Annotated in this window: 46 protein-coding genes and 1 riboswitch (1 of these 47 running past the window's edge); of the genes, 24 read left to right on the plus strand and 22 right to left on the minus strand. The window is 72.2% G+C overall.

Features of this window, described 5'->3' with window-relative positions:
- The 3 genes from AC061S_RS16210 to AC061S_RS16220 form a co-directional block, all read right to left on the minus strand.
- On the minus strand, positions 1 to 613 hold a 613-nt coding region (locus tag AC061S_RS16210; RefSeq protein ID WP_478686646.1), incomplete at its 3' end, for a beta-ketoacyl synthase N-terminal-like domain-containing protein.
- Positions 614 to 740: 127 nt separating this feature from the next.
- Positions 741 to 2,327, minus strand: coding sequence for a D-alanyl-D-alanine carboxypeptidase/D-alanyl-D-alanine endopeptidase (gene dacB, locus AC061S_RS16215; protein ID WP_478686647.1), 1,587 nt, complete (start codon positions 2,325 to 2,327; stop codon positions 741 to 743).
- Positions 2,328 to 2,564: 237 nt separating this feature from the next.
- A complete protein-coding gene (locus tag AC061S_RS16220) occupies positions 2,565 to 4,250 on the minus strand; it encodes a carbohydrate binding domain-containing protein (protein WP_478686648.1) in 1,686 nt (561 codons plus the stop codon).
- A 291-nt stretch (positions 4,251 to 4,541) separates the two neighbouring features.
- On the opposite strand from AC061S_RS16220, the gene AC061S_RS16225 reads away from it, so the two are divergent.
- The 4 genes from AC061S_RS16225 (at position 4,542) to AC061S_RS16240 (ending at position 12,317) form a co-directional block, all read left to right on the plus strand.
- Positions 4,542 to 5,498, plus strand: coding sequence for a GlxA family transcriptional regulator (locus tag AC061S_RS16225; RefSeq protein ID WP_478686649.1), 957 nt, complete (start codon positions 4,542 to 4,544; stop codon positions 5,496 to 5,498).
- A 166-nt stretch (positions 5,499 to 5,664) separates the two neighbouring features.
- Positions 5,665 to 6,663, plus strand: coding sequence for a type I glyceraldehyde-3-phosphate dehydrogenase (gap, locus tag AC061S_RS16230; RefSeq protein ID WP_478686650.1), 999 nt, complete (start codon positions 5,665 to 5,667; stop codon positions 6,661 to 6,663).
- Positions 6,664 to 6,880: 217 nt separating this feature from the next.
- On the plus strand, positions 6,881 to 10,891 hold the full coding sequence (locus tag AC061S_RS16235; protein WP_478686651.1) for a Pls/PosA family non-ribosomal peptide synthetase: 4,011 nt from the start codon (positions 6,881 to 6,883) through the stop codon (positions 10,889 to 10,891).
- A gap of 88 nt (positions 10,892 to 10,979) precedes the next feature.
- Positions 10,980 to 12,317 carry a M1 family metallopeptidase gene (locus tag AC061S_RS16240; RefSeq protein ID WP_478686652.1) on the plus strand — a complete coding sequence of 446 codons (1,338 nt, stop codon included), beginning with the start codon at positions 10,980 to 10,982 and terminating at the stop codon, positions 12,315 to 12,317.
- Positions 12,318 to 12,325: 8 nt separating this feature from the next.
- On the opposite strand, the gene AC061S_RS16245 is transcribed toward AC061S_RS16240, so the two are convergent.
- From AC061S_RS16245 to AC061S_RS16265, 5 genes are all read right to left on the minus strand, one after another.
- Positions 12,326 to 12,694, minus strand: coding sequence for a hypothetical protein (locus AC061S_RS16245; protein WP_478686653.1), 369 nt, complete (start codon positions 12,692 to 12,694; stop codon positions 12,326 to 12,328).
- A gap of 598 nt (positions 12,695 to 13,292) precedes the next feature.
- Positions 13,293 to 13,796: a hypothetical protein gene (locus AC061S_RS16250; protein ID WP_478686654.1), complete on the minus strand. Its 504-nt coding sequence runs from the start codon at positions 13,794 to 13,796 to the stop codon at positions 13,293 to 13,295.
- Positions 13,787 to 14,218, minus strand: coding sequence for a hypothetical protein (locus tag AC061S_RS16255; protein WP_478686655.1), 432 nt, complete (start codon positions 14,216 to 14,218; stop codon positions 13,787 to 13,789). Before AC061S_RS16255 ends, AC061S_RS16250 begins: the two co-directional genes overlap by 10 nt.
- 48 nt (positions 14,219 to 14,266) lie before the next feature.
- Positions 14,267 to 15,991 (minus strand): SulP family inorganic anion transporter, encoded by a 1,725-nt coding sequence (locus AC061S_RS16260; protein WP_478686656.1) that lies wholly within the window; start codon positions 15,989 to 15,991, stop codon positions 14,267 to 14,269.
- A 148-nt stretch (positions 15,992 to 16,139) separates the two neighbouring features.
- On the minus strand, positions 16,140 to 16,631 hold the full coding sequence (locus AC061S_RS16265; RefSeq protein WP_478686657.1) for a DUF1269 domain-containing protein: 492 nt from the start codon (positions 16,629 to 16,631) through the stop codon (positions 16,140 to 16,142).
- Between the two features lie 227 nt (positions 16,632 to 16,858).
- On the opposite strand from AC061S_RS16265, the gene AC061S_RS16270 reads away from it, so the two are divergent.
- The 3 genes from AC061S_RS16270 (at position 16,859) to AC061S_RS16280 (ending at position 19,428) form a co-directional block, all read left to right on the plus strand.
- Positions 16,859 to 17,326 (plus strand): DUF7144 family membrane protein, encoded by a 468-nt coding sequence (locus AC061S_RS16270; RefSeq protein ID WP_478686658.1) that lies wholly within the window; start codon positions 16,859 to 16,861, stop codon positions 17,324 to 17,326.
- 26 nt (positions 17,327 to 17,352) lie between these two features.
- Positions 17,353 to 18,672, plus strand: coding sequence for a DUF1254 domain-containing protein (locus AC061S_RS16275; RefSeq protein ID WP_478686659.1), 1,320 nt, complete (start codon positions 17,353 to 17,355; stop codon positions 18,670 to 18,672).
- Between the two features lie 78 nt (positions 18,673 to 18,750).
- Positions 18,751 to 19,428, plus strand: coding sequence for a GAP family protein (locus AC061S_RS16280; protein ID WP_478686660.1), 678 nt, complete (start codon positions 18,751 to 18,753; stop codon positions 19,426 to 19,428).
- 33 nt (positions 19,429 to 19,461) lie between these two features.
- Here AC061S_RS16280 and AC061S_RS16285 read toward each other — a convergent pair whose 3' ends face one another.
- Positions 19,462 to 21,045 (minus strand): CHAT domain-containing protein, encoded by a 1,584-nt coding sequence (locus AC061S_RS16285; protein WP_478686728.1) that lies wholly within the window; start codon positions 21,043 to 21,045, stop codon positions 19,462 to 19,464.
- A gap of 281 nt (positions 21,046 to 21,326) precedes the next feature.
- A complete protein-coding gene (locus tag AC061S_RS16290; protein WP_478686661.1) occupies positions 21,327 to 21,881 on the minus strand; it encodes a hypothetical protein in 555 nt (184 codons plus the stop codon).
- 90 nt (positions 21,882 to 21,971) lie between these two features.
- Between AC061S_RS16290 and AC061S_RS16295 the strand changes: the two genes are divergently transcribed.
- Entirely contained in the window at positions 21,972 to 22,532 is a 561-nt protein-coding gene (locus AC061S_RS16295; protein WP_478686662.1) for a hypothetical protein, read from the plus strand.
- 170 nt (positions 22,533 to 22,702) lie between these two features.
- On the opposite strand, the gene AC061S_RS16300 is transcribed toward AC061S_RS16295, so the two are convergent.
- Both AC061S_RS16300 and AC061S_RS16305 read right to left on the minus strand, forming a co-directional pair.
- Entirely contained in the window at positions 22,703 to 23,380 is a 678-nt protein-coding gene (locus AC061S_RS16300) for a DUF6338 family protein (RefSeq protein ID WP_478686663.1), read from the minus strand.
- A 133-nt stretch (positions 23,381 to 23,513) separates the two neighbouring features.
- Positions 23,514 to 25,070, minus strand: coding sequence for an aldehyde dehydrogenase family protein (locus tag AC061S_RS16305; protein ID WP_478686664.1), 1,557 nt, complete (start codon positions 25,068 to 25,070; stop codon positions 23,514 to 23,516).
- A gap of 266 nt (positions 25,071 to 25,336) precedes the next feature.
- On the opposite strand from AC061S_RS16305, the gene AC061S_RS16310 reads away from it, so the two are divergent.
- The 3 genes from AC061S_RS16310 (at position 25,337) to AC061S_RS16320 (ending at position 28,581) form a co-directional block, all read left to right on the plus strand.
- Entirely contained in the window at positions 25,337 to 26,680 is a 1,344-nt protein-coding gene (locus AC061S_RS16310) for an OFA family MFS transporter (RefSeq protein ID WP_478686665.1), read from the plus strand.
- A gap of 119 nt (positions 26,681 to 26,799) precedes the next feature.
- Positions 26,800 to 28,032 carry a formyl-CoA transferase gene (gene frc, locus AC061S_RS16315; protein ID WP_478686729.1) on the plus strand — a complete coding sequence of 411 codons (1,233 nt, stop codon included), beginning with the start codon at positions 26,800 to 26,802 and terminating at the stop codon, positions 28,030 to 28,032.
- A 3-nt stretch (positions 28,033 to 28,035) separates the two neighbouring features.
- Positions 28,036 to 28,581 (plus strand): beta-class carbonic anhydrase, encoded by a 546-nt coding sequence (locus AC061S_RS16320; RefSeq protein WP_478686666.1) that lies wholly within the window; start codon positions 28,036 to 28,038, stop codon positions 28,579 to 28,581.
- Between the two features lie 14 nt (positions 28,582 to 28,595).
- Here AC061S_RS16320 and AC061S_RS16325 read toward each other — a convergent pair whose 3' ends face one another.
- A complete protein-coding gene (locus tag AC061S_RS16325) occupies positions 28,596 to 29,285 on the minus strand; it encodes a GntR family transcriptional regulator (RefSeq protein ID WP_478686667.1) in 690 nt (229 codons plus the stop codon).
- Between the two features lie 193 nt (positions 29,286 to 29,478).
- Here AC061S_RS16325 and AC061S_RS16330 point away from each other — a divergent pair, with 193 nt between their 5' ends.
- The 5 genes from AC061S_RS16330 (at position 29,479) to AC061S_RS16350 (ending at position 35,613) form a co-directional block, all read left to right on the plus strand.
- A complete protein-coding gene (locus tag AC061S_RS16330; protein WP_478686668.1) occupies positions 29,479 to 29,937 on the plus strand; it encodes an NAD(P)H-dependent oxidoreductase subunit E in 459 nt (152 codons plus the stop codon).
- Positions 29,934 to 31,565, plus strand: coding sequence for a formate dehydrogenase beta subunit (locus tag AC061S_RS16335; RefSeq protein WP_478686669.1), 1,632 nt, complete (start codon positions 29,934 to 29,936; stop codon positions 31,563 to 31,565). Before AC061S_RS16330 ends, AC061S_RS16335 begins: the two co-directional genes overlap by 4 nt.
- Positions 31,562 to 34,393, plus strand: a complete 2,832-nt coding sequence (gene fdhF, locus AC061S_RS16340) for a formate dehydrogenase subunit alpha (protein WP_478686670.1) — start codon at positions 31,562 to 31,564, stop codon at positions 34,391 to 34,393. Before AC061S_RS16335 ends, fdhF begins: the two co-directional genes overlap by 4 nt.
- Positions 34,394 to 34,422: 29 nt before the next feature.
- Positions 34,423 to 34,605, plus strand: a complete 183-nt coding sequence (locus AC061S_RS16345; protein WP_478686671.1) for a formate dehydrogenase subunit delta — start codon at positions 34,423 to 34,425, stop codon at positions 34,603 to 34,605.
- A 72-nt stretch (positions 34,606 to 34,677) separates the two neighbouring features.
- Complete coding sequence (locus AC061S_RS16350) at positions 34,678 to 35,613, plus strand: LysR family transcriptional regulator (protein WP_478686730.1); 936 nt, start codon at positions 34,678 to 34,680, stop codon at positions 35,611 to 35,613.
- An 11-nt stretch (positions 35,614 to 35,624) separates the two neighbouring features.
- Here the strand turns inward: AC061S_RS16350 and AC061S_RS16355 are convergent, their stop codons facing one another.
- A complete protein-coding gene (locus AC061S_RS16355; RefSeq protein WP_478686672.1) occupies positions 35,625 to 37,229 on the minus strand; it encodes a FadD7 family fatty acid--CoA ligase in 1,605 nt (534 codons plus the stop codon).
- 265 nt (positions 37,230 to 37,494) lie between these two features.
- On the opposite strand from AC061S_RS16355, the gene oxc reads away from it, so the two are divergent.
- Together oxc and frc (AC061S_RS16365) are read left to right on the plus strand one after the other, a co-directional pair.
- Entirely contained in the window at positions 37,495 to 39,246 is a 1,752-nt protein-coding gene (oxc, locus tag AC061S_RS16360) for an oxalyl-CoA decarboxylase (RefSeq protein ID WP_478686673.1), read from the plus strand.
- A 41-nt stretch (positions 39,247 to 39,287) separates the two neighbouring features.
- On the plus strand, positions 39,288 to 40,544 hold the full coding sequence (gene frc, locus AC061S_RS16365; RefSeq protein WP_478686731.1) for a formyl-CoA transferase: 1,257 nt from the start codon (positions 39,288 to 39,290) through the stop codon (positions 40,542 to 40,544).
- A gap of 79 nt (positions 40,545 to 40,623) precedes the next feature.
- Here frc (AC061S_RS16365) and AC061S_RS16370 read toward each other — a convergent pair whose 3' ends face one another.
- The 3 genes from AC061S_RS16370 to AC061S_RS16380 all read right to left on the minus strand — a co-directional run bounded on the left by AC061S_RS16370 (position 40,624) and on the right by AC061S_RS16380 (position 43,019).
- Positions 40,624 to 41,076 carry a PAS domain-containing protein gene (locus AC061S_RS16370; protein WP_478686674.1) on the minus strand — a complete coding sequence of 151 codons (453 nt, stop codon included), beginning with the start codon at positions 41,074 to 41,076 and terminating at the stop codon, positions 40,624 to 40,626.
- A 120-nt stretch (positions 41,077 to 41,196) separates the two neighbouring features.
- The gene (gene fdhD, locus AC061S_RS16375) at positions 41,197 to 42,045 is read right to left on the minus strand and encodes a formate dehydrogenase accessory sulfurtransferase FdhD (protein WP_478686732.1); all 849 of its coding nucleotides are present in this window, start codon (positions 42,043 to 42,045) and stop codon (positions 41,197 to 41,199) included.
- Positions 42,046 to 42,050: 5 nt separating this feature from the next.
- Complete coding sequence (locus tag AC061S_RS16380; protein ID WP_478686675.1) at positions 42,051 to 43,019, minus strand: 2-dehydropantoate 2-reductase; 969 nt, start codon at positions 43,017 to 43,019, stop codon at positions 42,051 to 42,053.
- A 143-nt stretch (positions 43,020 to 43,162) separates the two neighbouring features.
- Here AC061S_RS16380 and AC061S_RS16385 point away from each other — a divergent pair, with 143 nt between their 5' ends.
- The 3 genes from AC061S_RS16385 (at position 43,163) to metE (ending at position 48,062) form a co-directional block, all read left to right on the plus strand.
- Positions 43,163 to 44,296 (plus strand): RNA-guided endonuclease InsQ/TnpB family protein, encoded by a 1,134-nt coding sequence (locus AC061S_RS16385; protein ID WP_478686676.1) that lies wholly within the window; start codon positions 43,163 to 43,165, stop codon positions 44,294 to 44,296.
- A gap of 227 nt (positions 44,297 to 44,523) precedes the next feature.
- Entirely contained in the window at positions 44,524 to 45,198 is a 675-nt protein-coding gene (locus tag AC061S_RS16390) for a GntR family transcriptional regulator (protein ID WP_478686733.1), read from the plus strand.
- A 120-nt stretch (positions 45,199 to 45,318) separates the two neighbouring features.
- Positions 45,319 to 45,544, plus strand: a riboswitch (cobalamin riboswitch).
- A gap of 172 nt (positions 45,545 to 45,716) precedes the next feature.
- Positions 45,717 to 48,062: a 5-methyltetrahydropteroyltriglutamate--homocysteine S-methyltransferase gene (metE, locus tag AC061S_RS16395; protein ID WP_478686677.1), complete on the plus strand. Its 2,346-nt coding sequence runs from the start codon at positions 45,717 to 45,719 to the stop codon at positions 48,060 to 48,062.
- 104 nt (positions 48,063 to 48,166) lie between these two features.
- On the opposite strand, the gene AC061S_RS16400 is transcribed toward metE, so the two are convergent.
- Positions 48,167 to 48,886 carry a helix-turn-helix domain-containing protein gene (locus tag AC061S_RS16400; protein ID WP_478686678.1) on the minus strand — a complete coding sequence of 240 codons (720 nt, stop codon included), beginning with the start codon at positions 48,884 to 48,886 and terminating at the stop codon, positions 48,167 to 48,169.
- A gap of 378 nt (positions 48,887 to 49,264) precedes the next feature.
- Between AC061S_RS16400 and AC061S_RS16405 the strand changes: the two genes are divergently transcribed.
- Positions 49,265 to 50,728 (plus strand): nucleobase:cation symporter-2 family protein, encoded by a 1,464-nt coding sequence (locus AC061S_RS16405; protein ID WP_478686679.1) that lies wholly within the window; start codon positions 49,265 to 49,267, stop codon positions 50,726 to 50,728.
- A gap of 21 nt (positions 50,729 to 50,749) precedes the next feature.
- Here AC061S_RS16405 and AC061S_RS16410 read toward each other — a convergent pair whose 3' ends face one another.
- From AC061S_RS16410 to AC061S_RS16425, 4 genes are all read right to left on the minus strand, one after another.
- Positions 50,750 to 51,958 carry a DUF2254 family protein gene (locus AC061S_RS16410; protein ID WP_478686680.1) on the minus strand — a complete coding sequence of 403 codons (1,209 nt, stop codon included), beginning with the start codon at positions 51,956 to 51,958 and terminating at the stop codon, positions 50,750 to 50,752.
- Between the two features lie 107 nt (positions 51,959 to 52,065).
- Positions 52,066 to 53,802, minus strand: coding sequence for a 2-succinyl-5-enolpyruvyl-6-hydroxy-3-cyclohexene-1-carboxylic-acid synthase (gene menD, locus AC061S_RS16415; protein ID WP_478686681.1), 1,737 nt, complete (start codon positions 53,800 to 53,802; stop codon positions 52,066 to 52,068).
- Positions 53,799 to 54,767, minus strand: coding sequence for an o-succinylbenzoate synthase (locus AC061S_RS16420; protein WP_478686682.1), 969 nt, complete (start codon positions 54,765 to 54,767; stop codon positions 53,799 to 53,801). The genes menD and AC061S_RS16420 overlap by 4 nt, the downstream gene beginning before the upstream one ends.
- The gene (locus AC061S_RS16425) at positions 54,755 to 55,654 is read right to left on the minus strand and encodes a 1,4-dihydroxy-2-naphthoyl-CoA synthase (protein ID WP_478686683.1); all 900 of its coding nucleotides are present in this window, start codon (positions 55,652 to 55,654) and stop codon (positions 54,755 to 54,757) included. Before AC061S_RS16425 ends, AC061S_RS16420 begins: the two co-directional genes overlap by 13 nt.
- A 78-nt stretch (positions 55,655 to 55,732) precedes the next feature.
- On the opposite strand from AC061S_RS16425, the gene AC061S_RS16430 reads away from it, so the two are divergent.
- Together AC061S_RS16430 and AC061S_RS16435 are read left to right on the plus strand one after the other, a co-directional pair.
- Positions 55,733 to 57,010, plus strand: a complete 1,278-nt coding sequence (locus AC061S_RS16430) for an AMP-binding protein (protein WP_478686684.1) — start codon at positions 55,733 to 55,735, stop codon at positions 57,008 to 57,010.
- Positions 57,007 to 57,671, plus strand: partial view of a class I SAM-dependent methyltransferase gene (locus AC061S_RS16435; protein WP_478686685.1) — the 5' portion only. Its footprint extends 139 nt past the window's final position; the window shows 665 of its 804 coding nt (coding positions 1-665); the start codon lies at positions 57,007 to 57,009; its stop codon lies off the right edge, out of view. The genes AC061S_RS16430 and AC061S_RS16435 overlap by 4 nt, the downstream gene beginning before the upstream one ends.

Consider the following 57,671-nt stretch of genomic DNA (forward strand, 5'->3'; position numbering starts at 1 on the left):
TGCCGGCCGAGAGGAAGACGAGCTGGGGCCGGGTGCCTTCGCCGTCGTGGGCGCCTCCGGTGCTCTCGGTGGTCTCTGTGCGCTCAGCGCTCTCGGTGCCGGCGGACCGGTGCGCGAGCCGGCCGCGGATCGGTTCGGGGCGCTCCTCCAGCACGACGTGGACGGCTTCGGCGCGGTCGTCGGCGGCGCGGTCGTAAACGAGGGGCCGTACGACGGCGTCGAGCGGGCGGCAGACGCCGGCGGCGGACAGGGCGCGGAGCCGGGAGAAGCCGACGAGGCTGTCGGGGGTGAGGTGGAGGTACACGCTGCCGACGAGGGCGGTCCGGCAGCTGCCGGACCGCACCTGGGCGATGGTGCGCATGTGGCCCGTCATGAGGTCCTCGTAGTCGGACACCGACAGTCCGAAGAACACCCCGGTGTTCTCGAGGTCGAGGTCGCCGCGGCCCATTCCTGCGTCGGCGAGCGCCTCGCGTATGACGTCGAGGATCAGCCGGAGCTGCGGGTCGATCACCCGCGCGCGGGTGGGCGGCACCCCGTGGTGCGCAGCGTGGCCGATGACGTCGGGGGAGCCGGGAAGGCGGCAGCCGGGTCCGATGAGGGCGATGTCAGTCATGGCGGGTCTGCCTCCGGTCCGGATGGCGTCGCTCCTGCTGTGCCGCAGGACGGTCGCTCTCCACCGTGCCCGGGGGCGGTACGAGGCAGTAGACCCGGCTTTTCGTTACTTGACAGGTGCGCCGCGATCAGGTGCCGCGATCGCCCTCCTGGAGGTAGGCGGCGATCATGGCGACGTCGTTGGCGATGTCCAGGATGCCGCTCGGGTCGGTGGTCGGGGTCGAGGCGCCGGTGACGCCCGCGTAGAACACGTCGAAGCGGCCGTCGCCCTTGTCCAGGTAGCCGGCGATGGTGATGGCGCCGATGCCCAGGCGGTCGTTGAGGGCGTCCAGCCCGACGGCGGCGCCGGTCTTGGCGAACACCTTGCCGCGCGCCGGGCAGTCGCGGCAGTTCTCGGCGAGCAGCCCGTCGACTCCGAGGACGGGCAGGGACTCGCGGAAGCGGCGCGCCTCGGGGGAGCGCAGCCAGTACGTCAGCATCTGGATCTCCGCCTGCGGCGTGGACCGGTCGACGGGGTTGCCGCCGCGCCCGTCGAGGAGCTGCACCTGCGCGCGGTCCACCCCGGCCCCGTCCAGGAAGGAGGCCAGAACGGGGAAGCCGTCCATGCACGCGTGGCTGCCGGTGGTGACCGCCATCAGGCAGATGCCGAGGTTGGCGCCCAGGTTGTGGCTGACCTTGAGGATGAGTTTCGCGTAGTCGGCGAAGGGCGGCGAGGTGTACGCGGCCACGCGCGCCCGGCCCTCGTAGCCGGCGGGCAGCCGGTCCACCGGGTTCCCGCCCGCCGGATCCGCGGTCACGTCCACCCCGGCCCGTTCGAGGGCCTCGATCAGCGCGGTCCGGCCGAAGGCCGCGGGGTCGGTGATGGGGGAGACCTTCAGTACCGGTGCGGCGCCCGCCGCGATCGTGCCGGAGAGCCGGATCCGGGTGCCGTTGTCCGAGGTCGTGACCGTGATCGCCGTCGGCTTGCCCGCCGCCACGGTCGTCACCGTCGAGCTGACCCGGTACGGGGCGACCTTCGGCCGCCAGTCCAGCCGGGCGGGCGCGTCGGCGCGGTCTCCGGGGGTGGTCGTCAGGTCGATGAGGTTGTCGTTGACGATCAGCGGGGTCGGGGTGGGGATCAGGACCGGCTCGGGCCCGAAGAGCCGGTCGTCGACGATCACGTTCCCGTCGACGCGGGTGATGCCGGAGTCGCGGACCTGGCGCGCGAGGAGGTCGATGCCGGCGAGCGGGTTCTGCGGGGTGAGCGTGGCGCCGGGGACGTCGTCGGCGTAGGTGTGGTCGAGGTCGGTGAAGGCGACCGTGCCGTCGGGGCGGGTCCTGCCGCCCATGGTCAGATCGCCTTGCGCGACCAGGGCGAGATCGCCGGTCAGGGTCGCGCCGCGCCGCTGGCCGACCGCGTAGAGCGGGGTCACGAAACGGTGGTCGGGGCCGAGGGCGTCCCAGGCGCCGGAGACGCTGAACAGCTTGGCCGTGGACCCGGGGATGAAGAGCTGGTCGGGGAAGCGGCTGTGGACGGTCCGCCCGGTGTCCGGATCGACCTGGAGGAGGCCCCACTGGGCGTTGCGGTACCCCGGCTTCCGCATGACCTCCGTGATCCGGGGGTCGAGCGGGTCGGAACCCCCGGTGTCGGAGGGAGCGGGCGTCGGCGGTGTCGCTCCGGCGGCCGTGCCCGCGGTCAGGATCACGAGCAGGAGGGCCGCGCATCCGGCGGCCATGCGCCGCCGCAGGGGCCCGGGGTGCGTTCCTCTTGGCACGGCGAGCCCCGTTCGTCTGGGCGGCGGGCTCCGGAGGCGTCACCCGGTCGCGTTTTCCCGGTACCCGGTTCTCGGTCCCCGGTACTCGGTTCCCAGGGTTCAGCCAGCGTGGCACGCCCGCATCCGGCCCGCACGTCGCGCCTGTGCGCGGGGGCCGCCGCGCGTACGCGACGGCCCCCGCCCGTACGGGCCGGACGGTCAGCCGGTGAAGCCGGCCGTGATGGAGGTGAACTGCCAGTCGCTCTGGGCGATGCCCGAGCAGGTCTCCTGCAGGCCGCCGCCGGGGCAGCCGCGGTCGCGGTTCACCGACCAGAAGGCGAGGCGCGCGATGTGGTGGGAGTTGGCCCAGTCGCGGATGTCGGTCCAGTTCTGGACGGTGGTGGTCTCCTGGGTGTCGCTGATGCCGTTCATGCCCGAGATGCCGATGTGGGAGTACGCGGTCGCGTCGTCCCAGCCGTAGGTGGACTTGAGCTTGGCCTTGAGGCCCTCGGTCGCGCTGACGGTGCTTGCGTACATGTCCGTCGAGGCGTTGCCGAAGTCGAACGGCATGATCGTGAAGACGTCGATGCCGGCGTTCAGCGCCTTGGACTGCTCGATCAGGCGGTTGCCCCAGCTCGTCGGGCCGGTGGTGGAGGTGCCGAAGGTCAGGATGGTCCGCAGGCCGGGGTTGTTCTGCTTGACGATCTTGAGGGCGCCGAGGATGCGGTCCTGGACCACGGCGTTCTCGAACTCGTCGGTGTTCTCGATGTCCACGTCGATGGCCTTCAGGCCGTAGGCGTCGATGACCTGCTGGTAGGCGCCGGCCAGGGCCTCGGCGGTGGCGCAGTTGGGGCCGAGCTTGTTGCCCTGCCAGCCGCCGATGGAGGGCACGATGTCGCCGCCCGCCGCGCGGATCGAGGCGATGGTGCTCTGGTCGATGCCGCCGGTCAGCGGGCGCTGGCCGTCCCAGGACGGGTTGCAGCCGCCGGAGGAGAGGATGAACGCCATGGTGAACCACTTGGTGCCGGTCGCGTTCATCACGGCGGTCGCGCTCGGCGGGTTGCCCCAGCCGAGGTAGAGGTACGGCGCGGCCTGCTTGAAGCCGGTCGGCGGCGTGGTCCCGGTGTCGGTGGTGACGTTGACGGTGTTCGAGGCGGCCGAGGTGTTCCCCGCGGCGTCGCGGGCGCGCACGGTGAACGCGTAGGCGGTGCTGGGGGTCAGGCCGGTGACGGTCGCGCTGGTGGCGGCGGAGGTGGCGACCTTCGTCCCGCCCCGGTAGACGTCGTAGCCGTTCACGCCGACGTTGTCGGTGGACGCGGTCCAGGACAGGGACGCCGTGGTGGAGGTCTTGCCGGTGGCGGCCAGGCTGCCGGGCACGGTGGGCGCCTGGGTGTCGACGGTGCCGCCCGGGCCGTCCAGGGTGATGTCGTCGGCGTAGTAAGTGCCTTGCCCGTACCAGCCGTTGAGGTAGATCTCGGCGCTGGTCTGGGAGGCCCCGGTGGTGAAGGCGACGGTCAGCTTGGTGTAGGCGGCCGCCGACGGGGTCCACGTGGAGGCGCCGCCGGTGACCCCGAGGTAGACGTAGCTGCCGCGGACCCAGGAGGAGAGCGTGTAGCTGGTGTTGGGCTGTACGGCGACGGTCTGGACGCACTTGGCGTTGTCGCTCGCACTGGCGGCGCCGGCCAGTGCCTTGCTCCCGCCGTGCACCGGTGAGCCGACCACGGAGCCCAGCCCGCCGGAACAGGACCAGCCGGCCGTGCTGCCCGACTCGAAGTCGCCGTTCGAGAGGATGTTGGCGCCGAAGGCCGCCCCGGGGGAGGTCAGCACCGCGGCCGCGCCGAGCAGCGTCGCGCCGAGGCCGCAGGCCAGCCGGGTACGGGTACGGGTTCGGGTGGGGGTACGCAAGGGAAGTGCCTCCAGTGGGAATGGGGGGACGGCGTGGAACGCGAAGCGCGGGCGTGCTGCCCGCCGGGGACGCGTGGGGACGGGGCGGCGGGTGGGGAGGCCCGTGGTGGGGCCGTACGGCCGGGCGGGCGCGGGGAGTTGACGACGTATCCGCTTCGTGGCCGGGAACCTAATCCTCCGGAAGGACCGCCGTCAACAGGTCTGGACCAACTGATAGGTGGCTATCTCAATCGGAAGGTTTACTAACGGTGGTGCTTGACAAGCCTGCCGCCCCTTCGGAAGCATGTCGCGGTGCCAGCCTCCCGCCCCCACCACGTCGCCGTCCTCGTCCTCGAAGGGGCGAAACCCCTCGACGTCGGCATCCCCGCGCAGGTGTTCACGGCCCGCGCGAGCATGCCCTACGAGGTCCGGGTGTGCGGCGCCGCCCCGGGGCTCGTGACCGGCGGCGACGGCCTGGCGTACTCCGTCGCCCACGGCCTCGAAGCCCTCGCCTGGGCCGACACCGTCTTCGTCCCCGGCTACCGGTTCCCCGACCGCGAGGACCCGCCGCGGGCCGTCGTCGAGGCGCTCATCGCCGCCCACGACCGGGGCGCGCGGCTCGCCGCCATCTCCACGGGGGCCTTCGCGCTCGCCGCCACGGGCCTGCTCGACGGCAAGCGGGCCACCACGCACTGGCACTACACCCGGGCGCTCGCGGCGAAGTGGCCGCTGGTCCGGGTCGACGAGAACGTCCTGTTCGTCGACGAGGGCTCCGTGCTGACCTCGGCGGGCGCCGCCTCGGGCATCGACCTGTGCCTGCACGTCCTGCGCAGTGATCTCGGGGTGGCCGCCTCGAACCACACGGCCAGGCGGCTGGTCGCGGCCCCCTACCGCAGCGGCGGCCAGGCGCAGTACGTGCCGCGCAGCGTGCCCGAGCCGCTCGGCCCGCGGTTCGCCGCCACCCGGGAGTGGGCGCTGCACCGGCTCGGCGAACCCCTCACCCTGGAGGCGCTCGCCCGGCACGCGGCGGTGTCCCCGCGCACGTTCTCGCGGCGGTTCGCCGAGGACACCGGGTACACGCCGATGCAGTGGGTGATGCGCGCCCGCATCGACATGGCCCGCGAACTGCTGGAGCGTTCGGAGCGGAGCGTGGAGCAGATCGCCGCGGACGTGGGCCTGGGCACCGGCGCGAACCTGCGGCTGCACTTCCAGCACATCCTGCGGACCACGCCGAGCGAGTACCGGCGCACGTTCGCCCGGGGCGAGTGACGGGGACGGCCCGCAGCGCCCGTCGTCGCGCAGCTCCCGCCCTCGCACGGCTCCCGTCGTCGCGTGGCGCGATCCTTGCGGACCGTGGCGATCGCGCCGCTGTCGTGGGCGCCCGCGACCCGCGAACCTGGTGACGAACCCAAGGGACAGGGAACAGGGAGACACCATGACTCGCATCGCCATCAACGGATTCGGCCGCATCGGACGCAACGTGCTGCGCGCGCTGCTCGAACGCGACAGCAAGCTCGACGTCGTCGCGGTCAACGACCTCACCGAACCCGCCACCCTCGCGCGGCTGCTCGCCTACGACACCACCTCCGGCCGGCTCGGCCGGCCGGTGACCGTCGACGGGGACGTCCTCGTCGTCGACGGCCGCCGCATCAAGGTGCTCGCCGAGCGCGAACCGGCGCAACTGCCCTGGGCCGAGCTCGGCGTGGACATCGTGCTGGAGGCCACCGGCCGCTTCGCCACCGCCAAGGCCGCCCGCGCCCACATCGACGCGGGAGCCAAGAGGGTGCTCGTCAGCGCACCGGCGGACGGGGCCGACATCACCCTCGCGTACGGGGTGAACAGCGACTCGTACGACCCGGCCCTGCACACGATCGTCTCCAACGCCTCGTGCACGACCAACGCCCTCGCGCCGCTGGCCGCCGTACTCGACGAACTCGCGGGCATCGAGCACGGCTTCATGACCACCGTGCACGCCTACACGCAGGAGCAGAACCTCCAGGACGGTCCGCACCGCGACCCCCGGCGCGCCCGCGCCGCCGCCGTGAACATCGTGCCGACCACGACGGGCGCCGCCAAGGCCATCGGCCTGGTCCTGCCGAACCTGGACGGCAAGCTCTCCGGCGACTCGATCCGCGTCCCCGTTCCGGTGGGGTCCATCGTCGAGCTGAACACCACCGTCGCCCGCGACGTGACCCGCGAGGACGTCCTGTCCGCCTACCGCGCCGCCGCCGAAGGGCCGCTCGCCGGCGTGCTGGAGTACTCGGACGACCCGCTGGTCTCCTCCGACATCACGGGCAACCCCGCCTCGTCGATCTTCGACTCGCAGCTCACCCGCGTCGAAGGCCGCCACATCAAGGTGGTCGCCTGGTACGACAACGAGTGGGGCTTCTCGAACCGGGTCATCGACACGCTCGAACTCCTCGCGAGCCGCTGAGCCCGGCCCCGGTCACCGGGCGCGCCGCGGACCGGGATTCCGGTCCGCGGCGCGCTGCTTTTACCGTCCCTTCCCGGCCATGCGCAAGGCTTGAACCAGAAAATCCTTGATGTCGCACTAGACTGGCGGGTTGTTTGGCGCTGGACCGGAACAACCTGGGCGGACCCGGGCTCCGCCCGGCGACCCGGAGGGTTCCGGGAACACGACGCGAGGGCCGATGGCAGCCACACCAGAGCACGGTGAAGTCACTCTGCTCGACGACGGGACGGGGCTAGACGACGGGACGGGGCTAGACGACGGGACCGGGCTCGACGACGGGACCGCGCCCGGCGCCGGCGAGGGGTACGAGGAGTCCGGCAAATCGGCCCGGTTCTCCGCCGGACCCGCCGCCCCGACGCGCACCCTCGTCGACGTCTTCGAGGCCTCCGTACGGGCCCACCCCGACGAGCTCGCCCTGGACGACGGAGCCACCCGGCTGACCTACCGGGCGCTCGCCGCCGAGGTGGAGCGCCGGCGCCAGGCCCTCGCGGCCGCCGGGGTGGGCCTCGGCGACCGCGTCGGCGTACGGGTGCCGTCCGGGACCAACGAGCTGTACGCGGGCATCCTGGCCGTCCTCGCGGCGGGCGCCGCCTACGTGCCCGTGGACGCCGAGGACCCGGACGAGCGGGCCGACCTGGTCTTCGGCGAGGCCGGAGTACGAGCCGTACTGGGCGCCGGCCAGCGCATCGAGACCGCCGCACCGGGCAAGACCGCCGCACCGGGCAAGACCGCCGGCCCAGGCGCGTCCGCCCCCGCCGCCCGCCCCGGCCCCGAGCACGACGCGTGGATCATCTTCACCTCCGGCTCCACCGGCAAGCCCAAGGGCGTGGCCGTCAGCCACCGCAGCGCCGCCGCCTTCGTGGACGCCGAGGCCGCGCTGTTCCTCACCGAGGAGCCCATCGGCCCCGGCGACCGGGTCATGGCCGGACTCTCCGTGGCCTTCGACGCCTCCTGCGAGGAGATGTGGCTGGCCTGGCGCTACGGCGCCTGCCTCGTGCCCGTGCCCCGCTCCCAGGTGCGCAGCGGCGCCGACCTCGGCCCCTGGCTGGCGGAGCAGGAGATCACCGTGGTCTCCACGGTGCCGACCCTGGCCGCGCTGTGGGAGCCCGAGGCCCTCAACGAGGTCCGGCTGCTGATCTTCGGCGGCGAGGCCTGCCCGCCCGAGCTCACTCAGCGCCTGGTCACCGAGGGCCGCGAGGTCTGGAACACCTACGGCCCCACCGAGGCCACCGTCGTCGCCTGCGCCTCGCTCCTGACCGGCGAGGAACCGATCCGCATCGGCCTCCCGCTGAACGGCTGGGAACTGGCCGTCGTCGACGAATCCGGCGAACCGGTGCCCATGGGCGGCAGCGGCCAGCTCGTCATCGGCGGCGTCGGCCTGGCCCGCTACCTCGACCCCGAGAAGGACGCGGAGAAGTACGCCCCGCTGGAATCCCTCGGCTGGGAGCGCGCCTACCGCAGCGGCGACCTCGTCCGCGCGGAGCCCGAGGGGCTGGTGTTCCTGGGCCGCGGCGACGAGCAGATCAAGCTCGGCGGCCGCCGGATCGAGCTGGGCGAGGTCGACGCCGCCCTCCAGGCTCTGCCCGGAGTCGCCGGCGCGGCCGCCGCCGTCCGCACGGCGCGCAGCGGCAACCAGCTCCTCGTCGGCTACCTGGTCACCCAGGACGGCTGGGACCACGCGGCGGCCGTGACCCGGCTCCGCGCCGAGCTGCCCGCGGCCCTCGTACCGCTGCTCGCGCCGGTCGAGGAGCTGCCCACCCGCACCTCCGGCAAGGTGGACCGCAACGCACTGCCCTGGCCGCTCCCGGAACTGGAGACCAGCGGCCCCACCGAGCAGCTCTACGGCACCGAGGCCTGGCTCGCCGAGCAGTGGAGCGAGACCCTGGGCGTGGCCGTCACCGGCGCCGCCGACGACTTCTTCGCGATCGGCGGCAGCAGTCTCGCCGCCGCCCAGCTCACCACCCGGCTGCGCACCCGCTACCCGAGCGCGGCCGTCCTCGACATCTACCAGCAGCCCACCCTGCGCAAGCTGGCCCGGCACCTGGAGAAGTCCGCGCAGGACGACGGCGCCGTCCGGACCATCGCGCCCGTGCCGCTGCGGGCCAAGGTGATCCAGTCCCTGCTGCTGCTCCCGCTCTTCACCCTGGTCGGCCTGCGCTGGACGGTGGCGCTGCTCGCCCTGGGCAACGCACTGCACTGGTTCGGGGCCTATCCGTGGGCGCCAACCGCCTCGTGGTGGCTCGTCGCCGCCGGCGCCGCCCTGCTCTTCAGCCCGCCCGGCCGCCTCGCGATCGCGGCCGGCGGCGCCCGGCTGCTGCTGCGCGGGGTCAAAGCGGGCCGCCACCCGCGTGGCGGAAACGTTCACCTGCGGCTGTGGATGGCCGAGCGGCTCGCCGAGTGCTCCGGCGCCACCTCGCTCAGCGGGTCCTGGCTGGAGCGCTACGCGCGGGCGCTGGGCGCCAAGATCGGCCCCGAGGTGGACCTGCACTCGCTGCCGCCCGTCACGGGCATGCTCAAGCTCGGCCGCGGCTGCGCCGTGGAGTCCGAGGTGGACCTCTCCGGCCACTGGCTGGACGGGGACCGGCTGGAGATCGGCACCGTGAAGGTCGGCGCGGGCGCCGTCGTCGGCACCCGCAGCATCCTCTTCCCCGGCGCCCGGGTCGGCAAGCGGGCCGAGGTCGCCCCCGGCTCCGCCGTGGTCGGCCAGATCCCGACCGGCCAGCGCTGGGCCGGCGCCCCCGCCGGCAAACTCGGCAAGGCCAAGCGGAACTGGCCCAAGGAGCGCCCGCCGCGCCGTCCGCACTGGCGCGCCGCCTACGGGGCGGCCGGCTTCTGCCTCACGGCCCTGCCCGTGCTCGCCGCCCTGCCCGCCCTCCTCGTGGCCGGCCGGTTCGTGCCCGCCGACGCCGGACTCGGCCGGGCCCTGGCCGGAGCGCTGCTCGCCGTGGTGCCGGGGGCGCTCGCCTTCGGGTTCGCGTACGCGGCTCTGCTCCTGGTCTCCGTACGCCTCCTCAGCCTCGGGCTGCGCACGGGCGTCCATCCCACGCACAGCAGGATCGGCTGGCAGGCCTGGACGGTCACCCAGCTGATGGACCTCTCCCGGGAAACCCTCTTCCCCCTGTACGCCGGACTGATCACCCCGGTGTGGCTGCGGCTGCTCGGCATGAAGATCGGCCGGGGCGCCGAGGTGTCCACCGTGCTCGCGCTGCCGAGCCTCACCACCGTCGGCGAGGGCGCCTTCCTCGCCGACGACACCCTGACCGCCCCGTACGAGCTGGGCGGCGGCTGGCTGCGGATCGGCCACTCCGAGATCGGCCGCCGAGCCTTCCTCGGTAACTCCGGAATGACCGCGCCGGGCCGCTCCGTGCCGGACGACGGGCTGGTCGGCGTACTGTCCGCCACCCCGAAGAAGGCCAAGAAGGGCAGCTCCTACCTGGGCCTGCCGCCGGTCCGGCTGCCTCGGTCCACCGCCGACGCCGACCAGAGCCGGACCTACGATCCGCCCGCCCGGCTGCTGTGGGCGCGCGGGCTGGTGGAGCTGTGCCGGCTTGTCCCGGTGTTCTGCTCGACCGCGCTCGCCGTGCTGACCGTGGCGGCGTTCTGCGCCCTGGCAGCGGCGGACGGGCCCGGGCCGTGGGCGACCGCGCTGCTGTCCGGAGCGGTCCTGCTCGCCGCCGGGGTGGCCGCGTGCCTGGTCGCGGCGGCCGCGAAATGGCTGCTGGTGGGCCGGCACCGGGCGGGCGAGCACCCGCTGTGGAGCGGCTTCGTCTGGCGCAACGAACTGGCCGACACCTTCGTCGAGGTACTGGCCGTGCCCTGGCTGGTCGGCTCGGTGCCCGGTACGCCCGTGCTGTCCCTGTGGCTGCGCGGACTGGGTGCCCGGATCGGCAGGGGCGTGTGGTGCGAGAGCTACTGGCTGCCCGAGACCGACCTGGTCGTCCTGGGCGACGCGGTCAGCGTGAACCGGGGCTGCGTGTTGCAGACGCACCTCTTCCACGACCGGATCTTGCGGACGGATACTGTGGTCCTCCGTGAGGGCGCCACCCTGGGCCCGGGTGGAATCGTCCTGCCCGGGAGCACGGTCGGGGCCCGCAGCACACTGGGTCCGGCCTCCCTCGTGATGGCCGGGGAATCCGTTCCCGCCGACACCCGCTGGCTGGGCAACCCGATCGAGGCGTGGCGGTCCTGAAGGGCGGGTCCGGGCGTTCGGAACGGGGCGTCCGGGTCCGGCACCACCAGCACGTCGTACGAGCACAACGCAGGGAGCGGAAGCGGCAGTGAACGGCCAGAAGACAGCGGCATCGGACCCGTACTTTCCGGCCAACGGCGACCCCCGTTACCGCGTGCACCGGTACGAACTCGCTCTGGAGTACCGCCCCGGCCCCAACCGGCTCGCCGGGACGGCCCGGCTCAGCGCGATCGCCGGACGGGCGCCGCTCACCGAGTTCCACCTCAACCTGGCCGAGTTCAAAATAGGCCGGGTCATGGTGAACGGCCGGGCGCCGCACTACAGCCACCGGGGCGGCAAGCTCCGCGTCCGGCCGCCCAAGCCGCTGCCCGCCGGCGCCGCCTTCACCGTGGAGGTGCACTGGGCGGGCAACCCCACACCGGTGCGCAGCCCCTGGGGCGGCCTGGGCTGGGAGGAACTGACCGACGGCGCGCTGGTGGCCAGCCAGCCGGTCGGCGCGCCCTCCTGGTACCCGTGCAACGACCGGCCCGCGGACAAGGCCTCGTACCAGATCTCGGTCAACACCCCCTCCGCCTACACCGTGGTGGCCGGCGGCCGGCTGCTCACGCGCACGACCCGGGCCTCGACGACCACCTGGGTGTACGAGCAGCCGGCACCGACCTCCACCTACCTGGTCGGCCTGTCCATCGGCATGTACCAGACGGTGCTGCTCGGCGACCCCGGGCTCGGCGGCGTCCCGCAGAGCGCCCACGTACCGGCGCACCTGCTGCCCCGCTTCTCCCGCGACTTCGCACGGCAGCCCGCCATGATGCAGCTGTTCGAGGAGCTGTTCGGCCCCTACCCCTTCGGCGAGTACGCGGTGGTCGTCGCCGACGAGGAGCTGGACGTGCCGGTGGAGGCCCAGGGGCTCTCCCTGTTCGGCGCCAACCACGTGGACGGCGTACGCGGTTCGGAGCGGCTCATCGCCCACGAGCTCGCGCACCAGTGGTTCGGCAACAGCGTGACCATCGCCGACTGGCGGCACATCTGGCTCAACGAGGGCTTCGCGAAATACGCGGAATGGCTCTGGTCGGAGCGGTCCGGCGGCCGCACCGCGCACGAACTGGCGGCCGCCGCGCACCGCCTGCTGTCCGGGCAGCCGCAGGACCTCCTGCTGGCCGACCCGGGACGCAAGCTGATGTTCGACGACCGCCTCTACCAGCGCGGCGGGCTCGCCGTGCACGCGATCCGCTGCGCACTGGGCGACGGCCCGTTCTTCCGCATGCTGCGGGAGTGGGCCACCGTGCACCGCCACGGCGTGGTCACCACGGCCGGCTTCACCGCGCACGCGTCGCGCTACGCGCTCGAACCGCTGGACGACCTGTTCGCGGCCTGGCTGTCCGAGCCGGCCCTCCCGCCGCTGCCCGCACCGGCCGCGGCGCCGTAGGGCGCCTCCTAGAGCCATCCCTTCTTCTTGACGAAGACGAAGGTGCCCAGGGATGCGGCGAGGACGGTGCCGAGGAGGACCGGCAGGGCGAAGAAGTTGTCGAAGCCGTACTCGTTGAGGTGCTCGAAGTTGGCGCCCGGGATCGCGGCGAAGGTGGACGGAATGACGAACATGAGGGTCAGTGCCGTCAGCTTCCGGTTCTCCACGGTGGACTTGACCTGATCTTCCGTCAGGGCGTTCAGGCGGTCCATGTCCCGGTTGAAATCGCGCAGTTCGTCGCGGATCTCGTGCAGGACGGCCAAGGTCTCGGCCTGCTCCGCGGCGGTCGTGGCGGCGTCGGTGCGGATGTCGGTGCTGGTGCTGGTGCTGATGGTCATGACAGTGCTTCCTTCGGTGAACGGGGAATGCGAACGGGGAAATGGGCGTGACGGGGCGCGAGACGTCGCGCGGACCGGACAGGGCGGCCTGTGGACGCCCCGTAAAGGGGTGGGTGGAGGAGCCCGGAGCATGCCGGACGAGCCCGCCGGAACGGCTGGGCGCGGGGTTGCCGGAACGGGCCGGAGAAGGGTGAGACGGCTGGGCGGCGGGCGCCGACGGGCCGTCGGGGGTGGAGAGAGGGCTCTGGTTACGCGGAGATGCGGCTCAGAGCGCGGCGGAGGACGAGGCGACTCGGCGCGGGTGGTTCAGTGGACTCGGACTGTGATCCATGGGGCGATCGCCTCCTCTCGGCAGGGCGTACGGCATACGCGGTCGTGGTCGCGGCCATCGGCCATCGGACGGGCGAGCGCAGTGCACTCACGGGCGGCGACACCTCAACGCTAACAGCAGCTCAGGGGCCCCATCCGGGTCTTTGGTCCCACCGGCCGGGCCGAAGGTCCCTTCCGCGGGAACGCGAAACGCCCCGCCCGGCCCACCGCTCCCGGGGTCGGAATCCGGTGGGGCGCGGGGGCCGGGCGGGGCGTGCGGCGAGCGGGGTCAGTACCTGAGCGCCGTGCCGACGGTGGCGCGCACCTCGCCCGAGAGCTTGTGGGTGCTGCGTGCGGTCCCGTCCTTGGACTGGCCGGCGGGCACGTCGGATACGGTGACGACCACCGTGTCCAGCGGATTGCCGGAGGCGTCCTTGTAGTCGACCTGGACGGCGAAAGACTTCGTCGAGCCGTCGGTGTTGCGGGCCGTGACGGTCACGGCCGAGAGTCCGTCGCCGTCGGTGGTGACGCTGCCGAGCGTCACCGCGTCCTTGGCGTCGACCCCGTCCTTGACCTCGTCCAGTTGCTTCTTCGCGGCCGCGGTGGCCGAGTCGACCGCGTCGGCGGCCTGTGACTGGGCCGAGGCGGCGGCCGAGGCCGCCTTGGACACCCCTTCCGACACGCTGCCGTCGGAGTCGGAGCAGCCGGCCGTCGCGGCGAGCACGGCCGCCGCGAGCAGGGCGCCGCAGGCGCCGCGGATCGCCTTCCTGTGGTGCGTGGGGGTCAGGGGCATGTGACGCCGACCGAGGCCGCGACGAGGGTCTCGTCGAACTTCTGGATCTGGGGCTTCAGCTGGGTCAGGGCTTCGGATCCGGTGGTGTCGCCCGGCAGGTCGCCGAAGCCGGACTTGAGATCGCCGACGGCGGATCCGACCGCCGACCTCTTCGCGGATTCCAGGTCCTTGAGGGAGGAGGAGACGTTGTCCCAGTCCGTCTGGACCGCGTCGACGGCGTCCTTGACCTGGTCCTTCGTCGCGGAAGCCGGGTCCAGGGCCGCCAGCTTGGCCTGGTCCGCCTTCAAGGTGGAGAGCCCGGTGCAGAGCTCCGAGGCGGCCTGGGTCGCCTGCTCCTTGGGGCTCGAGTCATCCGAGGAACAGGACGTGAGGAACAGGGCCGCGGCCGCGCCCAGGGCCGCGGCGATCGGGAGACGCTTCATGGAAATCCTTCCCATTTCGGAACTTCTGGATAAAACCTGACATACAAACTAATGGGCTGCATCCGGGGGGAGTTCGGTCCGCCGGGCCTCCGCCTCCGATACCGCCTCGTCCACGGTGCGGTGGACCCCGCGCGCGCCCAGCCGATCGCCGAGCGGGTGGCGGGCGAGCTCCCCGGCGGCCGTCGACCGCAGCCGGGCCAGATGGAAGGCGACGCCCTTCCGGTCGAGTTCCTCGCGGAGTTCCTCGAGGGTGTCCAGGACGGGAACGCCGAGCTGGAAGCAGGCGGTCAGGTCCAGGACGACGGTCCGGGGCGCCACCGGGGCGGTCCGCAGCCGCTCCAGCACGTCCAGCCGTACCCGGTTGACGTTGCCGAAGAAGAGGCTGCCGTCGGGGCGTACGACGAGGACGGCGGGATCGGTGGCGGCCTCCTCGTGGCCGGCGGTGTCGGCGTACAGCCGGGTCCCGGGCAGCCGGCCGAGGACGGCGACCCTGCGCCGGCTGGCGGCGGCGATGAACAGGACGAGCGAGAGCGCGACGGCGAGCAGCAGTCCGGGCAGCAGGTCGAAGAGGAGCACGCCGAACAGGGCGGTGAGCGCGACCCACAGGCTGCGCCGGTCCAGACGGAAGTAGCGGCGGAGTTCGCCGACCCGCAGGAAGCCGCGTACGGCGAAGATGACGATGGCGCCGAGGACCGGCTCGGGCAGGTCGGTGAACAGCGGGGTGAGGAAGGCGCCGGTCAGCAGGATCAGTCCCGCCGCGATCAGCGCGACCATCGGTGTCCGGCCGCCCGCTCCGACCGCGGCCGCGCTGCGCGAGGCGCTGCCGGAGACGACGAAGCCTCGGAAGAGCCCGACGGCGATGTTGCTGACGCCCACGGCGGCCATCTCCCGGTTGGCGTCCACCTCCTGGCCGTGTTCCCGGGCGAAGCGGTTGGCGATGCTGAAGGCCTCGGCGAACACCACCAGGGCCACGCCCAGGGCCCCGCCGAACAGGGCGATCCAGTCCGCGGCCGGGATGTCCGGCAGGTGGGGGACCGGTACGGCCGAGGGGATGCGGCCGACGGTCTCGACGCCGTGCTCCTCGAGGTCGAGGGCCGCCGACAGGAGCAGGGCCGCCACCAGGACGATCAGGGAGGCGGGCAGGCGCGGGACGAAGCGCTCCAGCAGGAACAGGGCGGCCAGCGCGGCCGCCCCGACGGCCAGGGTGACCAGGGACCAGTGGGGGGCTCCGGACAGGACGGTCCACAGCCGCTCGAAGAAGTTGCCGTCACCGCCCGCCACTCCGACGAGCTTCGCGGCCTGCCGGACGACGATGGTCAGGGCCATGCCGAACAGGAAGCCCAACAGGGCTGGTTCGGCGAGGAAGTTGGTCAGGAACCCGAGCCTGGCCAGCCCGGCCGCCAGCAGCACCGCGCCCACGATGACCGCGAGGGCGGCCGACAGCCCGACGGCGTCCTCGGGGGCGGGACTGACGGCCGAGACGGTGGCGGCGGACAGGACGGCCGCCGCCGAGGTGGCCCCGATGAGCAGGAAGTTGGATCGGCCCAGCAACGCGTACACGAGGAGGGCCACCGGAGCCGCGTAGAAGGCGTTCTGCGGGGGGACCCCCGCGATCTGCGCGTACGCGACGCACTCCGGCACGATCAGTGCCCACGCGGTGAGGGCGCCCAGCGTGTCGCCCCGCAGCCATCTGCCGCGGTAGTGGCGCAGCCAGGGGGCCACGGAGCTCGCCGCGGCCTTGTCGTGTGGTCCTGCCGTCCGCGGAACGCTCACCGCTCGGGCCCCTTCCTCAATTCGGTGAAGACTCCGCAACTCGGTGAAGGCTCCGCGGGCGGCGGCCGTCGCGCGCGGCGCCGCACACCGCTGTGGCCCGGACCCGGGGGAGGAGCCACCGGTCCGGACCACAGCGTCGTCTCGGTTCTCAGGCCGCGAAGACCTCACGGAGCTGCTGCTCCTGCGGGCCGGAGAGGTTGGAACGGATGAGCTGCGCCTGCCCGCCCGGGAAGGAGCCGCGGACCCGCTCGACCACGGCGTCGGAGGAGAGCAGGAAGAGCGCCGAAGTGCCGGGCTTCACCTCGGACTTCACCTCGTCGATGAACTGGTCGTCGATGCCGACGTCGGAGAGGGATCCACCGATGGCCCCGGCCGCCGCGCCCACGGCGGCGCCGAGCAGCGGCACGAAGAACAGGAGCCCGAAGAGCATCCCCCAGAAGGTGCCGGAGAGCGCGCCGGCGCCCGTGAGGCTGTTCAGCTGCTGGGTCTTCGGCTTCTTCGCGTCGTCGTGCCAGGTGACGACCGCCGCGTCGTGCACCTGTATCAGCTGTTCCTTCTGCAGGGCGAGCAGGGCGGACTCCGCCTGCTGGGCTCCCTCGGGAGTGGGGAACTTCCAGACGGTGAGAGTGGTGGATGCCACGTAACGCTCCAGTTCCTGGACGGTGTTGCTTGGCGTTGCTTGGCGTCCAGTACAACCCAGAAATGGACAATTCACCACAATTACCACGATCGCGACTCGTTGTCATCTGCTGTGTCGTTAGGGTGATTCCCCCGTTCGGCCGTACCCGACTGTCCGGCCGGGCGGATCCGCCCCAAGGGTGGGTAGGGCGGGGCGCATCGACGCCCCGCCCTACGAAGGAGTTCCCCATGGCACAGACCGCATCCCCGACGGGTACCCCGAAGCACGCCTCGCCGGGGGGTGGCGGGGCTCCGGCGGGAGCCGGGAGCGCCTGGGCCGCGGGCGGCGCGATGTTCGCCGGAGTCGTCCTCCTGGTGGACGGAGTCATCGCCGTCCTCAAGGGCATCTCCGGCATCGCGAACGACGACGTCTACGCCCGGCTCGGCGACTACGTCTACACGTTCGACACCGCGGCCTGGGGCTGGATCCACCTGCTCCTCGGCATCGTCCTTGCCGTCGTGGGCTGGGGCATCCTCAAGAGCGCCCCGTGGGCGCGGGCCACGGGTGTGGTCCTGGCCGGCTTCAGCGTCGTCCTCAACTTCATGTGGCTGCCCTACGCCCCGATGTGGGCCCTCGTGTCGATCGCCCTCGGAGTCTTCGTGATCTGGGCCCTGTGCACCGCGGGCCCGTCCCGCGCGCAGACCTCCGCCCTCTGATCCGCTGTCCGAAGGAGCCGGCCCACATGCAGGACCCCTCGCCCGATTCCGACACGGCACGCGCCATCGCGACGGAGGCATGGATCTGGGGATACCCCCTCCTGGAGAACTACCGCACGATGTACCCGCAGGCCGTAGACCGCGCCGACCCCCGGTCCGTCGGGGGCTTCGGCCGCTTCCGGCACTACTCCGAGCCCTTCACCCCGGCCAACACCGACGTGGTGACACCCAACAACGACACCCCGTACTCCTGGGCCTGGCTCGACCTGCGCGCCGAGCCCTGGGTGGTGTCCGTACCGGCGGTCGACCGCTACTACGTCCTGCCCTTCCACGACCTCGACACCTCCTACGTGGGCTACATCGGCTCCCGCACCACCGGCACGGCCGCCGGGGACCACCTGATCGCCGGCCCCGGATACACGGGCGCGGTACCGGGCGGCCTGGCCGGGGTCCTGCGCGCCGACACCGAGCTCGTCGGGGTCCTCGGCCGTACGTACCTGGCCGGGCCCGATGACGTCGAGAGCCTGCGGGCGATCCAGCGGCAGTACCGGCTGCGCCCGCTGTCCGCGTTCCTCGGCAGGCCGGCGCCCGCGCCCGCGCCGGAACCCGCCTGGCCGGTCTGGCGGGAAGAGGCCCTGGACGGCGCCGAGTTCTTCACCGTCCTCGACTTCCTCCTGCGCTTCTTCCCCGTCCTCGACGCCGAGCGCGCCCTGCGCGAGCGGCTGGCCTCGCTCGGGGTCGACGGGTCGGGGTCCTTCGATCCGGCCGCGCTCGACCCGCGCGTACGGTCAGCCGTCGAGCAGGGCATCGTACGGGCGCGCGCCCTGCTGGAGGAGGCGAAGAGGGACGCGGACGATTCCACGGGTTGGTTCGGCACCCGCGCGGAGCACGGGGCCGACTACCTGACGCGCGCCGTCGGCGCGGACAAGGGCCTCTACGGGCTGCCGTCCGCCGAAGCCTGGTACGCGGGCTGGCTCCAGGACGACCGGGGCAACCGGCCCCCGGACGCGTCCGTGCACGACTACACCATCCACTTCCCCCCGGGCGGGCTGCCCCCGGCCCGCTTCTTCTGGTCGGCCACCATGTACCGGCTCCCGGACCGGCTCCTGGTGGCCAACGAGGCGGATCGCTACTCGATCGGCGACCGCACCCCCGGGCTGGTGTACGACGAGGACGGCGGCCTGACCCTGCACGTGCGGACCCGCGCACCGCAGGACCCGAAGGAGGCGGCGAACTGGCTCCCGGCACCCGGGGGCCCCTTCAGCGTGGCCATCCGCGTGTACGGACCGGAACCCGCCATTCTGGACCACATCTGGACCATGCCGAAGCTCTCCGTACGCGACTGAAGGCCGAGGGAACGCCCGTGACCGAACCCGACCGCACCACGAACCGGCGGCGCCGGATCCCGCCCGTGGAGGTGGGCCGTGGGTGACGCCATCGGCGAGATGCTCGGCTCCGCGGTCGGCATCGCCATCAGTCCGCTCCCGCTGGTCGCGGTCATCCTCATGCTCGCCACCCCGCGGGGGCGGACCAACGGCACCGCCTTCGCCGTCGGCTGGGTCGTCTCCCTCGCCGCCCTGGTGACCGTGGTCGTCCTGGCCGGCTCCGGCGCGGGCGCGGCCGGTCAAGGAGAGCCGGCCCGGTGGACGCTGTGGCTCAAACTGGCACTCGGCGTGCTGTTCCTGCTGATGGGCTTCAAGCAGTTCAAGGGCCGTCCGCGCGAGGGACGGGAGTCCCCGCCGCCGGCCTGGATGAAGGCCATCGACCACTTCACCCCGGGCAAGTCCGCCGGCCTCGCGGCCGCGCTCGCCGTCGCCAACCCGAAGAACCTCGTCCTCGCCCTGGGCGGCGCCGTCTCCATCGCGTCCAGCGGCGCCGGCACCGGGGGCAAGGCGGTCGCGGCGGCGCTGATGGTGCTGATCGCCTCGTTGTGCGTCCTGCTGCCGCTCGCCGTCTACCTCTTCGGCGGACACCGGTCGGCGGACACCCTGGCCGGGTGGAAGGCATGGATGAGCCGCCACAACGCCGCGATCATGACCACGGTCCTGTGGGTCCTCGGCGCCAAGTACGTCGGAGACGCGATCTCCGGTCTCACCGGCTGAGGCGGGCCCGCGCGGCGCCCCCGCGCGGGCCGGTCAGGCGCCCATGTGGATGTGGGCCGACCAGAGCGTGGGGAAGCGGGGGAACCGGTCGCGGAAGGCGCGGACCGTGCGGTGGAGCTGGAGGGCCGTGCGGTCGGCATCGAAGGCGGCTTCGGGGAACTGCCCGTAGAAATCCACGGCGATCTCGGCGGCGACGGTGTCGTCGACCTGCCACAGGGTGCCCACGACGTGGGGGAACCCGGCGAGCTGGAAGGCCGAGACCACGTGGACGGCCTCGTCCGCGAGCTCGGGAGTGGTCGCCGCAGTGTCACAGGCCGACAGGTAGGCGAACTCCGACGCCTCCAGCCGCAAGCGGGAGATCTCCAGCACGGTGAGGGGCCGGGCCTGGTGGTCGTGGACCAGCAGACCACTGCGCGACGGGTCCTCGGAGTCGGTGCCGGCATGGCAGGCGAAGTGCGCCCACGGGGAGACGGCGAGCGCCACGAGCACGGAGTCCCTGGTGGCCCGGGGGCCGATCAAGGGGTGCGCGGAGGGGAACAGGGCGGTGAGGTAGCGGCTCTCGTCCAGGGCCTTCGGCAGTTCCGGCTGTCCGGGAGTCAGCGGCATCGCGACGGCAAGGAGGCGCGGCGGGCCTCCGGAGCGGACCGGGAACCCGGGGGACCGGCGCTGCCGGACGCGTTGTGCGCGTGCGTGCGCCAACGCGCGCACGGTGGGGGTGTACGAGGACACGACCCGGTCCAGCACCGTGCGCCGCGGTCCCCGTGCGGGGTCGTCCCGGTGGTGTCCGGCCGCGTGCACGGGGAAGAAGGCCAGCGGGCCGCAGGGGATCCACCACAGGCGCGGCGGGTTCCGGTCATCGGCCGGGCCGGTGAGGCCGAGGCGTTCGAGTACCGGTCCGGCCACCCGGTCCCAGAGCCAGGGCAGGGTGTCCCCGGCCACGGCCTGTTCCACGGCGAGGCGTGCGGTGGCGGGGGAGGAGAGCCCCGCCAGTTGGCCGCGCAGGGTGGTGAGCCGGGTGTGGAGTTCCCCGTACGAGATCCAGGGCAGCTCGCACACCTGGATCCCGTCGCCGGTCAGCAGCAGCGCGTCGCACCGGTAGCGGCTGACGTTGAGCAGCACGATCGGGCCGCCGTGCGCCTCGGCGGCCAACTGGTCCGCCCGGGCCGGACGCAGGAAGCCGTCCAGGCCCGGCAGCGCCCGGATCCGCTTCAGGACGGCCTCCAGTTCGCCGGCCAGCCGCCGGCGGAGGTCGGGGGCGTCCTCGTGCGCGTCCGCCCCGTCCTCGGGGCCGGGTACCGGATCGCCGTCCAGCCTGGCGCAGAGCAGCTCGAAGCGGTCGGCGAGACCGGGATCCCGTTCGCGCAGGAGGGTGAGATCGGTGCGGGACTCCAGGGCCTGGGCGGTGAGCACGCCGCGTCCGGTTTCTAGCAGTTCGACGGCTTCGGCCGGGCGGCCGGCGATCAGGGCGCAGGCGGCGGCGTCCCCCGTGAGGCGGGCGTACGCGGCGAGTTGGCCGGCCGCGTCCCGGCGGTTCAGGCCCCGGGCGGCGAGGCGGGGCAGCAGGGCGACGCCGAGGGCGAGGATGCGGGCGGCCCGTTCGGGCAGCCCCGCCTCCATGGCGAGCTCCCCGCCCTGCCGGGCGATCTCGACCCGGTCCGGAGTGGGGGAGGTGTCCCTGGCCGCTGCCCTCTCCAGGAGCCCGAGTGCCTCGGTCACGGCCTCCCGGTCGCCACCGTCCAGCCCGTGGGCGGCGAGTGCGGCGGCCAGGTTCGTCTCGATCCGGGAGCGGCCCGGCTGGTCCTGCCGGATCTCGACGAGGGCCCTGCGGCCCAGCCGGATGGCCTCGGCGAGCGATGCCGGATCACCCGTGAGGTCGTACAGGGCGCCCAGGGTGCTCGTCAGGTTCGAGAGCAGTCCGGCCCGCTGGTGGGGCTCCGCGGGCCCGCAGGCGGCCGCGTCGAAGGCCTGGCGCTGGAGGTCGAGGGCCTGGCGCAGCAGACCGAGGTCGGGAGCGCCCCCGGGGCCCGCCAGCGCCGCGCGTTTGAGGGACACGGCGAGGTTCGCCAGGTACGCCCAGCGCGTCGCAGCCGCCGGGTCAGCCGGGACCCCAGTGCGTCCAGCAGGTCCTCCCAGGAGGCGTGGCCGGGCGGCCCGTCCAGCGGTTGCCGTTCCCCGAGCTGTTCGAGCAGGGCCGGCGGGAGGGGCAGCGCGGCGCCGGAGTCGCGGACGAGCTGGAGGAGCACTCCCGCCGTCCGCAGTTCGCCGATCGCCCGCTCGTCTGCGACGGCCATGGCCCGGTGCCAGAGGGTGAGCCCGACGAGGTGGCCGCTCTCCACGATGTCCCGGGCGCCGGTCGTCTCGGTGAACAGGGCGAGCGTCTCGGTCAGGACCTCCTCGCCGAGGAACCCGTAGGGCCCGCCGCTGCCGGCGAGCCGCGAGCGCAGAGCCGTCACGTGTCGATCCCTCACGCGCCCCCGCCTTCCCTGTCTCCGATTTCCTTCTGAGGAATGCCAACGTGCCATGCATGACGGTAGATTGACGAGATGTCAGAAGATTCCGACGCGGTTCGGTCCACGATCCTCAGTGTCGCCGAGGAGACGCTTCGCCGGACGAGCTTCTATCTCAGGCCCCTCGTCTGGATGCTCTGCGAGGACATGGAACAGCCAGTGGTCGGCTCGGTCACCTGCCGGGACTTCCGGCGCGGAGCGGACGCCGAGAAGGCGATCGCGGAACTGGGGCTCTTCCCCTCGCAGCTCATGGCGACACGTCTCGTCGTCGCGTGGGAGGACGCCGATCTGCGCACCGCACTCGAACTGTCCGGTGAGCCGCACGCCCACGCGTTCGTCATGGTGGAGGCGAGCTTCACCGATCACGTCCTGTACTGGCATCCCTACGAGCAGGAGGAGACGGGCGTCGTCAACAGGTTCGGGCTGCCGGGCCTCGTACCGCGCTGGGGCGCGCCCGCGCAGTACGAGAACGTCCCGCTCCTGTCACCGGTTCAGCGCCTGCTCGACCTGTGGCGCGAGTTCCGGGACGGAGACATGTGGGAGACGGCCCGGGAGCAGGAGCGGGCCGGGTATCAGTACTTCATGGTCGAGCGGTAGCCGGCGGCGGATCGTCCGCTTCCGCCGGGGGCGCGGCGGGAGCCGAGGTCCCCGCCGGGCCGGGCGGCGGGGGCGGGGGCTCCGCCGGGTCGTCCGGAGACCTGAGCGGCTGGTGGCCGCGTGGATTGCCGCCCCGCTCCATGAACTCCCGCTCCGCGTCCGTCAGTCCGTCATCCGCCGCCGACATGCGCGCTCCTCTCCGGAGCCTTGACCATTTCCACGACGTCAACGTCCGACAGCCGCAGATAGATCCCGTCCGTTCCCTCCACCCGGGCACCGAACGAGCCGTCCGGGCCCATCCGGTACGACCACTGCAGGTAGAGGTCCGGATCGCGCGGGTAGCCCGACGCGTAGGACCGGGGACCGAACCAGCCCCCGACCCACGTCCCGTCCTTCAAGCGGGCCCGGACGAAGCACGGCCCGGCGTCCTGTGCTCCCAGCGCGTAGTCCCACGCCGTCGGCACGGGCCGGTACGCCGTACGGGCCTTGCGCCGCTCGGCGAGGGAGACGACCGCGGCGGCCGCCGCCGGGACGCCGAGGAACAGCAGCAGCGCCCACAGCCCGGCCGCCCGCGGGTGCGCGGTGGCCAGTTGGGTCAGCGCCGCGACCCCGGACTTCCCGGGGCCCTTCGCCCGCCGCCAGGCCGCAACCAGCGCGGGCCCGGCCGCAATCGCGTAGAGCCCGTTCAGAGCCACGCTGGCGGTGATCGCGCGGAGCATCCGCTCGCCGAGCTGCGCTTCCGAGGCCACCGGCCCGCGCCAGCGCTCCCGTAGGAACTGGTAGGTGAGACCCGGTAGGACCAGCAACACCAGACCTGTCAACTGGGCCACCGTGGACGGTGGTTGCATGGGCCTCCTCCCCCGGGGACACGGCCCTCATCGTAGCCGCGCGGCGCGCGGGGAGGGCCGTGTCCCGGACGTCGGGGCCCCGCCCGCCGTTCCCCCCACCTCACGGAGCCCTCACGGAGCCCTCACGGCATCCTCACGGCATGAGGTGGTAGTCGGGGAAGTTGCCCGGCAGGCGCTCGCCCGCCGGCCCCTGGGTCACCGCGCGGACCAGGAGGTCCCCGCCCACGAACGCGCCGCGCCACGAGGCGCCGAAGCCGCCGAAGAGCTCGTCGCGGTCACCGCGGGAGCGGGGCGTGCCGTGGCCGACCTTGAACGCGCGGATCTGGGGTGCCAGCCGCTCGTAGGTCGACCGGTCGTCCGTCGACAGGGTGGCGACGAGCGCGCCGTTCGAGGCGTTCATGGCGGCGAGCAGCTCGGCCTCGGTGTCGACCAGGACGATGGTGTCCACCGGGCCGAAGGGCTCCGCGTGGTGCAGCGGTGAGGACGGGGGAGGGTTCAGGATCGTGACGGGCTGGACGTAGGCCGAGGTGTCCTGGCCGGGCAGGAAGCGGGCGTCGGCGAGCCGGCCGCGGTGCAGTGGGACGGCTCCCCGGTCGATGGCCTCGGCCACCTGGTCGTGGAGGTCCTTGGCCTTGGCCGCGTTGATCAGCGGGCCGAAGTCCAGCTCCGGGTACGGGTCGTCGGGGTGCTCGACCGCCAGCGGGTGTCCGGTGCGCAGGGTGCGGACCGCCGGGAGGTAGGCCGTCAGGAACTCGTCGAACAGGGAGCGCTGGACGACGAAGCGCGGGTAGGCCGTGCAGCGCTGCTTGCCGTAGTCGAAGAGCTTGGGGACGACCCTGGTCAGGGCGGACCAGTCGGTGTGGTTCCAGATGCCCCAGGTGTTCAGGCCCTCCTGCTCCAGGATGTGCCGCTTGCCGAGGTCGGCGACGGCGGTGGCCACCGCGGCGCCCGTGTCGCGGCCGCCGACGAAGGAGACGCAGCCGATCTCGGGCGCGCGGACGAGCGCCCCCGACAGCTCGCGCCCGCTGCCGCTGACGAGGGTGACGGGAATCCCCTCGCGGGCGGCGAGCGCGCAGGCCAGGGTGAGGCAGGAGACGCCGCCGTCCGTCGGAGTCTTGGCGACGACAGCGTTGCCCGCCAGCGCCTGCACGAGCATCGCGTGCACGAGCACGCTCATCGGGTAGTTCCAGCTCGCGATGTTGGACACCGGCCCGTCGAGCGGTGACCGGCCCGCCACCATGGGCTCGATGCCGTCGACGTACCAGCGCACCCCGTCGATGGCCCGGTCGACATCGGCGAGGGCGAGCCGCCAGGGCTTGCCGATCTCCCAGACCAGCAGGAGCGCCAGCAGCTCGCGGTGCGCGGCCAGTGCGTCGAGGGTCGCCGCGACGCGGGACCGGCGTTCCGCGAGCGGCACGTGGCGCCAGGCGCGGTGCTGGTCGAGCGAGGCACGTACGGCCCGCCGGGCCGTGGCGCCGTCCAGGCGCGGCGGGCCCGCGATGGGGCTGCCGTCCACGGGGCTGGTGGCGGGCAGGGCCAGGCCGTCCGCCTGCCAGGCGGAGCCCCAGAGGTTCAGGACGCGGTCGTCCCGGAACGCCTCGGGTGCGACCCGGAGACAGCGCTGCCGGGCCTCGGCCCAGGTCGTACCGGATTTCAGGACGAGGTGGGCGGGATTGCGGGTGGTTGCCATTCGGTCTCTCCGCTCTCGGTGCACGGTCGGGGGCGGGGCGCCGGCCTCAAGTCTCCTTTCGTTAAAAGTTGTTGCACGCCCCCTGGACATCACCCATGGGATACGGGATAACAATCCTTCATACAGTATTCGTCGACTGTATGCAATGTACAGATGCCGGGAGGGTGGGTTCATGACCTGAGTCCACGCGGGGCCGCGAGCGCACGAAAAGGCATGGGGCAGGGGGCGCTGTCCAGATCCTTCGAACGCAAGGGGTGCTTGAACACATGACAACCACCGACTACGCAACGCCCGCCGCCTACAGGGAGGTGACGGACGCCGGAGGCCGCCTGTACCGCATCGGGGAAACCGATCGCGACATCATGGGGCGTCCGCGCTGGACGATGGTGCTCTTCCCGTGGATGGGCATGCTGGGCATCAGTTCCTCGGAGTACGCGTTCACCGCCGCCGAGGACACGCTCAGCGAGGCCCATCTCTGGTCGAGCGGCCACATCTTCTGGCTGATGGGCGTCTGGATCTTCTTCCAGGCCGCCGTCGCCTTCCCCGCCGGCCAACTGCGCGAGAGCGGAAGGCTGCCCGCGCGGTACGCCATGATGCTGGGCGCGCTCGGCACGGTGCTGGGCTACCTCTCCCTCGCGTTCGCGCCGCACGTGATCGTGGCCTACATCGGGTTCGGCATGTTCAGCGGCATCGGGGCCGGCCTGGTCTACGCGACCTGCGTGAACATGGTCGGCAAGTGGTACCCGGAGCGAAAGGGCGGCAAGACCGGCCTGGTCAACGGCGGATTCGCCTACGGCTCGGTGCCGTTCGTCTTCCTGTTCACCTCGGTCCTGGACCTCCACAACTACCGGGTGCTCTTCACCTGCGTGGGCTTCGGCCTGTGCGCGCTGGTGGCGGCGGCGGGCTGGTTCTTCAAGGACCCGCCCAAGGGCTGGTGGCCCGCCGACGTGGACCCGCTGAAGGTGTCCGAGGACCCGCGGATCCGGCGCGCCCTCGCGGTCAACCCGCCGGCGGCGAAGCAGTACACGCCGAGGGAGGCCGCGCGCACGCCGCTGCTGTGGATGATGTGGTTCTGCCTGCTCTGCACGGCCGGCATCAACATCTTCGGCATCGCCTTCCAGGTGCCCTTCGGCAAGGACATGGGCTTCGCCGGAGGCATCGTCGCCACGGCGATGTCGCTGAAGGCCATCGTGAACGGCACGGGCCGCGGGGTGATCGGGTGGATATCCGACCGCTACGGCAGACGCAACACGCTGATCATCGTCTGCCTGGTGCTGGGGTCCGCCCAGTTCGGGGTCCTGGTGTCGGGGTCCATGGGCAGCATGCCGTTCTTCCTGTTCTGCTCGATGGTCTCCGGATTCGGCGGCGGAGCCATCTTCCCGCTCTTCGCCGCCATGACCGCCGACTACTTCGGCGAGAACAACAACGCCTCCAACTACGGGCTCGTCTACAGCTCGAAGCTGATCTCGGGCCTGGTGGGCTCCGGCATGGGCGCCGTGGTGGTCGGCGCGTGGGGCTACGAAGGAGCCTTCGTGATCGCCGGGTGCGTCGGGCTGATGTCGGCCGTACTGGCGGTGTTCCTCAAGTCCCCGGACCGGGCCAGGGGATGACCTGAGCGACGGTCCTGACGCCGCCGTCGGCGTCAGGACCGGGCCCGTAGAGGCGATGACGTACAGGCGATGACGTACAAGCGACGACGTACAAGCGACGACGAACAACCGAGGTGGCGATCATGAAGAAAGCCCTTGAAGGCGTCCGCGTCCTGGACATGACGCACGTGCAGTCCGGCCCCTCCGCGACCCAGATCCTTGCGTGGCTCGGGGCCGATGTGGTCAAGGTCGAGCCCCCGGGAGGGGACATCACCCGGCGCCAGCTGCGGGATCTCCCGGACGTGGACAGCCTCTACTTCACGATGCTCAACAGCAACAAGCGCAGTGTCACCCTGAACGCCAAGGCCGCGCGCGGGAAGGAGATCCTGACCGAGCTGATCCGGCGCTCCGACGTCATGGTCGAGAACTTCGGGCCGGGCGCGATCGACCGCATGGGTTTCACCTGGGACCGGATCCGCGCGATCAACCCGCGCATCGTGTACGCCTCCATCAAGGGCTTCGGCGAAGGCCCGTACACCGACTACAAGGCGTACGAGGTGGTGGCCCAGGCCATGGGCGGCTCGATGTCCACCACCGGGTTCGAGGACGGGCCGCCGCTCGCCACCGGAGCCCAGATCGGCGACTCCGGCACCGGAATGCACGCCGTCGCGGGCATCCTCGCCGCCCTCCTCCAGCGCACGCACACCGGCCGCGGCCAGCGGGTCAACGTGGCCATGCAGCACGCCGTGCTCAACCTCTGCCGGGTGAAGCTGCGCGATCAGCAGCGGCTCGCGCACGGGCCGCTCGCGGAGTTCCCGAACGAGGACTTCGGTGACGAGGTGCCGCGCTCGGGCAACGCGAGCGGGGGCGGGCAGCCGGGGTGGGCGGTCCGCTGCGCGCCGGGAGGGCCGAACGACTACGTGTACGTGATCGTCCAGCCCGCCGGGTGGCAGCCGATCAGCGAGCTCATCGGCAGGCCCGAGCTCTCCCAGGACCCCGAATGGGCCACCCCCGAGGCCCGGCTGCCCAAGCTCGGCAAGATGTTCCAGCTGATCGAGGAGTGGACGAGCACGCTCCCCAAGATGCGGGTGCTGGAGGCGCTCAACGCCCACGGCATCCCCTGTGGGCCGGTCCTGTCCACCAAGGAGATCATCGAGGACGCCTCGCTCATCGCCAACGAGATCGTCGTCGAGGTCGAGCACCCCGAGCGCGGTTCGTACGTGACCGTCGGCAGTCCGCTGAAGCTGTCCGACTCCCCGGTGAAGGTGGAGCGGTCCCCGCTGCTGGGCGAGCACAACGAGGAGGTCTACCTCCGCGAGCTGGGCCTCTCGCCGGACGAACTGCCGCTGCTCAAGAGCCAGGGGGTGATCTGACCGGTGGCCGCCGCCCCGCTGACACCCGACACCGGGACGGTCACCGACCGCCTCGTGGAGTCCAACCGCGCGTACGCCGCCGGATTCACCGACCCCGGCAGGAGCGCCCGTCCGGTGCTGGGCGTCGCCGTGGTGTCCTGCATGGACGCCCGGATCGACCTGCACGCCGCGCTGGGCCTGGAGCTGGGCGACTGCCACACCATCCGCAACGCGGGCGGAGTGGTCACCGACGACACGATCCGATCCCTGACGATCAGTCAACGCGCCCTGGGCACCCGCAGCATCGTGCTCATCCACCACACGGGCTGCGGTCTGCAGAGCCTGACCGAGGACTTCCGGCTCGACCTGGAGGCCGAGGTCGGCCAGCGGCCCACGTGGGCCGTGGACGCCTTCCGGGACGTGGACCAGAACGTACGGCAGTCGATGCAGCGGGTGCGCAGTTCTCCGTTCCTGCCCCGGACGGACGACGTGCGGGGCTTCGTCTTCGACGTGGAGACGGGCCGGCTGCGGGAGGTCGCCCCGGAGCCGGACGGCGGCGCGGAATGCTGAGCCGCGGGCGGCCGTCAGCCCTGGGCCGCCCGGGCGGCGAGCTGCTTGCGGTAGAAGCCGGTGGTGCGCTCGGTGTGCTTGCGCATCACCTCGCCCGCCCGGTCCGCGTCCCCCGCGGCGATCGCCTTGATGAGCTGGGCGTGCTCGTTCCAGGCCTCCTTGCCGCGGGGCTGCGCGATGGGCGCGTAGTACCAGCGCACCTTCTGGCTCACCACGGAGATCAGCTCGGCGAGCACGGCGTTGCCACCCATCGAGGTGATCGCGGTGTGCAGTGCGGTGTTGGCCGCGACCAGGCGCGCGACATCGCCCGCGGCGAGCGCCTCGACGCCCTCCCGCTGCAATTCCCGGAGCCCTTCCACGTCCTCGGGCTTCGCGTTCTCGGCGGCGAGCCGGGCGGAGTAGGTCTCCAGCACGGCGCGGACGCTGAGGAGCTGGACGGCCTCCTCGTCGGTGGGGGAGTGGACGAAGGCGCCCTGGGCCGGGCGGAGGTCGACCCAGCCGTCGGTCTGCAGTCGCTGCAGGGCTTCGCGGACCGGCTGGCGGCTGACGCCCAGGTACTCGGCGAGCTCTGCCTCGACGAGGTGCTGGCCGGGCTTGAGGGAGCCACTGACGATCAGCTCGGTCAGCGCCTCGTAGACGGCCTGGCGCAGCGGTGCCGGGCGGGTGACCCGCAGGGACGCGGCGGCCGTGAGTGCCTCGCGCATGGTTGCCCCGTTCCGCCACCGGGCGTCGGGAGGGGTCCCGGCGGCCGCCCGAGTATACAGGTTTTGGTATGCAAAATGGCGGCGGGGGGGAGGTCGGGCGGGGCTCAATCCGTCGTGAAGACTGTATACAGAAGCCTGTATGGGGTATTGTCTCAGTCCCCTGCATGCATCGTCATCGACCAGCGGGAGTGACGTGACCGTCGAGAGCGTGGTCCGAAAAGTGGCGGCCGGCCATCGGAGTGAGCGGGGTGCGCTCCTTCCCGTACTGCACGCCGTCCAGGCGGAGTTGGGGTACGTACCGCAAGAGGCGATCCCGGTGCTCGCCGACGAGTTCAACCTCTCCCGCGCGGACGTCCACGGAGTGGTGACCTTCTACCACGACTTCCGCCGCGAGCCCGCCGGGCGCACCGTGGTGCGGATCTGCCGCGCCGAGGCCTGCCAGGCCCTGGGCGCCCAGGAGTTGGTGGACTACGCCCGCGCGGCCGGACTGACCCTGGGGGAGACCACCCCGGACGGCGCCGTCACGGTGGCGCAGGTCTTCTGCCTGGGCAACTGCGCGCTGGGCCCCGCCCTGGAGGTGAACGGACGACTGCACGGACGGGTCGGACCGGCCGAGCTGGGCGCCCTCATCGAAGGGGCGGTCTCCTCATGAGCGCGCACCCCGTGAGGGTCTACGTCCCCCGCGACTCGGCGGCCAGGTCCGTCGGCGCGGACGCGGTCGCGGACGCCCTCCAACGCGCCGTGGCCGAAGCCGGTCCCGGCATCGAGCTGGTCCGCAACGGCTCGCGCGGCATGCTCTGGCTGGAGCCGCTGGTCGAGGTGGAGACCCCGCGCGGCCGCGTCGGGTACGGACCGGTGTCCCCCTCGGACGTGCCGGGCCTTCTCGACGCGGGCCTCCTGGACGCCGGACTGGCCGACGGCGCCGAGCACCCGCTGCGGCTCGGCCTCGTGGACGAACTGCCCTGGCTGGCACGCCAGACGCGCGTCACCTTCGCCCGGATCGGCATCACCGACCCCCTGTCGGTGGCGGACTACCTGGAACACGGCGGATTGGTCGGGCTGCGCACGGCGCTGGAACGCGAGCCCGCCGACGTGGTCGCGGAGGTCACCGAGTCGGGCCTGCGCGGCCGCGGCGGCGCCGGATTCCCGGCCGGCATCAAGTGGAAGACCGTACTCGGCTGCGCCGACGAGCTGAAGTTCGTCTGCTGCAACGCGGACGAGGGCGACAGCGGCACCTTCGCCGACCGGATGGTCATGGAAGGCGACCCGTTCATGCTCATCGAGGGCATGGCCATCGCGGCCCACGCCGTGGGCGCCACCGAGGGCTACCTCTACATCCGTTCCGAGTACCCCGAAGCGGTGGCCACGATGCGCGCGGCCATCTCCATCGCCCGCGAGCAGGGCTGGCTCGGAAAGGCCGTCCTCGGCTCCGCCCTCGACTTCGACCTGCACGTACGCGTCGGCGCCGGCGCGTACATCTGCGGCGAGGAGACCTCCATGCTCGAAAGCCTGGAGGGCAAGCGCGGCACCGTCCGCCCGAAGCCGCCGATCCCCGCGATCGAGGGACTCTTCGGCAGGCCGACCGTGGTGAACAACGTCCTCACCCTGGCCACCGTCCCCGTCGTCCTGGCGGCCGGGGCCGCGGCGTACCAGGCGCTGGGCGTCGAACGCTCCCGCGGCACCCAGGTGTTCCAGCTCGGCGGCAACATCGCGCACGGCGGCATCGTGGAGACCGCCTTCGGCGTCACCCTGCGCGAGCTCGTCGAGGACTACGGCGGCGGCACGTACTCCGGACGCCCGGTGCGCACGGTGCAGGTCGGCGGCCCGCTCGGCGCCTACCTGCCGACGTCCATGTTCGACCTGCCGATGGACTACGAGGCCTTCGCGGCGGCCGGCGCGATGGTGGGCCACGGCGGGATCGTCGTCTTCGACGACCGCGTGGACATGGCCGCCCAGGCACGGTTCGCGATGGAGTTCTGCGCCGAGGAGTCCTGCGGCAAGTGCACCCCCTGCCGGGTCGGCTCGGTGCGCGGCGTGGAGGTCATCGACAAGATCATCGCCGGCGAGCGGCGCGACGAGAACCTGGCGCTGCTCGACGACCTGTGCGACCTGATGACCGAAGGCTCGCTGTGCGCGATGGGCGGGCTGACACCGCTGCCCGTACGCAGTGCCCTCACGCACTTCCCCGACGACTTCCTCGGCGGCCGGCGAACCCTGCAGATCCAACCCGTACGCGCGACCGGCACGAGGGCCGCCACTTCGACGGAGGGACGGGCATGACCCTGCTCAAGGAACCCGATTACGGCACCCCGGAGCGGCACGGCGAGGCAACCGTCTCGGTGGAGGTCGACGGCACGGCGGTGAGCGTCCCGGAGGGCACGTCGGTGATGCGCGCCGCCGCGCAGGCCGGGATCGACATCCCCAGACTGTGCGCCACCGACAGCCTGGAGCCCTTCGGCTCCTGCCGGCTGTGCGTGGTGGAGATCGACGGCCGCCGGGGCACACCGGCCTCCTGCACCACACCGGTGGCGGACGGGATGCGGGTCAGCACGCAGACCCCCAAGGTGGAGAAGCTCCGCCAGGGCGTCATGGAGCTCTACATCTCCGACCATCCCCTGGACTGCCTGACCTGCCCGGCCAACGGCGACTGCGAGCTGCAGGACATGGCCGGCGTGGTCGGCCTGCGGCAGGTGCGCTACGGCTACGAGGGTGAGAACCACCTCGACGCCGAGAAGGACACCTCGAACCCGTACTTCGACTTCGACCTGTCCAAATGCATCAGCTGCTCCCGCTGCGTACGGGCCTGCGGCGAGGTGCAGGGCACGTTCGCGCTGACCATCGAGGGGCGCGGCTTCGCGTCCAAGGTCTCGGCGGGCGCCGGCGAGACCTTCATGGACTCCGAGTGCGTCTCCTGCGGGGCCTGCGTACAGGCCTGCCCGACCTCCACGCTCCAGGAGAAGTCCGTCGTCGAACTCGGCATGCCGACCCGGTCGGTGATCACCACCTGCGCCTACTGCGGCGTCGGCTGCTCCTTCAAGGCCGAACTGCGCGGGGACCAGGTGGTGCGGATGGTGCCGCACAAGGACGGGGGAGCGAACGAGGGCCACTCCTGCGTGAAGGGCCGCTTCGCCTTCGGCTACGCCTCGCACCCCGACCGCGTCCTGAAGCCCATGGTCCGCGAGCGGATCACCGATCCGTGGCGCGAGGTCGAGTGGGACGAGGCGATCGGCACGGTCGCGCGCAGGATGCGCGAACTCCAGGGGCGGTACGGGCCCAGCTCGATCGGCGCCATCTCCTCCTCGCGCTGCACCAACGAAGAGGTCTACGTCGTCCAGAAGATGGTGCGCGCGGCCTTCGGCAACAACAACATCGACACCTGCGCCCGGGTCTGCCATTCCCCGACGGGATACGGGCTCAAGGCAACCTTCGGCGAGTCGGCCGGCACCCAGGATTTCCGGTCGGTGGCCGAGGCCGACGTGATCATGGTCATCGGCGCCAACCCCACCGACGGGCACCCGGTGTTCGCCTCCCGGATGAAGCGCAGACTGCGCGAGGGCGCCGAACTCGTCGTGGTCGACCCCCGCCGCATCGACCTGGTGCGCTCGCCGCACATCCGGGCCGCGCACCACCTCCAGCTCAAGCCGAGCACGAACGTGGCCGTCGTCAACGCGATGGCCCACGTGGTCGTCACCGAGGGCCTCGCCGACCTGGCCTTCGTGGCCCAGCGGTGCGAAGGCTTCGCCGAATGGGCCGAGTTCGTCGCCCGCCCCGAGCACAGCCCGGAGGCGACCGAGGCGATCAGCGGCGTACCGTCCGAGGAACTGCGGGCCGCCGCCCGGCTGTACGCGGCCGCGCCCAACGGGGCCATCTATTACGGCCTCGGGGTCACCGAGCACAGCCAGGGCTCGACCATGGTGATGGGCATGGCCAACCTCGCCATGGCCTGCGGCAACATCGGCCGCGACGGGGTCGGCGTGAACCCGCTCCGCGGCCAGAACAATGTGCAGGGCTCCTGTGACATGGGCTCCTTCCCGCACGAACTGCCCGGCTACCGGCACGTGTCCGACGACGCCGTGCGCGAGGTGTTCGAGAAGCTGTGGGGCGGCACGATCCTGGCCGAGCCGGGACTGCGGATCCCCAACATGTTCGACGCCGCGATCGACGGGACCTTCCGGGGCCTGTTCGTCCACGGAGAGGACATCGCCCAGTCCGACCCGAACCTGGGGCACGTCACGGCCGCCCTGGAAGCCATGGAACTGGTCGTCGTGCAGGACCTGTTCCTCAACGAGACGGCCAAGTTCGCGCACGTCTTCCTGCCGGGGGCCTCGTTCCTGGAGAAGGACGGCACCTTCACCAACGCGGAACGCCGGATCAACCGGGTGCGCGCGGTGATGAAGCCGAAGACGGGCAAGCACGAGTGGCAGATCATCAGCGAGATCGCCACCGCCATGGGCTACCCCATGTCCTACGAGCACCCGGCCCGGATCATGGACGAGATCGCGGCCGTCACCCCGACCTTCACCGGTGTCTCCTTCGAGGTCCTCGACAAGCTCGGCAGCGTCCAGTGGCCGTGCAACGAGTCGGCGCCGGAGGGTACGCGTGTCATGCACGTCGACGAATTCGTCCGCGGCAAGGGAAAGTTCGCCATCACCGCGTACGTGCCGACGAACGAGCGGAGCACCCGCCGCTTCCCGCTGGTCCTCACCACGGGGCGGATCCTCAGCCAGTACAACGTCGGAGCGCAGACACGCCGTACCGGCAACGTCGCCTGGCACCCCGAGGACGTACTCGAACTGCACCCGCACGACGCCGAGACCCGCGGCATCAACGACGGAGACCTGGTGACGCTGGCCAGCCGGGTCGGGCGGACGACGCTGCACGCGGAGATCTCCGACCGGATGCCGGCCGGCGTCGTCTACACCACCTTCCACCACCCCGTGACCGGGGCCAACGTGGTGACCACGGAGAACTCGGACTGGGCGACCAACTGCCCGGAGTACAAGGTGACCGCCGTACAGGTCGGCCTCGTCCACCCGCTCCCGCCGGGCGGCGCCGCGCCGCCGCCGGACGGGGCCGGGGACGGCCGCCCGGTCGCGGTGGCGAACTGATGGCGGGCACCGTGCCACCGGAGTCCAGGATGGCCAACGACATCGCCGCGCACCACGGCCACCTGACCACCGGAGCGGCCGCCGAGGCGATCGCCGGACACCTGGGCCTGTTCTGGGACCCGCGCATGCGCGTGCGGCTGTACGCGTACGTCGACGCCGGCGGGGAGGGCCTCGACCCGCTGGTGGTCGCCGCGGTGAAGCTGATGCGCTGACGGCGCCTCCGCCCGCGAACCGGGCCCGCCGGTACCCTTGGCCACCCCATGGCACTCAGCAAGGAGTCGCGCATGCTCTTCCGCCAGCTCGAGTACTTCGTGGCGGTGGCCAGGGAGCGGCACTTCGCCCGGGCGGCGGAGTCCTGCTACGTATCGCAGCCCGCGCTCTCGGCGGCGATCGCCAAGCTGGAGCGGGAGCTGAACGTCACGCTCATCAACCGGGGCCACAACTACCAGGGCCTGACCCCGGAGGGCGAACGGCTCGTCGTGTGGGCCAAGCGGATCCTCGCCGAGCAGGACGCCTTCAAGGCCGAGGTGGCCGCCGTCCAGTCGGGCATCACCGGGACGCTCCGGCTGGGCACGGACCCCACGGCGTCGACGACCCTGGCGCTCCCGGTGGCCGCGTTCTGCGCGGCGCACCCGCTGGCCAAGGTGCAGGTCCGCTCCCGCCTCTCGACCAGGGAACTACACCGCCAGTTGCGGGAGTTCGAACTGGATGTGGCGATCGCCCACTTCGACCCCGGCGACCAGGAGGGCCTGCAGGTCGTCCCCCTGTACCGGGAGCGGTACATGCTGCTCGTCCCGGCCGACCAGCTCACGCCGCAGAGCGCCTCCACGATGACCTGGGCGGAGGCGGCGCAGTTGCCGCTCGCCCTGCTGACCCCCGACATGCGGATCCGGCAGAACATCGACCGGGTCTTCGCGGCGCAGGGGCTCGTGGTGAGCCCGCAGGTGGAGACGGACTCGATCGCCTCCCTCCACGCGCACGTGGGGGGAGGCGGCTGGGCCAGCATCGTGCCCCACGCGTGGCTGAGCGCGATGCCGGTGATCGGCAGGACGCGGGCGCTGCCCCTGGTCGATCCGGAGGCGGGCACGCAGATCTCGGTGGCCATCCACGCGGCGACCCCCGGTTCGGTCGCCGCCCGGGCCTTCGTCGACGCGGCGAAGGGGCTGGCGCTGGACGAGTTCTTCGACCAGCCCCTGCCCGCCGAGCCCCGGGTGAGGTGAACGGGGCTTCGTCACCCCGCGAACCGGGCCTCCACCGCCGACCGGTCGAGCGCGCCCTTGGCGGTGTGCGGCAGCTCGGCCACGAGGTCGAGCCGGTCGGGCACTTCGAAGGGTGCGAGCCGGTCGCGGGAGTACCGCAGGATCTGCTCGGGCCCGACGTCCTCCCCCTCGCGCAGGACCACGACGGCGCCGACCCGCTGCCCGTAGACGGGGTCGGGGACGGCGAACACGGCCACCTCGCCGACTCCGGGACACCCGGCGATGATGTCCTCGACGTGCTCGGGCGAGATCTTCTCGCCGCCGCGGTTGATGAGGTTCTTGATGCGCCCGGTCAGGGTCAGGTACCCGTCCTCGTCCAGCGAGCCCAGGTCACCGGTGCGCAGCCACCCCGCCACGAAACTCCGGGCCGTCTCCGCGGGGTTGTCGAGGTACCCCCGGGTGACGGTCGGACCGTGCACCCACACCTCCCCCTGGGTGCCCACGGGACACGTGAGCCCCTTCGCGTCGACGATCCGCAGCTCCACTCCGGAGGACCGGCCGACCGACCCGTGCTTGAGGGGCCCGCGCGCCGGCAACGGCTCACTGGCGGCCTGGTGCGTGGACTCGGTCATGCCGTACGCGGACAGCAGGGGCGCGCCGAAGGTGCGCTCCAGCGCCCGCTGCGTGGCCGTGTTCAGGGGCGCGCTGCAACTGCGGATGAACTTCAGCCGCGGCGCCCGGGTCCCCGGGAGCTCGGTCTCGGCCCGGTTCAGCAGGACCTCGTGGATCGTGGGGACCGCGGTGAACCAGGTGGCGTCCGCCGCACGGACGTCCTCCCAGAAGGTGCGCGCCGAGAACCGCCCCCGCGCGGGCAGCAGCACGCGTCCGCCGCCGGCCAGGGACGCCAGGAGCGCCGCGAACAGCCCGTGGCCGTGGAAGAGCGGCATCACCGCGACCGTCCCGTCGCCGGGCCCCAGCTCGTAGGTGGCACAGATGCCCCGTACGGACGCGGCCACGTTGGCGTGCGTCAGCGGGACCATCTTGGCGCCGGCCGTGGTGCCCGCGGTGAACAGCACGAGGGCGTCCTGCTCCGAGAGCGCGCGGGACGCCCCGCGCGCGGGGCTGCCCGGCGGCGTCCGGGTGTCCAGGGTGAGCGACGCCGTCCCGGCGCGGGAGGCGGTCACCCGCAGCGGCCACGTCGGTACGGGGACCCGGGCCGCCGGCCGGGTACCGGCCGCGGCCGGGCCGAGCAGGAGGGCCCGCGCCCCGAGCGCTTCGAGCCGTGCGGTCAGCTGTGGCCCGGGCAGCGCCGGGTCGAGCGGAGCCACCACCAGACCGGCCCGCGCGGCACCGAGCAGGGCGACGACGAACTCGGCGTCGTTGGCGCAGAGCAGGCCGATCGCGTCGCCGCGCCGCAGGCCGGTGGAGCCGAGCCGGGCGGCCACCTCGTCGGCCAGGGCCGCCAGGGCGCGGTAGGACAGGTCGACCCGGTCCGCGGTGACGATGAGAGCCCGGGCGTGCGGCCGCATGCGTACGTGCCGGTCGAGCAGATCGGCCAGCCCCGTGATCGCGGGCGGCCGGTACTCGCCCCGGTGCTCGCCCGCATCGCACACGGATGTCTTCGCCGGAACGGCCATGACCCCACCTCCCACGCCACGTCTGATGAAGCAGTCCCCAGCGAGCCTGCGGCCGGCGGAGGAGCGCGTCCAATACGCAACGGCGAACGCGCGATAACGGCTGCCTATCAAGGGAGTTGGAGGCCGCGCCCGGGGCCTTGCGGCTGCCGTCGATAGACGCCGTCTATCAGCTGGTTGCCGATGCGTCTTGGACGCGGGGAGCACAGGTCAAGAAGGTGGAACGAGCAGCCGCACCGCAGGACCCGCCCAAGGAGGACCTCGGATCATGACCGCCCCCTCGACTCCGGAGACAGCGGCGACCGCCGACGTCCCGACCGAGCTCACCGACGGCTACCACCTGGTCGTCGACGCGCTCAAGTTGAACGACGTGGACACCATCTACGGGGTGGTCGGCATCCCGATCACCGACCTGGCCCGCCTCGCCCAGGCGCGGGGCATCCGCTACCTCGGATTCCGCCACGAGAGCAACGCGGGACACGCGGCGGCGGCGGCCGGCTACCTCACCAAGAAGCCCGGCGTGGCCCTGACGGTGTCCGCACCGGGCTTCCTCAACGGGCTCGTCGCGCTGGCGAACGCCACCACCAACTGCTTCCCGATGGTCCAGATCTCCGGCTCCAGCGAGCGCCACCTCGTCGACCTCAAGCAGGGCGACTACGAGGAGATGGACCAACTCGCCGCGGCGCAGCCGTTCGTCAAGGCCGCCTACCGCGTCAGCCGGGTCGAGGACATCGGCCGCGGCATCGCCCGCGCGCTGCGCACCGCGATCTCCGGCCGTCCCGGCGGGGTGTACCTCGACATCCCGGCCGCGGTGCTCGGCTCCGTCATGGACGCCGAGGCCGGCGCCCGGACGCTGAGCCGCCTCGTGGACCCCGCGCCGCGCCAGCTTCCGGCGCCCGAGGCGGTGGACCGGGCGATCGAGCTGCTGGCGGGTGCGCGGCGGCCGCTGATCGTGCTGGGCAAGGGCGCCGCGTACGCCCAAGCGGACGCCAGGGTCCGCGAGTTCGTCGAGTCCACGGGCATTCCGTACGTACCGATGTCGATGGCCAAGGGGCTGCTGCCCGACGACCATCCGCAGTCGGCGGCCACCGCCCGCTCCCTGGCGCTGAAGAAGGCCGATGTCGTCGTGCTGGTCGGGGCCCGCCTGAACTGGCTTCTGAACCACGGCGAAGCGCCGCAGTGGAACCCCGACGCGAAGTTCGTCCAGGTGGACATCGAGCCCCGGGAACTGGACAGCAACCAGCCCATAGCGGCCCCGCTCGTCGGAGACGTCGACTCCGTGCTCGAAGCGATCGCGGAGCGGGCCAAGCCCGGCCAGATCACCGCCCCAACGGCCTGGCGGGAGGAACTGGCCGCCCGCTCGGCGCAGAACGTCGCCAAGATGGCGGAGCGCCTGGCGGCGGACCCGCACCCCATGCAGTTCATGGGCGCCCTCCGGGCCGTGCGCGACGTGGTGCGCGAGCACCCGGACACGTACATCGTCAACGAGGGCGCCAACACCCTGGACATCGCGCGCAACGTGATCGACATGCACGTGCCGCGGCACCGCCTCGACAGCGGCACCTGGGGCGTCATGGGCATCGGCATGGGGTACGCGATCGCCGCCGCGGTCGAGAGCGGAGCGCCGGTCGTGGCCGTGGAGGGCGACAGCGCCTTCGGATTCAGCGGCATGGAGCTGGAGACGATCTGCCGCTACGAGCTGCCCGTGGTGACCGTGGTCATGAACAACGGCGGGGTCTACCGGGGCGACGACGTCAACCCCCTCGACGGTGCCCCCTCCCCGACGACGCTGATGCTCTCGGCACGTCACGACCTGATGATCGAGGCCTTCGGCGGCAAGGGCTATCGCGCGACCACGCCCGCCGAGGTCACCGCCGCCCTCACCGAGGCGCTGGCCTCCGGACGCCCGGCGCTCATCGACTGCGCGATCGACCCGTCGGCCGGCACGGAGAGCGGCCACATCGCCCACCTCAACCCCAAGGGCATCACCGTCGGCAACATCACGCCGGCGAAGAAGTAGCAGCCGCCACCATTCAGGAGAAGGAATCCACCATGAGTGACCTGAGCCGCACACCGCTCGCCGGAATCAAGGTGATCGACTTCACCGGGGTCCAGGCCGGCCCCGCGTGCACCCAGATGCTCGCCTGGTTCGGCGCCGACGTCGTCAAGGTCGAGCGCATCGACGGCGGCGACGTGACCCGCCGTCAGCTCCGGGACATCCCCGACCTCGACGCCCTCTACTTCACCATGCTGAACAGCAACAAGCGTTCGCTGGCCATCAACACCAAGTCCCCCGAGGGCAAGGAGGTCATGGAGAGGATGATCCGCGAGGCGGACATCCTCGTCGAGAACTTCGCACCGGGAGCGATGGACCGCATGGGCCTCGGCTGGGACCGGATCCACGCGCTCAACCCGCGGCTCATCTTCGGTTCGGTCAAGGGCTTCAACGACGACTCGAAGTGGAACGACCTCAAGGTCTACGAGAACGTGGCCCAGGCCGCCGGCGGCGCCGCGTCCACCACCGGCTTCTGGGACGGCCCGCCCACCATCAGCGGCTCGGCCCTCGGCGACAGCAACAGCGGCATGCACCTGCTGATCGGCCTGCTGACCGCGATCATCCAGCGCAACGCGACGGGCCTCGGCCAGAAGGTGTCGGTGTCCATGCAGGACGCCGTGCTCAACCTGACCCGGGTCAAGCTCCGCGACCAGCAGCGCCTGGAGAAGACCGGCTACCTGGAGGAGTACCCGCAGTACCCGAACGGCGAGTTCGGCGACGCGGTGCCCCGAGGCGGCAACGCCGGAGGCGGCGGCCAGCCGGGCTGGATCCTGAAGTGCAAGGGCTGGGAGAACGACCCCAACGCCTACATCTACTTCACGATCCAGGAGCAGAACTGGGCCCGCACCTGCGAGGCCATAGGCAAGCCCGAGTGGACCGAGGACCCGCGGTACACCACGGCCCGGGCCCGCCAGCCCCACATCATGGACATCTTCGGCGAGATCGAGAAGTGGCTGGCGGACAAGACCAAGTACCAGGCAGTCGACATCCTGCGCACCTTCGAGGTGCCCTGCGCACCCGTGCTCAGCATGAAGGAGCTCGCCGCCGACCCCGACATGCGCAAGAGCGGCACGATCGTCGAGGTCGAGCAGAAGGAGCGCGGCACCTACCTGACGGTGGGCAGCCCGATCAAGTTCTCCGGCTTCACACCCGAGATCGAGGGTGCGCCGCTGCTCGGCGAGCACACCGACGAGGTGCTCGCGGACCTCGGCTACGACGCGGACGCCATTCGCAAGCTGCACGAGGGAAGGGTCGTCGCCTGACCCGGCCGCCCCGAAAACCCCAGGTGCCCTGCACGCGGTCCTCGCGTGCAGGGCACCTGGGTGTGTGTGCGGCGGGGCTTCAGGCCGGCGCGGCCTCACCGGAGGGATCGTCGCCGGCCGCCTCGCGCCGCATGCGCGCCCTCTCCCGGGCCCGCCGCGCGGTGACGTCCCGGATGACCGCGCCGCAGTGGGCGGCTGCGCCGTCCGGACCGGCCAGCAGCACCACGCTGAACTCGATGGACAGCCTGCGGCCGTCCGCCCCGACGGCGGGCACCGACAGCAGGTCGGCCTCGCCGTACCGGCTCACCCCCTGCTCCATCGCGGCCACGAAGCCGTCCCCATGACGCTTGCGGTGCTTCTCGGGGATGATCAGGTCCAGGCTGCGCCCGGCGACCTCCCCGGCGGAGTACCCGAAGATGCGCTCCGCCCCCCGGTTCCAGTAGCGGATCAGCCCTTCGCGGTCGACGATCACCAGGCCGTCGGGCGCCTGGGCGGCCATGCCCAGCACGACCGCGGGATCGAGCTCTGTCATGTCTCCTCTTTTCCTCATGGCTGAGGCGGGGCCTCTCCGGCATGGCTGAGGCGGGGCCTCTCCGGCGCAGGGGGCGCTCCCCGCCGTGAGAGACCCCGCCGCCGTGCCGCGGGGAGCGGGTCAGCCCTGGGAGGCCGCGGCCCGCAGGGCGATGCGGTGCTCGCCCGCGTACACGTTCATGGAGGCGCCGCGAAGGAAGCCGACGAGGGTCAGGCCCGCCTCCGCCGCCAGGTCGACCGCGAGGGACGACGGGGCCGACACCGCGGCGAGCACCGGAATGCCCGCCATCACCGCCTTCTGCGCCAGTTCGAAGGAGGCCCGCCCCGAGACCAGCAGCACCGTCCGCGACAGCGGCAGCATGCCGCCCCGCAGGGCGCGGCCGACCAGTTTGTCGACCGCGTTGTGCCGGCCCACGTCCTCGCGGACGTCGAGCAGTTCCCCCTCCTCGGTGAACAGGGCCGCCGCGTGGAGGCCCCCGGTCCGGTCGAAGACCTGCTGCGCCGCCCGTAGCCGGTCGGGGAGGCGGGCGAGCAGTCCGGGATCCAGCCGGACCGGGGGAGTGTCGTGGATCGGCCAGCGGGCCGTCGTACGGACCGCGTCCAGGCTCGCCTTGCCGCACAGGCCGCAGGACGAGGTGGTGTACACATGGCGTTCGAGCGTGATCTCCGGCAGCACGAGTCCCGGAGCCGTCCGCACGTCGACGATGTTGTACGTGTTGGCTCCGTCGGCCGTGGCTCCCGCGCAATACACGATGTTCCGCAGCTCCTCGGAGCTGCCCAGCACCCCCTCGCTGACGAGGAAGCCCGCCGCCAGGGCGAAGTCGTCGCCCGGCGTGCGCATCGTGATGGCGAGGGGCCTGCCGTTGAGCCGGATCTCCATCGGCTCCTCGGCGACGAGGGTGTCCGGCCGGGTGGAGACGGCCCCGTCCCGGATGCGGAGCACCTTGCGTCGTTCCGTGACCCGTCCCACGGCGATCACGCGGTCCGCAGTGCGAGCAGGTCCGAGATGGCGTGGACGGTCCGGAGCGTCCGCACCGGGACCCCGGTGATCTCCGCCAGCTCCACCACGGCCGCCAGCAGCACGTCGAGTTCGAGCGGCTTGCCGCGCTCCAGGTCCTGGAGCGTCGAGGTCCGGTGGTCGCCGACGCGCTCCGCACCGGCCAGCCGGCGTTCGATGGAGACCCCCACCTTGCAGCCGAGGGCCTCCGCGACGGCGAGCGTCTCCGTCATCATGATCTCGATGACCTCGCGCGTACCGCCGTGCCGGCACATCTCCCGCATCGTGGCCCGGGACAGCGCGCTGATCGGGTTGAAGGAGATGTTGCCGAGCAGCTTGAGCCAGATGTCGTTGCGCAGGTCTTGTTCGACCGGGCACTTGAGGCCGCCCTCCTGCATGGCCTCGCTGAACGCCAGGCAGCGCTCGGAGAGGGACCGGTCGGGCTCGCCGATGGAGAAGCGGGTGCCTTCGAGGTGGCGTACGACGCCCGGACCCGCCAGCTCGGTGGCCGCGTACACCACGCATCCGACGGCCCGTTCGGGCGCGAGGACGGCGCTGACCGCGCCGCCGGGGTCCACGCTCTCGATGCGGTGGCCCTCGTACGGTCCGCCGTGCCGGTGGAAGTACCACCAGGGGATGCCGTTCTGGGCGGCGATCACGGCGGTGCCCTCGTGCAGCAGCGGCTCGATGAGCGGCCCGCACGCCGCGTAGGAGTTGGCCTTGAGGCCCAGGAAGACGTAGTCGACCGGACCGATCCGGGCCGGGTCGTCGGTGGCGTGGGCGCGGGCGGTGAAGTCTCCGCGGGGGCTGTGCACCCGGACGCCGTGCTCCCTCATGGCCGCCAGATGCGGTCCACGGGCGACGAGGTGCACGTCGGCGCCTGCTCGATGCAGCGCGGCGCCGACGTATGCGCCGATCGCACCGGCGCCCAGAACTGCGACTTTCACCGGATCTCTCCGAGGACGCCCCGGGCTTCAGTCCGGGGAGGAACGGGTCCTTGGGGCGGAGCCGCGTAGCGGCGGAGTTCGTTGCTCATCTGCTCTGACCTGCGCTCTCTTTCGTTGTCAGTGGGGGTGGCTAGGTTGGGGTCATGCCGACAGCAGCGGTGGACGATGGCGAGGGGGAAGCCGGGCATGCCCGGTACACCTTCCGGCTTCGCGTGTCGTCCATCGCGTTGACCCGGCTTGAGGCGGAGTGGGCGCGGTGCCGGTGGGTGTGGAACGAGTGCGTGGCGATGTCCCGCAAGGTCCACGCCGACAACAAGACGGCCGGCGAGAAGGTGACGTGTGGAGGCTCGATGGCGTGGCTGCGTGAGGGCAGCAGCGTTCCGCAGCAGCAGATCATCCGAGACTTCGCCAAATCCCGCACGAAGGCGGTCAAGGACATCAAGGCCCGGATGCCGATGCGGCAGCGCGCCGGGATGCCGAAGTACAAGAAGAAGCACCTGGCGGACCCCACGCTCAACTACACGCAACGCGGCTTCCGGTTGAAGGACGGACGTCTCTACCTCGCTGGCGGCGTTGCCGTGACTGTGGTGTGGTCGCGGGATCTTCCTGGGCCGCCGTCGTCGGTGCGTGTGTACCGCGACAGCCTCGGGCACTGGTACGCCAGTTTCGTCGTCCCCGCGACCACCGAACCACTGCCCTCCAAGGGCGCGGTGATCGGTATCGACTGGGGCGTGCGGGAGATCGCGACCACCACGTCCGACGACCATGACCTGCCACACGCCGAACATGGCGGGAAGGCCGCCGGCCGCGTCGCGCACTACCAGCGGATGATGGTCCGCCGCCGCGTACCCAAGGACACCGCCCGCAAGTGGGCGAAGAGGGTGGTCCGCGACCATGACGCCCTCGCGGTGGAGGACTTCAAGGCGAAGTTCCTCGCCAAGTCCACCATGGCCCGTAAAGCGGCGGACGCCGCGATCGGCGCCACGAAGACGGCCCTGAACGAGATGGGTCGCAAGCACGGTCGTGCCGTGCACCTGGTCCACCCCGCGCACACCACCATGGACTGCGCGCAGTGCGGAGCGAGAACCAAGCACGCACTACCCCTCTCTGAACGAACCTACTCGTGCACCGCGTGCGGAGCCGTGTACCCCAGGGACAAGAACTCCGCCCACGTGATGCTCGTCCGGGCTGGTCTCAACCCGGCTGGTGCCGATCGTGTAAGAGCGTGCGGACCGCCGGTCCGCAGCCAACGTGAGCCAGGAATCCCCTCCCAGTAGGGAGCGGAGGATTCAATGTGTGGCACTCCGTTCGGGTCTTCCGAACGGTGTCGATGAAATATTGTCTACAGGATGGAATCGTTGGCGGCAAGGGCTGACGCGGGCCTGGCGGTGGGGAGTTGGCCGTCGGGAGGCCGCCGTCTCGGTGCGCCGTAGACTGTAGGCGAAAGACAATCCATCATGGGGTTCGCGACGCAGCGGCCGGCGCTGCCCAGGAGGGAACCGTGATGTTGTCGACAGGACTGCCGCAGGGGGCGGTGCCCAAGCTCGAACGGCCCGGCCCGCTGCGTGACCGCGTCTACGGGGCCCTGCTGGAGCTCATCACCACCCGCGCCCTCCAGCCGGGGCAGCACCTGGTCGAGAGCGAGCTCGCCGGACACCTCGGGGTGTCCCGGCAGCCCGTACGGGAGGCGCTGCAGCGCCTCAGCACCGAGGGATGGGTCGATCTGCGGCCCGCCCAGGGGGCGTTCGTGCACGAGCCGACCGAGGCGGAGGCCGACCAGCTCCTCACGGTCCGCACCCTCCTGGAGGCCGAAGCCGCCCGGCTGGCCGCCGCCCACGCCGGCGCCGAGGCCATCGCGGCGCTCGAAGAGCTGTGCGCGGAGGGTGAGCGGGCCGTCGCCGCGGACGACGTGGACGCCGCGGTCAGGGCGAACGCCCGCCTGCACGCGAAGATCATGGAGCTCGCGGGCAACGCCGTCCTCGCCGAGCTGGCCGCACAGGTGGACCGGCGCGTCCGCTGGTACTACACGCCCGTCGCACGGCAGCGGGGCCGTCAGTCCTGGGTCGAGCACCGGGAGTTGATCGCGGCGATCGCGGACCGTGACGGGGAGGCCGCGACGGCGATCATGCGCGCGCACACGGAGCACACGCGGAAGATGTACCACGAGCGGGAGAAATAGCAGTCCGGCGGCGGGATAGGTGACGGGACCGGCGGTCGCGGGCGGGGGCGTTGTGGCTCCGTGTCCCATCTCACCGTCCGACATTCGGGAAGCTGTGTTCATTTCCCGGTGATCCGCCCTAATGTGGGCCGCGCAGCTGGTTCGCCCCCGTCCGCCAGGCGGGATGCGTCGTAAGAGGGAACCCGGTGGGAATCCGGGACTGCCCCGCAGCGGTGAGCGGGAACGACCGCCGTCATACGCACTGGGACCGGAACCGGTCCTGGGAAGCGACGGCCATTAGGTGCCCGCCGGGAGACCGGCAGGCGTGCCCGCGAGTCCGAAGACCTGCCCGTTGCCCGTGCGCGATCGACCGCGCACGGTTTCCCGGTGACCTCGTGGGCGGGTCGGCGTGCTTCAGGCGGATCCTCCCGTCGCGTACCGAGCCGTACGCGACCCCGGCGCCCGCCCGTTCCCGCACCCCCTTCGCGTCCGCGACCCGTCACCGGGTCCATGGAGACACGCTCGCGAAGGAGAGTTCCGTGACCACCGAGTCCGCAGCAGCATCCACAGCCGCATCCACCGCCGCATCCGTACGGGCCACCGTGTACGGCTACCCCCGCCAGGGACAGAACCGGGAACTGAAGAAGGCGGTCGAGGGCTACTGGAAGGGCCGCGTCACCGCCGAAGCCCTCCGAGCCACGGCCCGCGAACTGCGCCGCACCAACTGGGCCCGGCTCGCCGAGGCAGGCATCACCGAGGTCCCGACCGGCGACTTCTCGTACTACGACCACGTCCTGGACACCACCGTCATGGTCGGCGCGATCCCCGACCGGCATCGGTCCGCCGTCGAGGCGGACGCCCTGGACGGCTACTTCGCGATGGCGCGCGGCACCCAGGACGTGGCCCCGCTGGAGATGACCAAGTGGTTCGACACCAACTACCACTACCTCGTCCCCGAACTCGGGCCCGACACCGTCTTCACCGCGGAACCCGCCCGCCAGGTAGCCGAATTGAAGGAGGCCCTGGCCCTCGGCCACTCGGCCCGCCCGGTCCTGGTCGGACCGGTGACCTACCTGCTCCTCGCCAAGCCCGCGCCCGGCGCGGCCCCCGGCTTCGATCCGCTGACCCTGCTCGACCGGCTGCTTCCCGTCTACGCGCAGGTCCTCGCCGAACTGCGCGCGGCGGGCGCCGCCTGGGTCCAGCTCGACGAGCCGGCCCTGGTCCAGGACCGCACCCCGGCCGAACTGAACGCTGCGGCCCGCGCCTACCGCGAGCTCGGCGGTCTCACCGAACGCCCCAAGCTGCTCGTCGCCTCCTACTTCGACCGGCTCGGCGAGGCCCTGCCCGTGCTGGTGAAGGCGCCCGTGGAGGGCCTCGCCCTCGACTTCACCGACCGGGCCGCGGCCAACCTCGACGACCTCGCCGCGGTCGGCGGCATCCCCGGCAAGCGGCTGGTCGCCGGCGTGGTCAACGGCCGCAACATCTGGATCAACGACTACCAGAAGTCGCTGACGACCCTGGGCACCCTGCTCGGCCTCGCCGACCGGGTCGACGTCGCCGCGTCCTGCTCCCTGCTGCACGTCCCGCTGGACGCGGACGCCGAGCGGGACACCGATCCGCAGATCCGGCGCTGGCTCGCCTTCGCCCGCCAGAAGACCACCGAGATCAGCACCCTCGCCCGCGGCCTGGCCCGGGGCACCGACGCGATCGCGGCCGAACTCGCCGCCAACCGGGCCGACCTGGCCTCCCGCGCCGCCTCCCGGATCACCCACGACCCCGCCGTCCGGGCCCGCAGCGCCGCGATCAGCGCGGCCGACGTCCACCGCTCCCCGTCCTACCCCGAACGGGCCGCCGCCCAGCGCGCCCACCTCGGCCTGCCCCTGCTCCCGACCACCACCATCGGCTCCTTCCCGCAGACCACGGAACTGCGCACCGCCCGCGCCGACCTGCGCGCGGGACGCATCGGCACGGCGGGCTACGAGGAGCGCATCCGGGCGGAGATCCGCGAAGTCGTCTCCTTCCAGGAGAAGGCGGGCCTCGACGTGCTGGTGCACGGAGAGCCGGAACGCAACGACATGGTCCAGTACTTCGCCGAGCAGCTGACCGGCTACCTCGCCACCCAGCACGGCTGGGTCCAGTCCTACGGCACCCGCTACGTCCGCCCGCCGGTCCTCGCCGGAGACATCTCCCGCCCCGACCCGATGACCGTCCGCTGGACCACGTACGCCCAGGAGCAGACGGCCAAGCCGGTCAAGGGCATGCTCACCGGCCCCGTCACCATGCTCGCCTGGTCCTTCGTCCGCGACGACCAGCCGCTCGCCGCCACGGCCCGCCAGGTCGCCCTGGCGCTCCGCGACGAGGTGACCGACCTGGAGGCGGCCGGCACCTCCGTCATCCAGGTCGACGAGCCCGCCCTGCGCGAAACCCTGCCGCTGCGCGCCGCCGACCACGCCGGCTACCTGGCGTGGGCCACCGAATCCTTCCGCCTCACCACCAGCGGCGTCCGCCCGGACACCCAGATCCACACCCACATGTGCTACGCGGAGTTCGGGGACATCGTCGAGGCCATCGAGCACCTCGACGCCGACGTCATCAGCCTGGAGGCGGCCCGCTCGCACATGCAGGTCGCCGATGAGCTGGCCGGCGCGGGCTACCCGCGCGAGGTCGGCCCCGGCGTCTGGGACATCCACTCTCCCCGCATCCCCTCGGCCGCGGAGGCGGCGGCCCTGCTGCGCAAGGGACTTGGGGCGATCCCCGCCGAACGCCTCTGGGTCAACCCCGACTGCGGCCTGAAGACCCGCGGCTGGCCCGAGACGAGGGCCTCGCTGGAGCACCTCGTCGAAGCGGCCCGCCAGGTGCGCGCGGAAGTCTCGCCGAGCGCCTGATCACGGTGGCGAGTGCCTGATCCCCGTAGGGAAGCCGGCACCCGGGGCGTCCGGGTGCCGGCCGGGGGCGTACCGCGGAGCCGCGCCCCGGGAGGCGGGTGGGGTCAGGCGGGCTGCGGGCCCAGCCGCTGCCACAGGTGCTCGTCGACCCGGTCGAGGAAGGCCAGGGCCTCCCGCTCGACCGCTTCGGCGGCGGCGCCGGTCCGGCCGTGGTTCTCGATCCGCTGGTACGTCAGGTGGAGCTGTTCCAGGGCGCGGTGGATCGCCGCCGGCTCCACGGGCACGATCTTCGCGACCGGGCGTACGTAGTTCGGCCACCACCCGGTGACCGCCTCGCGCAGCAGTACGCGCAACTGGCCCGTCCTGCCGCACGCCCCGACGAAGCAGGCGGGCGGCGGCCGCAGCACCTCGAACAGGGCCTGGGTCTGCCGGCTCGACCCGCGCCAGCGGTTGCGCCGTTCCGCCTCGGCGTAGCGGTCGCGGGTCATGCCGACCCCCACGGCCGCCTGCTCCACCGTCAGTCCCAGGAGCGTCCGGCACTGCAGGAGCGTGGCCGGTTCGCCGAGCAGATCGCCCGGTGAACACCACAACGCGGCTGCCAGCGCCTTGATCTGATGGCTCGTCGGGACCTCCGTGCCCCGCTCCCATGCCAGGAGCGTGCCGGGGTGAAGGGGGTGTCCCTGGAAGGCCGATACGGCCCAGGCGACCTGGCCGTGCGTGAGTCCGAGCTGCTCGCGCACGGCGGCGGCGCGGCGGGGCTCCAGCGGGGGATAGGCGGAGATTTCGCCCTCGGGCGGGCTGTGGAGATCGTCTTGGGATGGCATAGCCGGACACCGTAGGGCGAGGCGGCGCCCCAGCCAAGGCCTGCCTGCGGATTTCGCGGGTGCTCGGGACGTCGGTCGACGCGCGTTGACCGGCCCGCCCACGGTGATTGTGCGTACGTCCAAAGAATCGGAGGAATCGATTGTTCCCCCTGGAGGAGTTGACGGCCGGGGGGCCTGTTCGTAGGGTCGCACTCGTCCACAGCGGAAAGTGAATTCCGCGATGAGGAATCTTGCCGTTCTCCCCACCCCCGGACACCGGCACGATTTCCGTATCCCTCCGGGCAAGTCCGTCCACTTGTCCGGTCTTCCGGCCGTGCTTCGCCCCCGACCGTCCCCGCCGCCCGCCGGCCGGGAGGTCTCTCGGAGGGACTGTCCCTTTTGCGCTCCCCTACGCTCTTCACGCACGAACACTCCGCCCCGCCCGCCCTGCCCCTTCCCGTCCATCCCGCGGACGAAGTCCTGCCCATGCGGCGGATGATCCCCGCCGCCCTGCAGCACGTGGCCAGCATGTACGCGGGCCTCGCGGCGCCTCCACTGATCATCGGTGGCGCCCTGGGCCTGACGGCGGCGCAGCTCACCGCGCTGCTCGCCGCGAGCCTGGTGGTCGCGGGCCTGGTCACCGTCGCCCAGACGCTGAACTTCTGGGGTGTGGGGGCCGGACTGCCCGTCACCAACGGCGTCTCGTTCGCCGTGGTGTCCCCGGTCCTCGCCGCCTCCGTGTCACGCGGACAGGACACCCTGCCCCTGGTGTTCGGCGCCACCCTCGTCGCCGGGGCCCTCTGCTTCCTCCTGGCGCCGGCCTTCTGCCGGCTCCTGCGCTTCTTCCCGCCCGTCGTCAGCGGTTCCGTCATCACGCTGGTCGGCCTCTCGCTGCTGCCGGTGGCCGGGGAATGGGCCCGGGGCGGAGACCCCGGGTCCTCCGGCTACGGCTCACCGTCCAACCTCGCGCTCGCCGCCGGAACCCTCGCCTTCACGCTCCTCCTCCACCGGCTCCTCAGCGGACGCTTCCTGCAACGGGTGGCCATCCTGCTCGGGCTCATCGCCGGCACGGCCGCCGCAGTGCCGATGGGCAAGGTCGACCTCCAACCCCTCACCCAGGCACCGCTGTTCGCGCTCCCCGAACCGTTCGCCTTCGGTGCCCCGCAGTTCGAGGCGCCGGTCATCGCCACCATGCTCGTCGTCATGCTCGTCTCCATGACGGAATCCACCGCCTCCCTGATCGCGGTGGGATCGGTCGTCGACAGGCCGGTCGACGCGCGCGTCATCGCGGGCAGCCTGCGCGCCCAAGGGCTGGGCACCGCACTCGGCGGCGCCCTGGGAGCTTTCGTGAGCTGCGCCTACGCCCAGAACGTCGGCCTGGTCGCGATCAGCCGCATCCGCAGCCGGTACGCGGTCACCCTGTGCGGAGCGATCCTGGTCCTGATGGGCCTCGTACCGGTCCTGGGTTCGCTCGTCGCGCTCGTGCCGCTGCCCGTGCTCGGCGGGGCGGCGGTCGTCTTCTTCGGCTCGATCACCGTCGCCGGGATCCGGACCCTGACCAAGGCCTCCCTGGCCACCGGGCACAACGGCATCATCGTGTCCGTCGCCCTCGCCTTCGGTCTCTTCCCCGTCGCATCGGCCGACTTCTACGAACGGCTCCCCGCGCCCGTCACCATGGTGCTGGGGTCTGGCATCACGGCGGGATGCCTCGTCGCCGTCCTCCTCAACCTGCTCCTGAACCACTTCGGACGGGGCAGCGAGGCCAACGAGAGCCACGTCCCCACCGCCCAGGTCAACGCCTTCGACGGCATGGCCGGCTCCCGCGCGACCGGGGGCGGGGGCGGGGGCCTTCCCTCCGGGTGAGGCCTCGTGCGGTCCCGCTGCTCAACCGGCTTCAGAGGGAGCCCAGGTGAGGGGGTACCTCTCGCCACCCGCCCGGTCGACCCACCGAAGCCGGTCCCGTACGATCCCGCGCCGGCCCTCCGGGATCCGCTCCACCAGCCCGCTGAGCAGGTCGCGCATCCTGCGGAGCGCCATCGGGGAGCCGGCGGCGGCGTAGAGGAGGTCGTCGACGGCCGTGCGCAGGTACCGCTCCCAGTCGGGCACAGGGACGGCCACCCGCAACCGGCCGGCCTCGTCGGCGAAGTGGCCGATGCCCAGATCGCGGCCGGCGAGGCGGGCCAGCAGGTCTTCGACGCGGTCGAGGCACTCCACCGCCGTGGCCGGGTCGTTGACGGCCGGGGAGAGGGCGCGCAGCGCGATGTCGGCGAGGAGCCGGAAGGGCAGGTCGGGGTCTTGGTCGAAGGTGCGCTCGACTCCGGTCTCCAGCGTGCCGAGCAGAACGGCCTCGGGCAGATCGCCGCCGGTCACCTCGGCGAGCGTCATGCCCCGTGACACGGTCGTTCCCGGGGGGACGAGGAAGGTGACCGTGCAGTCGCGCTCCATGGCCAGGCCGACCAGAGCGCGTACGTCGATCTGCTGCACCACCACCGCCGGTCCGGACCAGAGGACGGCGGTGGCCCCGGCCGCCGGGGATGGTGGGTCGGCCGTGGCCTGGTCCGGTTCGTACGGCCGTACGTACAGGTCGTCGAACAGCCGGTGCGCGCGCGTCGCGATCGAGGTCAGGGAATGACCGAGCTGGATCGAGTGGAACGCTCTCGTCTGCAGTGTCCGCATGAGGGCGAGCGCGACCAGGGTGAGCACCATGGCGGTGCCCGGAACGAGGGTCGAGACGGTCGCCCTGCGGGCACCGACGGCCAGTCCCGAGGTGATGCTGAAGACGAACACGCCGACGGTGAAGGCGAAAGTGCGCCACACGATCGGGTCGTCCCGGAAGAGGCCGAGGCGCGGAGTGAAGGTGCTGGCGGAGAACTGGACGACCAGGAACAGCATCGAATAGATGATGCTCACCAGGCTGATGACCCCGAACCCGAGGGTGAACAGGAGCGTCACCACCGGTCCGGCATCCACCTGGGGGCCCAGCGAGAGCCTGGGGACCAGCACCCCCAGGGCCACCCCGGCGACCGCGCAGACGAGCTGGGCCAGATCCCTGCGCATCGCGCGCGCGGGACGGTGGAACGACGAGCCGGACATCCAGCCTCCTCCAGGTCCCGGTGAGCGCACCCCTCCGATGAGGATGCAACCACGGGAGGGGTGAGAGGAGGCGGCAAAATGCCGGATATGGCGTATTTCATAGCGTTCTAGTGTCGGGTGCCGTCCGGCCGGCGAGGGCCGGCGAGGGCCCGGGTCGCGGCGGACTGGAGGGCGGCGCGCAGTTCGGCGTCCCGGTTGCGGTCGGTGCGTGCTTCGACCAGGCGGATGCCCTTGCCGGCGAGCGCCTCGGTGAGGCGGTCCGTCGTCGTCAGGCGGGTGTACGGGGTGGCGGTCGCCTCGGCGAGGAGGGCGAGGTCCGCACTGTGGGGGGTGCCGAAGACCCGCTCGAAGGGGCCCGGGTGTTCTGCCTGTTCGAGCAGGGAGAAGATGCCTCCGCCGTTGTTGTTGACGACGAGGAGGGCGAGGTCGGGCACCGGTTCTCCCGGGCCGAGCAGCAACCCGTTCTGGTCGTGGAGCAGGGTCAGGTCACCGAGCAGGGCGCAGGCGGGCCCGCCGCGGGCCAGGGCCGCGCCGATCGCGCTGGACACCACTCCGTCGATGCCGCTCGCTCCGCGGTTGGCGAGGACGGTGGGCCCTGGAGGGCCGATGGGGACGGGCAGGTGCTGGTCGAGATCGCGGATGCTGAGGCTGGGGCCGGTGAAGAGGAGCGCGCCGGGGGGCAGGCAGCGGGTGAGGGCGCGGGCGATACCGGGTGCGGTGATCTCCGGAGCCGCGTCGAGGACGCCGTCCAAGGCCTCGCGGACGGCCCGGTCGGCCCGGAGCCATGAGTCGAGCCAGCGGGAAGGGGACGGTGCGGGGATGCCGGGGTCGGTGAGCGGGGGTGGGCGGAGGTGGGCACGGGCCGTTCTGGCGGGGTCCGCGGGATGGGCGCCGGAGACCACCAGGTGGGTGCGGGCCGCGCTGAGCAGGGAGGTCTGCTGCCGGGTCAGCCCGGGCCGGCCGGCGCTCACGACCAGGTCGGGGCGGTGCGCCTCGAGGAATCCGGGGACGCGGAGCAGGTGCGCCGCGGCGGTGAGCGCGTTCGGTCCGTAGCGGCCGGCGGAGGTGGGCTCCGCCAGGACGGGCCACCCGGCGCGCTGCGCGTGCGCCACCAGGGGCGCAGGGTCGGGGCAGCCGTCGCCCAGCAGCAGTACGCCGCGTTCGGTGGTGGGCAGCGGCTCGCCCGCCGGGGCCCGGCGGGGCGGGGTGCTGCACCAGGGTTCCCCGGCCGGCCGGCCCTCAAGGGATTCCGGCCAGGGGTCGGGACTGCTGCCGAGGGCGGGTACGAGCGGGGTGCGGAAGGAGATGTTGAGGTGGACGGGGCCGGCAGGACCGTGGTGTGCGCCGGCGGCGTGGCCGTACGCGCGGGCGGCCAGGGAGCGCCAGTACGACACCGCGCCTTCGCGGCGCTCGGGGACCCCGGTCTCGCAGAACCACCGCACCGCACCGCCGTACAGCCGGATCTGGTCGATCGTCTGGGGGGCGCCGGTGTCGCGTAGTTCGGGCGGCCGGTCGGCGGTCAGCAGGAGGAGGGGGACGCAGGACCGGTCCGCTTCGACGACCGCCGGGTGAAGGTTGGCGGCAGCGGTTCCCGACGTGCACAGGACCGGTACCGGACGACCGGAGCCCTTGGCCAGGCCGAGGGCCAGGAACCCGGCTGAGCGTTCGTCGATCCGTACGTGCAACCGGAGCCTCCCGGTGCGGTCGGCCTCGTGGAGGGCGAGGGCGAGGGGTGCCGAGCGCGAGCCGGGGGACAGGACGGCTTCGGTGACGCCGTTGCGGACGAATTCGTCGGTGAGGACCTCGGCCAGCGCGGTCGCGGGGTGGACGGCGGGGCCGGTCATGCGTGCTCCAGTCGGGCGTGTGCCAGCGCGAGGCGCTCCGCCCAGGGGGCGAGCGGGGCGGCGTGGGTGGCCAGTCGGGCTGCGGAGACGGGTGGGGTGCGTACGTCGATCCAGCCGTCCCGGGGAGCGAGCGGGAACTCGCTCAGGTCCGCGTCCAGCAGTCCGACGGTGCCCAGGCCGCAGGCGTACGGGAGTTCGGGCAGCGCGGCGGCGAGCGCGACTCCGGCGGCCAGGCCGACCGAGGTCTCGACGGCGCTGGAGACCACGACGGGCAGGCCGCAGGCCTCGGCCACGGCCAGGGCCGCCCGCACGCCGCCGAGCGGTTGGACCTTGAGGACCACGAGGTCGGCGGCGCCGGCGGCCCTGACCCGCAAGGGGTCCTCGGCACGCCGGATCGATTCGTCGGCCGCGATCGGCACGTTCACCCGGCTCCGCAGCCGGGCGAGCTCGCCGAGGGTGGCGCACGGCTGCTCGGCGTATTCGAGGTCGTAGCGGCCCAGCGCGCGGAGCATGCGCACGGCCTGGTCGACGTCCCAGGCGCCGTTGGCGTCGATCCGGACCCGCCCCGTGGGACCGAGGGCGTCGCGCACCGCCTCCACCCTGGCGATGTCGGACGCCTCGCTCTGGCCCGGCTCGGCGACCTTCACCTTGGCGGTGGTGCAGCCCGAAGCCGCGACCAGAGCGTGTGCGGCTTCGGGGGTGACGGCCGGCACGGTCGCGTTGACCGGGATCCGGGTCCGCAGCGGGGCCGGCCAGCCGGTGTGGGCGGCTTCCCGGGCGCAGGCCAGCCAGCGGGCGCTCTCCTGCGGCCCGTACTCGGCGAAGGGCGAGAACTCGCCCCAGCCGGCGGGGCCGCGGAGCAGGCAGCCCTCGCGGCGGGTCAGGCCGCGGAAGCGGATCCGCATGGGGAGGGAGAACGCGTACAGCGGCCGGTCGGGGGTCGCGGGCCCGCTCAGTACTGCCACGCGAAGTCCGTCCAGTCGGCGGGGCGCTTCTCCAGGAAGGAGTCGCGGCCCTCCTCGGCCTCCGCCGTGCCGTAGGCCAGGCGGGTGGCCTCGCCGGCGAACAGCTGCTGTCCGACGAGCCCGTCGTCGATCAGGTTGAAGGCGAACTTGAGCATGCGCTGTGCGGTGGGGCTCTTGCCGTTGATCTTCCGGCCCCATTCGAGGGCGGTGGCCTCCAACTCCTCATGCGGAACCGCTGCGTTGACCATGCCCATCCGGTACGCGGCCTCGGCGTCGTAGGTGTCGCCGAGCAGGAAGATCTCCCGTGCGAACTTCTGCCCCACCTGGCGGGCCAGGTAGGCGGAGCCGAATCCGCCGTCGAAGCTGGCGACGTCCGCGTCGGTCTGCTTGAAGCGGGCGTGCTCGCGGCTGGCGAGCGTCAGGTCGGACACGACGTGCAGGCTGTGGCCGCCGCCCGCGGCCCAGCCCGGCACCAGGCAGACCACGATCTTCGGCATGAAGCGGATCAGCCGCTGCACCTCAAGGATGTGCAGCCGGCCCGCACGCGTCGGGTCCCAGCTCCGCGAGGTCTCTCCGGTCGCGTAGCGGTAGCCGTCGCGGCCCCTGATCCGCTGGTCGCCGCCCGAGCAGAAGGCCCAGCCGCCGTCCTTGGGGGAGGGGCCGTTGCCGGTGAGGAGCACGCAGCCGACGTCGCCGGTGCAGCGGGCGTGGTCCAGGGCCTGGTGCAGTTCGTCCACCGTGTGCGGGCGGAAGGCGTTGCGCACCTCGGGGCGGTCGAAGGCGATGCGCACCGTCCCCTGGTCCACGGCACGGTGGTAGGTGATGTCGGTGAACTCGAATCCGTCGACGGCCTTCCAGCGGGAGGCGTCGAACAGGGCTGAGACCACGGGTATGCCCCTTCCTCTGTCGAAACGGCGGGAGTTGCCGGTTGCGGGGCGTGATCGCGCAACCAGTAAGGTCCCCGCATGGAAGATCGAAGCGTAGTCGGTCGGTCACTGTGCGCAGTCGTCGGTGTCTCGGGAGAATCGTTCCTGACCCTGCTGCGCGCTGCGCTGCGGGGCAGCGGGCCCGCCCTCCTGCCGGTCAGCGGCCGACTGGCGCTCCCGGCGCGCGAAGCCCTCCTGGCGGCGCTCCGCCCGACGAGCGTCCGGACGCCGGCCGGTGAGCGCCCCTATCCGGGAGGCCTCCCGGTGGCGGAGGAAACGGCCCTGGTCGTGGCGACCTCCGGGTCGACCGGATCACCCAAAGGGGTGGAGATCACGGCCGCGAGCCTGATCGCTGCCGCCCGCCTGTCCCTGGACCGGATCCTTCCTTCCGGGTCAGGTCCGGGGACACGCGGATCCGCCGGATCCCGTGACGGCGGGGGAGGCCGCCGGGTGTCCTGGCTGTGTGCGCTGCCCCTCGACCACATCTCGGGGATCCAGGTCCTCGTCCGCGGTCTGGTCGGCGGCACCCGGCCCGTCTTCCTCGACCGGTTCTCGCCCGAAGCGGCCCTGGCGGCGGCGGAGACCGGATGCGCCCTGACGTCCCTGGTCCCCACCCAGCTGCACCGCCTGACCTCGCTGGGCCGGGACCTCTCGGCGTTCCGGACGATCCTGCTGGGTGGGGCGCGCGCGCCGGCGGGGCTGGTCGAGGAAGCCCAACGCCTCGGAGCCCGGGTCGTTTCCACGTACGGCATGACCGAGACCGTCGGCGGCTGCGTGTACGACGGCGTACCCCTCGACGGTGTCCGCGTGAGCACCGAGGCGGGCTCCGGGCGGATCGTCCTGGACGGACCGGCCCTGTTCTCCGGCTACCGCCTGGACCCCGACCGGACCCGCGAGGCGTTCGGCCCGGACGGGTTCCGCACGAGCGACACCGGACTGGTGGACGCGGACGGCCGGCTGACCCTCCACGGCAGGCTGGACGACATCGTCATCAGCGGCGGCAAGAACATCGCCCCGGAGCCGGTCGCCGTACTCCTGGAGGCCCACCCCGCAGTACGCGAGGCCGTGGTCACGGGGCGGCCCGACCCGGAGTGGGGGCAGTGCCTCGTGGCCGCGGTCGTGCCCGCCGACCCCGTCAGGCCGCCGTCCGAGGCCGAGCTGAGGACCTGGGTCCGCGAACGGCTCGCCCCCTGGGCGGCCCCGCGCCACGTCACCTTCCTGCCCTGCCTTCCCCGCCTCCACGGAGGCAAGACCGACATGACCGCACTCACCGCGCTGCTCGACCGCGACCGTACCGTCCTTGGGAGGACTCCATGAGCACCGAGACCCATGTCCCCGGCCCCGCCTACGCCTTCGACAACTCCAACGAACACGCCGAGGGCCAGCACGACAGCCTGGCCCGGCTCCTGGATCCCTTGACGTGCCGGCGCCTCGCCGCCACCGGGCTCCGGTCCGGCTGGCACTGCCTGGAGGTCGGAGCCGGCGGCGGCAGCGTCGCCCTGTGGCTCGCCGCCCGGGTGGCGCCCGGCGGCAGCGTCCTGGCCACGGACATCGCACCGCACCGCATCCCCGAGGCCCCCGGCCTGAGCGTCCGCGCCCACGACGTCACCGGCGACCCGCTGCCCGAGAGCGCCTACGACCTCGTTCACGCCCGGTTCGTCCTGAGCCATCTGCCCGACCGCACGGCGGTCCTCGGGCGGCTCCTGCGCACGCTCAAGCCGGGCGGCGTCCTGCAGGTCGACGAGCTCGACACCACGCACTGGCCCGTCGTCACCGCACACGACGAGCACCACGCCCGGGCGTACGCGGTCTACCGGGACACCCTCGTGGCCGTGCTGAGGCAGGCCGGAGCGGATCCCTCATGGGGCCCCGGGGTGGCCCAGGCACTGGTCGACACCGGGTACACGGGCATCGACGCGCACTGCCACACCGAGGTCTGGGACCGGACCTCGGCCGGGGCGGCACTGATGCTCAGCAA

The sequence above is a fragment of the Streptomyces sp. CA189 genome (assembly GCF_056428985.1).

Excerpts from the sequence above, each read along its gene's own strand:
- dacB (WP_478686647.1), bottom strand. The coding sequence starts at position 2,327 with ATGGCCGCCGGATGCGCGGCCCTCCTGCTCGTGATCCTGACCGCGGGC.
- gap (WP_478686650.1), top strand. The coding sequence starts at position 5,665 with ATGACTCGCATCGCCATCAACGGATTCGGCCGCATCGGACGCAACGTG.
- AC061S_RS16235 (WP_478686651.1), top strand. The coding sequence starts at position 6,881 with ATGGCAGCCACACCAGAGCACGGTGAAGTCACTCTGCTCGACGACGGG.
- AC061S_RS16245 (WP_478686653.1), bottom strand. The coding sequence starts at position 12,694 with ATGACCATCAGCACCAGCACCAGCACCGACATCCGCACCGACGCCGCC.
- AC061S_RS16250 (WP_478686654.1), bottom strand. The coding sequence starts at position 13,796 with ATGCCCCTGACCCCCACGCACCACAGGAAGGCGATCCGCGGCGCCTGC.
- AC061S_RS16255 (WP_478686655.1), bottom strand. The coding sequence starts at position 14,218 with ATGAAGCGTCTCCCGATCGCCGCGGCCCTGGGCGCGGCCGCGGCCCTG.
- AC061S_RS16270 (WP_478686658.1), top strand. The coding sequence starts at position 16,859 with ATGGCACAGACCGCATCCCCGACGGGTACCCCGAAGCACGCCTCGCCG.
- AC061S_RS16275 (WP_478686659.1), top strand. The coding sequence starts at position 17,353 with ATGCAGGACCCCTCGCCCGATTCCGACACGGCACGCGCCATCGCGACG.
- AC061S_RS16285 (WP_478686728.1), bottom strand. The coding sequence starts at position 21,045 with ATGGAGGCGGGGCTGCCCGAACGGGCCGCCCGCATCCTCGCCCTCGGC.
- AC061S_RS16295 (WP_478686662.1), top strand. The coding sequence starts at position 21,972 with ATGTCAGAAGATTCCGACGCGGTTCGGTCCACGATCCTCAGTGTCGCC.
- AC061S_RS16300 (WP_478686663.1), bottom strand. The coding sequence starts at position 23,380 with ATGCAACCACCGTCCACGGTGGCCCAGTTGACAGGTCTGGTGTTGCTG.
- AC061S_RS16305 (WP_478686664.1), bottom strand. The coding sequence starts at position 25,070 with ATGGCAACCACCCGCAATCCCGCCCACCTCGTCCTGAAATCCGGTACG.
- AC061S_RS16310 (WP_478686665.1), top strand. The coding sequence starts at position 25,337 with ATGACAACCACCGACTACGCAACGCCCGCCGCCTACAGGGAGGTGACG.
- AC061S_RS16325 (WP_478686667.1), bottom strand. The coding sequence starts at position 29,285 with ATGCGCGAGGCACTCACGGCCGCCGCGTCCCTGCGGGTCACCCGCCCG.
- AC061S_RS16335 (WP_478686669.1), top strand. The coding sequence starts at position 29,934 with ATGAGCGCGCACCCCGTGAGGGTCTACGTCCCCCGCGACTCGGCGGCC.
- fdhF (WP_478686670.1), top strand. The coding sequence starts at position 31,562 with ATGACCCTGCTCAAGGAACCCGATTACGGCACCCCGGAGCGGCACGGC.
- AC061S_RS16345 (WP_478686671.1), top strand. The coding sequence starts at position 34,423 with ATGGCCAACGACATCGCCGCGCACCACGGCCACCTGACCACCGGAGCG.
- AC061S_RS16350 (WP_478686730.1), top strand. The coding sequence starts at position 34,678 with ATGCTCTTCCGCCAGCTCGAGTACTTCGTGGCGGTGGCCAGGGAGCGG.
- AC061S_RS16355 (WP_478686672.1), bottom strand. The coding sequence starts at position 37,229 with ATGGCCGTTCCGGCGAAGACATCCGTGTGCGATGCGGGCGAGCACCGG.
- oxc (WP_478686673.1), top strand. The coding sequence starts at position 37,495 with ATGACCGCCCCCTCGACTCCGGAGACAGCGGCGACCGCCGACGTCCCG.
- AC061S_RS16370 (WP_478686674.1), bottom strand. The coding sequence starts at position 41,076 with ATGACAGAGCTCGATCCCGCGGTCGTGCTGGGCATGGCCGCCCAGGCG.
- AC061S_RS16385 (WP_478686676.1), top strand. The coding sequence starts at position 43,163 with ATGCCGACAGCAGCGGTGGACGATGGCGAGGGGGAAGCCGGGCATGCC.
- AC061S_RS16390 (WP_478686733.1), top strand. The coding sequence starts at position 44,524 with ATGTTGTCGACAGGACTGCCGCAGGGGGCGGTGCCCAAGCTCGAACGG.
- AC061S_RS16400 (WP_478686678.1), bottom strand. The coding sequence starts at position 48,886 with ATGCCATCCCAAGACGATCTCCACAGCCCGCCCGAGGGCGAAATCTCC.
- AC061S_RS16410 (WP_478686680.1), bottom strand. The coding sequence starts at position 51,958 with ATGTCCGGCTCGTCGTTCCACCGTCCCGCGCGCGCGATGCGCAGGGAT.
- menD (WP_478686681.1), bottom strand. The coding sequence starts at position 53,802 with ATGACCGGCCCCGCCGTCCACCCCGCGACCGCGCTGGCCGAGGTCCTC.
- AC061S_RS16430 (WP_478686684.1), top strand. The coding sequence starts at position 55,733 with ATGGAAGATCGAAGCGTAGTCGGTCGGTCACTGTGCGCAGTCGTCGGT.